Source organism: Ekhidna sp., from assembly GCF_040220215.1.
GTDB lineage: Bacteria > Bacteroidota > Bacteroidia > Cytophagales > Cyclobacteriaceae > Ekhidna.
On the sequence record NZ_JAVJTR010000011.1, the window covers coordinates 410,001 to 467,671 of the forward strand.

Consider the following 57,671-nt stretch of genomic DNA (forward strand, 5'->3'; position numbering starts at 1 on the left):
TCAAGGATGGCGAAACGCTCAGGCGTCTTACGTAAATTCTTGTTTTCCAGATGGGCTTGAAAAATCTTCTTAACCTCTTCCATGATATTCTGTCCCTGCATTCTGCAAATATAATTTATGGTAGGATCAATTTGTTCTACTTACTTTAACCACTCCATTTACCTTTTCAAGTTTTCGAGATAAGGTGTCAAGGTGAGAAGTATCTTCTACATATAAGCGTATTATCCCTTCAAAGATTCCACCTTCAGTATTTATAGAGAGCGAACGCATATTCACCTTTAGTTCCTCGGAGATGATATTGGATACATCACTGACTAAGCCCATTCTATCTGTACCTATAATAGAAAGCGTCGCTTCAAATGAATGCTTACGAGAAGAGGCCCATTTTGCTTTTATAATACGATAACCATAATTTGATAATAACTCAGCTGCATTTGGACATGTGGTTCGATGGATTTTGATTCCTTCACTAACCGTGACAAAACCAAAAACATCGTCACCGGCAATGGGATTACAACATTTGGCGAACTTATAATCAATGATATCTAAGTCTTCGCCCAGTAACAGTAAATCACTATCTGTTTTTCTTACCCTACTTAGCTTTTCCTCTACATCTTTTGCTCCTCTTACACCCGTTTCAGGTTTTGTGCTTTGCTTTTCTGATTTTGCAAAGGATTTAATTAATGAGTGATCTATTTTGCCTGTGCCCACCAAGTAGAGAAGATCAGCAGGTGATTTCACATTGAAGTAATGAGCAATTTCTTCAAGAACAGTTTGTTTGTAGTTGATTTTAAGTTGCTTCAGCTTTCTTTTGACAATTTCACGCCCTTCATCAATAAATATTTTGCGCTCCTCTTTAAGCGCATCCTTGATTTTCGACTTAGCTTTTGAGCTTACTACATACTGCAGCCAACTCTCATTTGGTTTCTGCTTTGTAGATGTAAGTATTTCGACCTGATCACCATTCTTTAATTCAAAATTTAATGGCACTAGCTTCTGGTTGACCTTCGCTCCAAGGCAGTGCTCACCGATTTCTGTATGTATATCAAAAGCAAAGTCAAGTGCTGTGGCTCCCTGTGGTAGTGTTCTTAAATCGCCTTTTGGCGTGAAGACAAATACCTCATCACTATATAGATTAGATCTGAAGTCGTCGACAAATTCGATTGCATTGCCATCGTTCTGCTCCAGAATCTCCCTGACTTTTGAAATCCACATTTCGAGCCCCGTTTCGTCAGTAACCTTCCCAACTTTGTATTTCCAGTGAGCAGCATATCCTTTTTCTGCAATTTCATCCATCCGCTGAGTTCTTACCTGAACTTCAACCCATCTGCCTGTATCACTCATTACAGTGGTGTGGAGTGATTCATAACCATTTGCTTTGGGAATACTAATCCAATCTCTCAACCTATCGGGATTTGGCTGGTAGTAGTCTGTTACTAATGAATAAACTTGCCAACAAAATGCTTTCTCATCTCTATAAGGGACATTAAGAATTATACGAACAGCAAATAAGTCGAAGACTTCCTCAAATGGAACGCCTTGCTTTTTCATCTTATTCCAAATGGAGTGGATTGATTTCGGTCGACCTTTTATTTCATATTCGACTCCTAAGGAGTTGAGTTTGTCTCTAATTGGTTTAATGAAGTTCCGAATGAATTTATTTCGAGAATCCTTAGTCTCATTGATTTTACCAGCTATGTCATTATAGACCTCCGGCTCGCTATATTTAAGATAAAGGTCTTCTAATTCAGATTTGAAAGCGTAAAGTCCTAAGCGGTGTGCGAGAGGCGCATATAGATAGATGGTCTCATTCGCAATCTTCAATTGCTTATTACGAGGCATGCTTTCTAATGTACGCATGTTGTGAAGTCTGTCTGCTAGCTTGATCAAGATTACCCTTACATCATCGGATAGCGTAAGTAGCATTTTTCTAAAATTCTCAGCTTGCTGCGAGCTACCTTGATCAAACACCCCAGCAATCTTAGTGAGTCCATCAATAATGATGGCTACTTTTTTGCCGAATAGCCTTTCAATATCATCGAGTTCATAGTCTGTATCTTCAACTACATCATGAAGTAAAGCAGCTACAATAGATGTAGTACCCAGTCCAATTTCAGAAACACAGATTTCAGCAACTTCCAGGGGATGAAAAATATACGGTTCTCCGGATCTTCTGCGCATACCACTATGCGCCTCCATCGATGTGTTAAATGCTTTTTTTATGATTTTGGCATCACCATCCTTAAGGACAGGTTTTGCCTTCCTAAGTAAACGCCTGTAGCGTCTAATGATTTCCTTCTTTTCTGCTTCTAAATCTTCCTCTACAACCATAATAATTTTACAAAATTAATTCCTTGCTGAATCAAAAATATTACCTACTTTTGCCATCCGATTTTCAGAGCAAGAAAAAGTTCGAGCAATGAAATCTGCGGATGTGGCGAAATTGGTAGACGCACTAGACTTAGGATCTAGCGCCGCGAGGCATGGGGGTTCGAGTCCCTCCATCCGCACTGAAAAACAACCCTCTTTCCGAGACCCGATAAACGGGACGAGTAAGAGGGTTTTTATTTTATAAATACCAAACAATAGTACGTTGGAAATAACTTTTGACAAAACCGAAAAAACACAAGGTGTAATTAAAATTAGCGTAAACCGAGCTGATTTTCAACCAGGTGTAGATCAAAAAATCAAAGAGTACAGCAAGACCGCTAACATTAAAGGGTTCCGCCAGGGAAAAGTGCCCGTTGGAATGATTAAAAAAATGTACGGTAATGCCCTCATTGTTGATGAAATCAACAAATTGGTGTCAGAAAAGCTTAATGGCTACTTAAGAGAAAGTGAGACACAGTTTTTAGGTGAGCCACTACCTATTAAAAAGGACGAAGAATTTGATTGGGAAAACCAAGATTCTTTTGAGTTTGAATATGAGATTGGTTTTGCTGAACCATTTGAAGTGAAAGCTGATAAAAAGGTGAAGCTTGAGAAGTACTTTATCAATGTTGATGATAAAGTAATTAGCGAAACAATAGAAAACCTTCAGCGCCAATTCGGTGAAATGGAGAATCCAGAAATTTCCTTTGAAAAGGACACGCTATATGGTCAGGTGAAATCTAAGGACGGTACAATTGATCAGGAAATCAGTATTGATCTAAGAGATGTTGAGAAAGGTACATTGAAGAAGCTTGTGGGCATCAAAAACGGGACAGAAGTTGAAATTGATCCTAAGAAGAGCTTCAAACATGAAAATGTTCTTAAAAATCAACTCAAGCTTGATGATGATGAATATAAAAAGCTCAAGAAGCTTTCTTTCACATTGAAAGCGATCAATCATTATAAACTTGCCCCTGTTAATCAAGAATTGTTTGATAAGACTTTTGGGAAAGATATTATTAAGGATGAGGCTGGGTTTAGAGATCGAGTGAAAGAGATCGTTTCTCAAAACTATAAAGGAGAATCTGAGCAGTTTTTCGATCATCAAGTACGTGAGAAACTAACCGAGTCAGCAAAAATCAACTTACCGGATGAATTCCTTAAGAAATGGTTGATCAGAACTAATGATAATATAACTCCTGAATTGATGGAGCTGGAATACACTTCTTACGCGAAAGAGCTGAAGTGGTCTCTTATTAGAAATCAGATTGTAAAGAATCAGGAAATAAAAGTGGAGCATGAGGATGTAATCGGTGAAGCTAAAGAGCTAATCAAGAAACAATTTGCCGGATCCGGAATTGGTAATCAGATGGATGATCAATTAGATACCTTTGCTAATAATTACCTACAGGGTGAGAATGGTGAAAACTATATGAAAGTTTTCAACCAAGTTCAATCTAAAAAGGTATTAGAACACATCAAAAATGAAGTTACAGTCAAAGAAAAGACTGTTTCTTTGGATGAATTCAGAAAACTGTGATTTTGAACCAAATAATATCATTTTAAGTTTTGAAGAAGTCCTGTACACGGGACTTTTTTATTTTTACACCTTATACTTTAACTTATTGAAATGATAAATACTGAGGAATTCAGAAAATTTGCCGTAAAAGGCCAAAATATTAGCGGTACTACCGTAGACAGCTATGTTCAGCATGTTGAGAACATGACCAGGGCAGTTATTGAGGAAAGACCCACTAACTTCCGGGAAATAGACGTTTTTTCACGTCTTATCATGGATCGAATTATCTTCCTTGGTATGCAAGTAGAAGAGAATATTGCCAATATCATCACAGCTCAGCTGTTGTTTTTGGAATCTGTTGATTCGAAAAAAGATATTCTCCTATATGTGAACAGTCCCGGAGGCTCTGTTTACGCCGGACTTGGTATGTATGATACCATGCAGTATGTGAGCCCAGACGTTGCAACGATTTGCACCGGAATGGCGGCATCTATGGGTGCTGTTCTTTTATCCGGAGGTGCACCAGGCAAAAGATCCGCTTTACCACATGCGAGGGTAATGATTCACCAACCAAGCGGTGGAATGCAGGGTCAATCAAGAGATATGGAGATTACCCTAAAGCAGATGCAAGAACTGAGAAAAGATCTATATAGTATCTTGTCCAAGCATTCCGGAAAATCCCTGAAAGACATTGAAAAAGATTCTGACCGTGACTACTGGATGAGGGCGTCAGAAGCTAAAGAATATGGCCTCATTGATGAGGTTTTAGAAAAAAAATAAAAGTCATGGCTCAAGTTACTTGTAGTTTTTGTGGTAGAAATAAAAAAGATGTAGATCTGATGATCTCGGGAATACATGCGCATATCTGTGATAAGTGCATTGCCCAAGCTCAACAGATATTGAATGAGGAGTTGAAAACTACATCAGAAAATGAAAGTCCGAATTTCAAGCTCATCAAGCCTGTGGATATGAAATCACATCTTGATGAGTTTGTCATTGGGCAAAATGAAGCCAAGAAATATATTTCAGTAGCTGTATACAACCACTACAAAAGGTTGATGCAGGCTGACAATAAGGATGATGTTGTAATTGAAAAATCAAACATCATCATGGTAGGGCAAACCGGTACCGGAAAAACGTACCTGGCGAGGACTTTAGCCAAAATTCTACAAGTTCCATTCTGCATCGCAGATGCAACAGTACTAACTGAGGCAGGATATGTCGGAGAAGATGTGGAAAGTATTCTTACCAGACTTCTACAATCAGCAAATTATGATGTAGAAGCTGCCGAAAGAGGTATTGTGTACATTGATGAGATTGATAAGATTGCTCGAAAGTCAGACAATCCTTCTATTACCAGAGATGTAAGTGGTGAAGGTGTTCAGCAAGCATTATTGAAGCTTCTGGAAGGGACTACTGTAAATGTTCCGCCACAAGGAGGCAGAAAACATCCTGATCAAAAAATGATCAATGTGAACACTGAAAACATTCTATTCATTTGCGGTGGCGCATTTGATGGAATTGAACGTCACATTGCAAATAGACTAAATACTCGTCCTATTGGTTTTGCCAATGATAATGAGTTTAGAACGGATGCAATCGACAAGGACAACCTGCTTCAATATATAACTGCACAAGATATTAAAAGCTTTGGACTGATTCCTGAGTTGATCGGTCGCCTACCGGTACTAACTCACCTGGACCCATTGAATAATGATGCCCTAAAGCAGATTTTAACTGAGCCTAAGAATGCTCTCGTTAAACAGTATACGAAACTCTTTGAGATGGAGGATGTATCGCTTGAACTTCAAGAGGATGCGCTGGAATATATTGTGGAAAAGGCCATGGCATTTAAGTTAGGTGCCAGAGGATTGCGATCTATTTGTGAGGCAATTGTAACCGATGCAATGTTTGAATTGCCATCAAATAAGGACATCAAAGAGATTGTGATTGACAGAGCCTATGCTGCTGAAAAGTTTGAGAAGTCTAAATTCAACAAACTCAGAGCTGCTTAATTATCTTCTTCCAGCCAATCGACGATTTCCTGTGCTGCTTGCCTAGCTACAGGAGCCATACCAATCATTGATTTCAGTTGCTGATAGCTATCCATGATAGATGCGCATTGCTGATGATCATTTAATGTTTTTTCTATTTCGACTGCTATTTTCGAAGTTCTTTTAATTGGTATGGATGTGATCACTTTTTCCTCAAGCAATGAATTGATAATTGACGTTTCATTTGCAGGTTTATTAAGCAGTGTTTTCCTGTAAACATTTATCACAGGACAATTCGTGAATACACCAAACATATTACTCAATTGATCCATCGCTATCATGGCATTGGAATTTCGTGCCATTTCTATTGAAAGTTTAATGTCATCTGCGATATTAGTCGTCTTAAAATCAATATTCGGTACTTGCCTGCTTAGTTTTTCTGCAAGATGTTGAGCATGCTTCATTTCGCTTTGACTTGATGTCAAAATTGTCACCAGTGAAGTTTGTCTATCAGATTCTATCGAAGATTCGTGCTTTCTAACCAACTCGTAAAGAAGACTTCCAATATAAGAAGCATCAGGTTTATTTATCGGAAGGTCTAGATAACTCTTATCAGTCTTAAGATAAATACTAGTTCCTGTGTTTCCTTCTAAAAGTGACTGATGAAAAAAACAAGTTCTGACTTTTCGTTTATTAGCCAACCTTATGATAGGCTTACTCTTATTTGACCCAATCGCTACAAGTAAGTCTGGCTTAAAATCCTTTAAAGCTTTAGAAATAATTCTTTTATTCAATTCTAAAGTTTGTATCTCAGCCCTAATATCAAAACGTGCCAACTCAGGTATTAGTAATTCTGATAAATGTTTTGAAACAGGACCTTCGACAGAAATGTTATACTTCATCTACTCTCCGTAATAATCTATGAAATTACGTGGAGTCTCATAAAGCCTGAGTCTATGTAAGGATGCATCAGGATTCATTTTATTAACAAGGGGATGTAAAATTTTCCAGAATTCAATGATGAGGTTTTCGCAACTACCTATTTTTCCTTTCATAAAAGGAACGTCCAGATTGATATTTCTATGATCAATCTTCTCAATAATTTCGTGATTAATTACATCGCTGAGCTTCTTTAAGTCCACAACAAAGCCAGTCTCAGGGTCAATTTCCCCTTTCACTGAGGTAATCAACTCGAAATTGTGTCCATGCCAGTTTTCATTAGCACATGGACCGAAAACTTCCTTGTTCTTTTCCTCTGACCAATTTGGGTTGTAGAGTTTATGTGCCGCGTTAAAGTGTTCTTTGCGATGGACTAGTGTCATGGGGCAAAGGTAATTCTACAGAAAAGACAATTACATTAATTTTAGCACTTCTTAAGTATATCCTAATCAATATTTTAAATTTATATTGCTTCTGGTGGCTTAGCATATACGTCATAAGTCAGTTAATTTTAGTTCAATTGCATACTTCTCAAATTCCACATGATGGTACATACTACCATACAACGAAATCCCCGGCCAACCAATACATATTAAAGATTAAGAGACGGTATTAAAATCAAAATGAACATTTAATTTTACTGAAGAATAAAGGACTAAACTTTTTAAACCATTTCAGCTATGTATTTAAAGGTCTTCAAAATGACTACTATTTGTGTCGCTTTTATAAGTCTATCATCGTGTTTTGATAATAAGAAACCAGCACCCACGACTCTTACATTTGAAGAACAACTCCAACTAGATATTGAAATAATTGATGATTACCTGGCTGAAAATAGCATTTTAGCTCAAAAACATGAATCAGGAATAAGATATGTTATTAAAGAAGAGGGTGAAGGAAGAAATCCCAATAACAATAGCAATATTACTTTTAACTATATAGGATCATTTCTTGATGGCAAAATTTTTGATCAAAGTAATGATCCAGTGAAGTTCAACTTGTCACAATTGATTGAGGCTTTCAAAATAGGATTACCGTTAGTTAAAGAAGGATCTACCGTTGTGCTGTATGCACCCTCCGGATACTGTTATGGATCAACTGGAACTGCAACCATACCTTCAAATAGTAACCTCATCTTTGAAGTAGAACTAATAACCGTGGATGAACAATGAGCCCTCTAAAAGATTATCAGATAATTAAATCTTTTAGAGGGGGATAAAATATCTTAATTTGCTATTGTGCGGGAACTCCTACTAGTGGAAGAAGAACTGCCGGATGAGTTGGATGAACCAGATGAACGACCACCACCTTTTAAACTTTCAGAAGAACCATCCACATGTGAATTTGCTGGTAACAGTACACTTGGGTTGTCTATAAATGCAACGTTATTATTATTCCTTCTATTAATAGGTGGATTTTTCTCATAAAGATTTCTACTAAGCAGACTATTCAATTGTGACATATCCGTTTCATTCTGAACAAAATTTGATCTATCAAATAAACGGTTTCCAACTATTGGTGCATCCAATGTAAAAGTTGTTGGATATATTTTGCCTTCATAATTGGGACTGGCAATGTACTTTATCATCTCAATCGTATTATTCGTGAGATAGTAAAATTCATATTCGAGTACAGGTCTTCTAAACATGAACCAGTATCGCTGCGTAAACCAGTAATAATAATCAGCCCATGTATTTATAGAATAATAAGTGTCATTAATTTCATAAAATGTTCCTCCATCATGCATCATTTTAAGTGAATCACTCAATTCACCATAACCCTTTATTAATGGTGTAGGGCCAAATAAAAACGCATTCGGATTAGACCAGTCAGCAACTGTCAATGACCGGTAAGAGATTGTATTGTGATCCCTATCCTGCGCAAAAAGGAGAATAGAAGAAATGAACATGGAGAAAATCAATACCTTTTTCATAATTATAAAGTTTAGTATATTCCTAATACCGCAAAATCCATTCCTAATTCAAAACCTCTTACATACCGGCCAATCAATTGTAATAAGTGACGGATTAATATTTCCCTCTTAATTACTAGTCGCAATAAAGCGGATCATTTCCATTTTATTACCTGAAAAGTAGTAGAATTCATACAGCAATGAATTCCAACCGAACATAATTACTTATAACAACCTAATACAATGTTATTACAAATAACTGATTAACTATTTAATCAAAAAAAAAAGAGGGTAACTTTCACACCCTCTTTCAAGTAAGATTATCTATTTAATTAAAGAGCTCTGGCTTCATTTAGATGTTGAACTAATCTGATAAGATCACCTTCCTCCTTAAATTTCAGTTTTTCCTGTTTTATAAAATCTTTCACATTCTCCTTACCGAAGGTATCACTAACTTCTAATTTATTTAGCTTTTCAAGCTCATATATATTATCACCAGCTTTTACAAAATATTTGATTTTCGGCACATATTTTAAGGTAACCTCTGAACCCTCACCATAGCCTGTCTCTTTCAATTCTACTACATCCACACTAAAATCCTTAAGAATAACATAATTCTTATTCTCATCTATTACTTCAAAATAATAGTCTTCACCGTATCCTTGAATAACAAACTTATTTTTCCACACATGGTTCACTTTCTTTCCTAGAACCTCATCAAAAAACTCTATTTTTATTTCTGGGTAATAATACTTCTTAATAATCACAGGTTTTCCATCGTTGTATACTTCGATGTTATTTTTATGACCATCAAATCTTACCAGCTCTGTGGTAACTTCACCATGAAAATCCAAAATTAAGCCATTCTTATACCCTTCATATAAAAACCTGCTACCTGAAAATTTCTTTCCTTTTTCTTCCCTTAAAACCTGATTTGGGGAAACTTGTAAGTTTGCTATTTGAGCACTGAGAACCGAAGCGGTGCAGATCAAAAATATGTATATGATTAATTTATTTCGTGAAATCATTTTCGAACAATTATTTTAATATCTTCTGAATTTTCTAGGTCATTGATTTTAAGCACATAAATTCCCTCGCTAATTCCAGTGAAATTAAAAATAAGTTTATGATTTGAAGATTCAATTAACTGAGGGAATACTTGTTTACCGTCTACTGAAATAAACTTAATAGAAGCTTGTTTCAAAATATCTATTTGACGAATTTCTATAAAATCTTTCACTGGATTTGGATAAACGAACAACTCTTGTTCATCCAGTCCCAATACTATTTTTTCGTACTCTTCTGAAGCTATATTACAATCGTCAATAAAAGCAACTACTCTATAAACCCCTGGCGCACTATTATGAACGAATGTACGATTAGTTTCACCGGCTAACAAATCATTATTCTTAAACCATTGATAACTATCGGCCGATAAATTGCTTGCCAATGAAGTTTTATTTTCTATGATTGAATGTACTTTGTCTATCCCCTCTGAGACCGTTACTTCCTCTGAATAAGAAATAACTTCCTCTGAATCAGCGATTTCAAGTTTAACAATATAAGTACCACTTGATTTAAACTCATAAAACGGTTCAGATTCACTGGAAAATACTTCATCATCGACTGACCATGCATATGAGTCTATTTCCCCTGAACTTTTGTTCTCAAAATAAGTAATAGATCCATCACATAAGTAGCTTAATTCAAAATCGGCGAACAATACATTGTCACATGTTTTCAGACTCCATCCATCTGAATTGATCGCTGAACCATTCTCCCCTAAACTAACAGCTGCCTCACCCGTTTTAGTAACATTTTCTACGTTAACGAACTCAACACATATTTTTTTATGACCCATAATCGTAATTTCCGCCATAGTATTGGATTTGAGTTCAGCTATATTCCCTTCACTTGTTTCACTAACTGTTAAGTCTACAATCTCAAGTGATACATTGTCTGCCAAAAGTGTACTCGATCCACCATATAACAAAAGTGAATCAACTGTAAAATTGACATTGAATGTTAAATTATTTTTGTTCGATACACTCTCGAATGAGCCACTACTGCCAAGCATCGTAAGATTCCCCTCTACCATGATGGATGATAAGTGATTTCGATTAGTGGTGAAATCAACTACACTTCCTTCTGGAACCAACCAGCTTGTTCCTTGATCGCCAAATTCAGACAGATTTTCAAAATTCACATCACCATTTACACTTACAATTGAATTATTGATATGCAATGATTTCACCCCCTCCATAGACGCATCCAATGATCTTAAGGTAAGCTCCGAATCTTCTAAAATAAGTGTACCATTATGGAGTTCAACATCTCCAAGATGGGCATCTCCTAGTAATTTCCAGGTTGATTGAGAATCGTCGAAAACAACTGTTACGTCAGAGAGGGCATTTCCAGGAGAAATAACCTTATGTGATTGACTGTTTTCACCTTTAAAATTAAGTTTTCCTAAACCAATAAAATTTATGTTCTCGTTTGCTGAAAAATTTCCATTCACAGTCATATTGAATGAATTCAAATCCACACTGCCAGTCGTTTGACCCAAGTAAACGAACGAGCCTATTTCAACATCTTGATTTAGTTGAAGTGCGGTCTGACCTTCAAATACATTTTCAAAAATTACAGTGGTGTGATTAGAAGGAACAGTAGACGCAGGGTTTCCATTGCTTTGTTCAGACCAATTCGAAGGTTCATTCCAATCACCTGAAGTTGTTCCCGTCCAATAAAGTAACTCAGGTTCAGTATCAACTTCATAGCTCAGCAGAAGATGTACAACCTGTTCCCCACCTTCTAATTGTCCTTTATGATTCAATCTTACAGTCAAATCTGAACCATCAGCAATAAATTCAATTTTCTCGGTATTATCCCTAAAGTTATCTCCCTTGGTTGCTCCTGCTCCTGGCCTATCCGGACTAAGAATCCATGGCTCTTCTGTTTCGCCGTTTGAAGATGTTATTCTTAAATCCAAATCATTTACTAATATAGTGTCCTTGGGATCCAAAGAAGCTTGTGGTACTGTTCCAGGTAAGTCGGTCCAACAAATAGTTGCTACAACTTTTGTTCCTGACTGAGGCGTGAAATTTAAGATAAATTCTTCTTGATCTTGAAGTATTATTTCCTGATGTACATGATTATAATCATTTTCTTTTATCATAAATTTAGCAGCTGCCTCGACATCAATCAAGCCCCATCCGAATTTATAATCAGGACCATCGGCAATACCTGCTTCTTTAACAGTATGAGTAATTAATCCTTTCAAATGAGCTGACTTCATGAAGTTTCCTCCATTTAAACTTGCGTATAACTGTTGTAGTAAGGCGAAACTACCTGTAGCATTAGGTGCTGACATGGATGTTCCACTCAAAGTACCATATGATTGATCAGAATCTTCAAAAGATGAATAAAGACTTACTCCTGCAGCTACAAAATCAGGCTTTATTCTTCCATCATCAGTAGGTCCCCAACTACTGAATGAGGACATTACTACTGAGGTGGCATCCTGATAATCGGAAACTTTGTTTACCGCTCCTATGGTAATGATATTTTTTGCTGTGGCTTCAGAGCTTACAATATCGTATGGCCCATCTGGTGGATGGGGACCACTACCTGAATCTCCTCTGTCATTGCCTGCAGATTTAACAATAGTATAATAAGGGGAATTGAAGGCGAATTCATCCCATAAACGAGCTCCTCCAGTATAAAATCCAAACCTGTAATCTTCTATATCACTAATTTCTGAATCTCCATACCATGTCCCATTATTCCAGCCTGTAACTGCACCATAAGAATGATTAGATAAAATCAGTCCTGATTGATCTTCTGCTATTCGGTTGGCCATTTCAACATCATCATCAATGAAATCAAATGTGAACGCTTTTCCATTAACAGCCATACCCTTCGCTCCATTATTTACCCCTGAAGCCAAAATGGTTCCTGCAACATGAGTCGCATGAAAATTATATTCTGATCCACCATCACTTATGGTTATTCTATTTTCAAGTTCCTGATGCGTTTCTCGAACACTACCACCATCCCAAATTCCTATTTTCACACCACTACCATCTAAAGCAAGTCCTAAATCTCCTCCTGCCCGAAGCTTATCCGCACCAGTAGTCAAGGCAGCTCCAACGTTATGGGTGCTTACATAAATCGGGTTGCCATTGGTATCAATATCTTTGATAGCATAAGTTCGTCCATGATCTATGAAAAATAAACTCTTCCCAGTTTTTTGCAAGTAGTTGGTAATTCGTTCCCGCCTTTCTAAAGATTCGACCTCAAGCCTTTCTCTTATAACATCTAGAGACCTATTTTCAACCTCCTGAGCTATTGATACACTTGCAAATAACATCCCAACCAATGCAAGTAAAAAATTCCTCCTCATAATTAATTTCATTAAAACAATATCCTCCAAAATTACCTATCATAAAGCAAAAACCATACACAAAAAGCGATTGACTTTTTCAATAAATCAATTTTCTAATTAAAATCACAAATAGATGTTTTGAGAAAGTAATGATATCTGAAAATTTGAGGGATAAAACAAATTACCTATGTAATTTTAAACCTTTATTAAAACATGTCTTATGAAAATTTTCATCTACTTAATTGTAATCATTTCAGCACATATTGGATATTGTCAATATGGTGTTATTGAGAAAACAAATGATGTTTTTGAAGGGTATAGTTTATTTCATCCAAATGGTTCAACAGATAGTTACCTTATCAATAATGACGGTGAGTTGGTGCACACCTGGCCGGGGAATTTCTTACCAGGAGTTGCCATTTATTTATTGGAAAACGGTCAGCTATTACGCTCTGGAAGAGTTGATGATGGGAATGATTTTGCGGGAGGCAGAGGCGGTCGTTTAGAGTTAGTGGAATGGGATGGTACCGTTAGCTGGTCATTTGAAATATCTAGTAGTAGTGAAAAACTTCATCATGATATGCAAATATTGCCGAATGGCAACATTTTAGCGATAGTTTGGGAGGTGAAGACAAATGAAGATGCCATAGAAAAAGGGAGGAATCCAAATACCATTAATGAAGCTATTTGGCCCGATAAAATAATTGAATTAAAACCAATTGGAAGCAACGATGCGGAAATAGTATGGGAATGGCATGCATGGGATCATACCATACAGGATTTTGATCCAGAAAAATCTAATTATGGTGTTGTTTCTGAAAATCCGGGGAAAATTGATATTAATTATGATAGCGATGATGATCCTGATTGGCTTCATTTTAATGCTCTGAGCTATAATGAAGAACTTGATCAAATACTTATTAGCGTGCCTGAATTTGATGAACTATGGATAATTGATCATAGTACTACAACAGAAGAGGCTGCAACGTCTTCAGGTGGTAATTCCGGCAAAGGTGGTGAGATTTTGTATAGATGGGGAAATCCACAGACATACGATAGAGGGGCTAATGCAGATAAGAAGTTGTTCTATCAACACAATACCACATGGCTATTCGAAGATTCCCAATGGAAAGTACTACTGTACAACAATGGAAGAACCAGACCAGAAGGATTTTATTCTTCGGTTGATAAAGTTATTCTACCCATAGATGCAAATAATAATTATCCTGCTTTAGGAACGGCTACAGAGCCTTATGGCCCAGCAGATATTGAATGGACTTACTTTGCAGAAAACCCCACTGATATTTATGATCCTTTTGTCTCCAGTGCACAAAAATTACCTAACGGTAACATCATTATTTGCTCAGGTGTTTCCGCTAGGCTGATAGAAATTAATGATGAAAAAGAAACTGTGTGGAAATACAAAGTTCCCATTGGTGCTGCAGGAGAATTATTTTGTCTTGACGAATCAGAAAAAACTCCAAGCTTTGTCTTTAAGGTATCAAAATATCCTATCAATTATTCAGGACTAGGAAATCTTGATGACTTGGGGATTCTTCAGGGAGAAGAGTGTATCACACTCAATGTAGACGAATTAAATCCTGAGATAGCATTTCATAATGCAAATGGCAAAGACATAGAGGTTCATTCTACTAAAGCAATTCGAGATATTACAATTTACAATATAGATGGAAGTATTCGATGGAGGTCGTCCTCCCATTTAACCAGAAATTCCGTGCTTATTAAGTCTCAATTGCTTAAAGGTATTAGTGTTATGATGATCGAACATTCCGACAATTCAACAACAAGGAAGAGAGTTGCTTTTCAATAAATATCTAACTTAAATTTAATAAATAGACTATTAAAGACTTTATTAGACTAAGCCTCTCTTCCAATGATTTTACCTGGAGAGCCTCCCTAATAATCTCTATGCTGTTATAATTGTATGAAAGGTGGAATTTGTTGATTTGTCTAAACTGAGTATGAGAGAGTGAATATTGAAGGAGCATCCTTCTTCTAAGCTGTTGTGGTTATCTATGAGCAATAGATCAATCTCCGATAGGCTTTAAAATATTTTCACCCCAATTATCAAAACTGAATTAACCTATTCAGATAAAGGGTGTTTCACTTTTTAAGTCTTTTAAGATGTATTAGTATCCTATGAAAATAGGCTAGCACAAATTACCCACGATAAATAAAATAAAAAAGGGATGAGCTTTTGCTCATCCCTTTTAAACCATAATTCTAATTATAATTAATTAGGTAAGATGTTCCAAGTTTCACCATCTTGTCTGGTGAACCTCATTGTGTATCCTTTAACGCAATCACCAGATACTGTAACAGTCATCTCATCACCGTTGACTGAGTCAACATTTAGGCTCCAAGGACAACCATATCCATCAGCTGATGAAATTGATAAGTTTCTACAAACATCCGTAATATTCAATACTGAAGTTCTGCCTTGCTCGCAGCATCCATACTGTGTTTGGTATGATCCGAAAGTATACGTCTCCCAGGTGTAAACACCATTTGAAGGAAGTTCTATCCACTCGAAAGATCCAGAAACATTAGGACCACCGAAGTTATTGCTCAACATCTCATAATCTACTATACCTGCCAATTCTGACGGGCATTGAATAGATAGAGTCGCTGTAGCAGAAACTTTTTCACCTAATGGAATAGATGCATCGGTAAGTGTAATATCCAATGTCCACACCTCACCTGGTTCGATGTTATCGGCAAGGACGGTGATCGGTAAACTTTCAACCCATGATCCGCTTTCAATAGTCGCAGAAGTTCCCGACACAGTATAGTGTACGCCTTCAATAGCCGTTGAAGTTGATTCATCAATTGTGAAACTTACAGTAACTGCGCTTGAGGCATCCGCAGACACTCTCAAAACATTGATTCCTGATTCATAAGTAGTGCCATCGCTCAGTCGCAGATAGCTGTAATCCCTACCTCCTGAAGGAGTTGTAGCAGCATCTAACTCAACGTAAGAACCACCTTCCCAAGTTATATCAGTTCCAGGATCCTCAAAGCAAGAAGCTAGGGCTACTGAAACTAAAAGTAGTAAAGTATATAATTTAATATTCTTCATGTTAATAAATTTTAGTATCCAGGATTCTGCTCAATTAATTCATTGATTGACAGATAATCATTATTGATATCAGCCAACATTCTAAAATCATTAGCAGCCAAATTAGGAACTCCATGATCAGCTGCCTTTGGAACTGGTAAGCCTAGTCTTTTGAAATCAAAGAATCTGTGACCTTCCAAAACCAGCTCTACTCTTCTTTCATTCATAATAAGGTTAATGAGAGCTGCTCCAGTAGCAGTTGTAGCAGGAAGTCCTCTATTCGCTCTAAGTCTATTAATGTCAGTACGAGCGCCAGCTTCATTATTGCTTCTTGCCTTTGCTTCAGCAGCAATTAAAAGAACCTCTGAATATCTGATGATTGGAATGTTTTCCCTGAAGTCACCTAACTCACCATTCCACTTAGTACACTCGAAATAATCTGTAGCAACTTGCTGCCATAGGTTAGCTCGAACGTCTCCTGCTTCATAAGCTGCCAACATCTCATCACTCGCTTTAACCGCACCTTGAGAGTTTGGTAAAGCAGCACTAGAAGCTCTAGTAACAGTTGCCAATGAGTTGTTGATACCGTCAACTGTATTCCAGTCGATAGCCGAAACTGCTAATTCAAAAATTGCTTCCGGATGGTTGGTTGCAGTCCATGAATCTTCATAGTTTGTACCTACTGTTCCGTCAATCAATGTAGCTGTTGTAGCTGCTAATACTTGATCCGCTTGAGTTGCAGCATCACCATATCTTCCTAAATAGAGATATACCCGTGCAAGCAATGCTCTTGCCGCTGTATTAGACGCAATATTTGGCCATCCAGTGGTATTACCCTCATCTGGCAAAAGAGATGCTGCATCCAAAAGATCCTGCTCAATTTGCGCATAAACCTCTACGTTAGTGTTTCTAGCTCTCTTATCTGCCCCGGAAGCACCAAGCACAGCTTCAGTTCTTAGAACTACACCTCTATCCCAGCCATTAACCTCATTACCTGGTTCATAAGAATAAACTCGCATCAAGTCAAAATAGCTCAACGCTCTAAGAAACTTAGCTTCACCCTCAAGAATGTCCCCAAGGTCTGTATCCTCGTCTCTCAAACCAAGTTCATCAAGTCCATACAAGGTAATATTTGCATCATTAATTGCTCGGTAAGCATTATATGAACTCCTTACTGTATGATTGTTTCCTCCAGGGTTACCTGGGTCATTCATAATATCAAAGGTTGATCTTGCTTCGTTTACAACCTCTCCATTATATCTACCGGTATTCTGAGCAATCTCCAAGTTATCCGCCAAAGCATCTGGAGCTATCATCATGTATTGACCGTAATAGCTAAAATTGATAAGTCTGTTATATCCTGAAGCAATAAACAACTCAAGGCTATTTATATTTTGGAATGCGGCTTCTTCTGTAAGCAAAGAAGGTGGATCCGGCTCCAAAAACTCCATATCGTCACACGCTGATGTAAATACAGCTAATGCAATTACAATTAAATATTTTTTCATAATTAATCTTTTTAATTTATTAATGACTAAAACCTAACTGTAATACCACCCGTGATTTGCTTTCCTACAGGGAAAGTACCATAAGAAGAAGCACCTGTTTCATTATTTTGAACAGTTACCTCTGGGTCAATACCATCATATTTGGTCCAAGTCAACAAATTGGTAGCGCTTAAGAAAACGTTAGCCGATTTAATGAATCCGGTGTTATCAAGAATAGCACCCGGAATTTCGTAACCTAACATAATTTGCTTAAGTCTGATATAGCTACCGTCAGACATATATCTTGATGGCGTTACACCTGGGAATTGTGTGTCAAAACCATCAATAATTCCACCATTAACCGCGATTGGAACGTTTGTAATGTCACCTGGTTGCTGCCATCTGCCCAATTGAGAAACAAGCTGATTGTCTGCTTGCGAGCCAGAATAAGCTAAGTTATAAAGGTCAGCATTGAACGCTTCGTTTCCAATTTGATACTGGAAGAATATGTCTAGAGTAAGTCCTTTGTAAGAAAACGTGTTAGAGAATCCTCCATAATAATCTGGTATAGGAGAACCAATGATGTAAGCATCGTCATTACCAAGGTTTCCATATTCCAATGAACCATCTCTAGTTCTGTAAAGAGGCCTACCATTAGCCGGGTTTACCCCTGCATAATCAACTCCCCAGAAGAAGTCAACAGGCTGACCTACAATAAGAGTGGTTCCTAATGTGTCTTCATTGTTTGGAAGAGATAGAAGCTCATTCTTTATGAAAGTAATGTTAAAGCTCGAAGACCACTTAAAATCACCATTATCATAATTTACTGAAGACAACTCCACTTCAACACCAGAGTTTCTTACCGCTCCAACATTACTTATAACTGAACCAGCAGCTGCGTCATCAGTCAAAGGAACTGTGAAAAGTTGCCCATCTGTATCGTTCTTGAAGTAATCAACACTACCAGATAATCTATTCCCAAGTACTCCAAAGTCAACTCCAACGTTAAATTGCTCAGATTCTTCCCAAGTCAATGCGTCATTGCTTACGACAACAACCTGCCCAGCAGTTCCTAAGTACTGTCTTTCACCTCTATAGGCAGAAATTGATTCATAATCGCCAATTCCGTTTGCATTACCAAGAATACCATAGCTAAATCGAAGTTTCAATTCATCCATAAAGCTTCCGCTCATGAAGCTTTCTTCAACAACTCTCCAGCTTGATCCAATTGAATAGAATGTACCAAATCGAGTAGTCGCACCGAATTTGGAATTACCATCCCTTCTTACGGTTCCGTTGATGTAGTATTTATTAGCAAAGTTGTAAGAAGCTCTAGAGAACATTCCAAATCTCTGGAATTTATTGATGTTACCATTCACATCTCTAAAGTCAGTACCTTGATCGAATTGTCTTAAGAATTCACCATTACCGAATTGTCTTACTGTTGCATCAAAATTTTCTCTGATGTCTTCTTTCCACTCAGTACCTACCAAAACACTTACATTGTGATCTTCTCCAAATGTTTTGTTAAAGTTCAATGTCGTATTTGCATTCCAGTTGATTTGAGATCTGTCGTCTTGGAAAACCTGTCCATTAAATCCAGCAAATACAGGGATGGTAGGTGGACGTTCGTTTCTACTTCTTGAATCTACCCAGTCAACACCTCCAAACACGTTCCAAGTTAAGAAGTCTGTAACTTTGTATGTTACATTTAAACTTGCAAGAACCTGACCAATGAAAGCCTCACGTCTTTCCTCGTTAACCCCCTGATGTATGTTGTAATTGAACTGATGACCAGCACCTGTCTCACCAAAGTGAGCGGGATAAGGGTTGTATTCACCGTTCTCGTCAAAAGCTGGTGAATTTGGCTGAAGTAGGTACATTGCCTGGAATGGACCATTTACGAAGTTACCATTTTCAATAGACCCAAAGAACCTCTGACGTGAAACACCAAGTGTTGTTCCGAATGAAATTTTGTCACTTGCATTATGATTAATGTTAGCTCTGATGGTCTGTCTTTCCCACTCAGACTTGATAATCTGTCCTTCCTGAGATTCGCTAGATAATGAGAGATAAAATCTTGTTTTATCTGTACCACCGCTAATACGTCCGTTAACAATGTGCATGTCTGCAGGATCGTTGAACATTGCATCTACCCAGTCGAAATTGTTTAGTGTAGATGGGTCTTCAGGATTACCAAATATTGGGTAAGCAGTTGTTGGGTCCAATCCAGCATTAGTATATGACTCAGCCTTGATTGTTGCCAACTGCTGAGCGTTCATAACATCGTACTGTCCAATAGGCTTTGTTATACCTCTTTGGTAAGAGAACTCAACATCCGTAGAGTTTAGCTTACCTTTTTTGGTAGTAATTAAAACCACACCGTTGGCCGATTGAGCTCCATAAATAGCAGCTGCAGCAGCATCTTTCAAAATTTCAATTGACTCAATATCATTTGGGTTCAATCCAGCCAATACGTTATCAGAACCTTGCCCTGCAACATCATTGGTATTGATTTGAATTCCATCCACGATATAAAGTGGAGTATTGTTTGCGAGTGATCCTTGTCCTCTAACAAGAATTCTCACAGAACCGCCAGGTTGACCTGAAGCTGCTTGAACCTGAACTCCAGCCGCTCTACCTTGAATTGCTCTGTCAAAAGATTGAAGAGTGGTATTTCTGATTTCAGCCTCGCCAACATTGGCTATTGAGCCAGTTAGATCACGCTTCGTTTCCACCCCATAACCAGTAACAACAACTTCTTGTAGTTCAGTAGCACCACCTAATGAGATATCAATAGTAGATCTAGCACCAACTTGAACTTCTTGCGTTTCAAAACCAACGTAAGAATATACAAGGGTTGCTCCATCATCTACTGATAGTCGGTAATTACCATCCAAATCAGTAGTGGTTCCTGTTGTTGTGCCTTTAATCACAACATTCACTCCTGGTAAAGCCTCACCTGTGTCATCGGTGACTTTACCAGAAACCGTCCTTTGCGCCATTGCACTGAAAGCAATAACAGTTAAGAACGCAAAACTTAGTAGTAAAATCCTCTTCATACTAACTAGTTAATTGTTAAACATTAATTTATTGAAGCCCGAAAGATATTACTTTTTAAGAATAATTAACAGAATCTAATTCAATCAAATTTTCGATCAATTGACTAATAAAAGGGCATTAATCCCGACAATCCGTCCATTAATTTGGGAAAATCAGATTAACGAAATAATAATTTACCACTTCAAGTAATACTTTAATTAAATTCTGGATCATGAAAAATTGAAAATTGTAATAAAAAACTAAACCTTTCAAAGCTTCGTCCGTAGGACACGAAATTCTATCCTTCGGTTGGATTGGCGGTTGGATTCAGTGGTATTAGGTTTTATGGGTTGTGTGTCTGCATATCCTTTAAAGGACAATCTATTGGATTCAATTCCTCTTCCAATTAACCTGGAATAAACTTCCTTAGCCCTTAGTTCAGAGAGCCTTTGGTTGTACGCCCGGGCGCCAACATCATCAGTATGTCCCGCTATTTCAACTTCAATTTTGGGATTTTCTTTTAAAAGCTGATATGCATTTTCAATCTCAGAAAGTGACTTATTATTCAATTGATAGGAATCGACTTCAAAATAGATATTCTTTAAAATGAGCTTTTCACCCACGTCTACGGGAACTAGTTCGATTTCAATAGAGTCAGGTTCTGACACGCTGTTCACTTCAGTAACGAAATGGAAGTCCGAATACAGGTAGCCCTTTTTCTTTACATATCCGGCTAAATCAAGTCCCACAGGCAAAACCATATAATATACGCCTGTCAAAGAATCTGATTGGCTTTCGTATAAAATCTCATTGGTAGCCAGATCAACTACCTGAACATCTGCTTTGAGAGGGTTTCCTGTTTTAACATCTACAATATGACCAACTACGTAGGATGCGGCATTCGACCTTATTTGATTTGGTAAATCAATACTTACCAATTTACTGTCTAGTATTTCGTAATTTTTCTGCTCTTCCTTTGCGTAATATGCAGACAATCCATCTGCACTTATTACTATTGAAACTTCGTCTTTATATGTATTAATCGGGAAACCTAAATTCTGAGGTGTAGACCAGGTTGAGTCTGTTTTTTCCGATTTATACAAGTCATAGCCTCCCATGCCAGGATATCCATTTGCTGAAAAATACAGTGAGGTCCCATTAGGATGCATAAAAGGTGTTGTTTCATCTTTTATTGTATTTACCTGACTGCCCAGATTTATCGGTGAACTCCAATCACCATTAGAGTTTTTAGATACCCATATATCTCTACCTCCAAATCCGCCCCTTCTATTGGATGAAAAATAGAGGGTTTTACCATCTGCGGATAAGGATGGCTGAGATTCCCAATAGATAGTGTTTACAGGGTTACCCAGGTTTTTAGGGTAGGACCATACATCACCTACCTTCTTTGAGATATACAAATCACAGCTACCAAACGAATTTTTCCCATCGCACGAGGTGAATATCATCGTCCTTCCATCTGCAGATACTGTACATGCACCTTCGTTTAATGGCGAATTGATCCGATCGGACACTGATTGTGCTGGTGACCACTGTCCATCCCTGAAATAACTAACAACAATATCCTCGTCTCCATTAACATTATCCCTTTTAGTATAAAAAATTGAGGAATTATCTATTGTAACAGATGGGAGATATTGAAGCTTGAACCTGTTTACGTTTGAAGGGAGTAGTTCTACGATGATGGAATCCATTGGATTTAGTATTTGATCCTTCGCGAAATCAATACTCTTACTAAGTAAATCAATTTCATAACTACTTGCACGCTCAGGTACTCTGGCTAAAAAGTGATCTAAGAAATTTTCAGCTTTTTGATATTCACCTCGATCAAAAGCCATAAATGCGAGCTTCTCCACTACTGAAGCAATTGGATCAGGGGCAGTTTCGAAATAGCGTTGAAATTTTGAATAAACAGAGTCTTCTTCCCCAATTGCATTGTAAAGGCTTCCCATTCGGATGTATGCTTCAAAAAATCGGGCATCCTCAAGAACCGACTCCTCTAATAATTCGAGCGCGGCATAGAAATCACGATCCTTATATTTTTTATCCGCTTTTTCATAAAGCTTTTGTGCTTTTCGATTTTCAGTAGAAAGGGATTGCGCCGAGAGGGATAGGATGAACAGTAATAGGGCAATGAACAAAGAGCCTCTTATCAGGGAATGTCCATGTATTTGTGAGTCTGTAGGGATATTTTCCATTTTGGGTTGCTCTTCACAAAATCAACGACCAAAGGTGTCATTTCTTTTTCTTTTGACCACTCTGGTTGTAGAAACAATTGAGAGTTGTCATGCATTTTAGCCCCATGATCTTCTGCCCATTTGAAGTCACTTTTATTAAACGCGATCACCTTAAGTTCATGAGACTTGGTGTAGAATTCTTGCAAGGGAGCTTTAAATTTTTTTGGTGAGAAGCAAATCCAATCCCATTGTCCGCTTAAAGGATATGCCCCAGAAGTTTCAATATTAGTTTGTAGTCCGGCGGCTTTGAGGGCTTTTGTAAGTTCACTTAAGTCGTACATAAGGGGTTCCCCTCCTGTCACCACAACCAGTTGAGTTCCTGATTCTTTAGCTTCTTTTACAATGCGATCGACCTGTAACCATTCGAACTTGGAAGCATCCCATGATTCCTTTACATCACACCACACACATCCTACATCACACCCCCCAAGACGAATGAAATAAGCAGGGGTTCCGGAGAAGAAGCCTTCTCCCTGAATGGTATAAAAAGACTCCATCACCGGCAGGTATTCCGGATCAGTGATTGAGCTCATATGCTTTGAGTGTATTCAACAACAAAGAAGCAATAGTCATTGGGCCAACGCCTCCGGGTACCGGAGTAATGTGGCTTACTTTGGGGGCTACTTCATCATATAAAACATCTCCCGCCAGGCGGAAACCAGATTTCTTTGAAGAATCTTCCACACGGGTGGTACCAACATCAATAACCACAGCACCTTCTTTCACCATATCTTTTGTTATCAATCCTGGCTTCCCAACAGCTACAATTAGGATATCTGCTAGCGCTGTATGGGACTTCAAATCTAAGGTTGCTTTATGGCAAACCGTAACCGTCGCTTTGCCTTCCTGAAGCATCATTAAGCTTAAAGGTGCCCCAGCAATCCTACTAGCACCAACCAGTACGCAATTTTTCCCTTCTGTTGGGATTTCGTATCTACGGATCAATTCCATAATCCCAAAAGGTGTGGCTGGCAGCAGAAGTTGATTGTCAGACATGATACTACCAAAGTTTTGATTGGTAAATCCATCTACATCCTTCACAGGGGAAATTCGCTCTGTGATGTTTTCCACGGAGATGTGATCAGGTAAAGGAATCTGAACGATGAACCCATCAATGTCATCATCATCATTCATTTGCTCAATATGCTTGATCAGTTTCTCCTCCGATATGGTACTGGCAAAATGCATCAAAGTAAAATCAAACCCCACTGCTTTGCAGGCATTGATTTTTCCATTGACATAGGTATGGCTTGCACCATCATCGCCCACTATTATTATTGCTAAGTGTGGCGCTCGCCCGCCCTCAGCTTTGATTTTTTCAACCTTTGCAGCAATTTCATTTTTAATGTCTTTGGAGATTTTTCGTCCGTCAATAATTGTGGGCTGGATGTCAGAAGCTTGAAGTTTGGCGCTAGTCATATTTACTAATTAAGTTTTTTCCTGAAAGCAATAGTCATATTCATTAAATCAAAACATCTTTTTATAAAAAAGATCAAAGGACTCCTCGTTAATATACTTTCTTCTCCTCGCTTTATGTAAACATGTAACTACCTCTGCAATAGAACGTATTGAGTATCCTAAAAAACGCTTGTATTCTGGGTTGGATTGTAAGATTGAACCTTCAGATATATTCAATGCTATTGAATCTGAGGCTCTTCTTATTTGAGAAGTAAGATTGTAAACTTCTTCTTTAGGAAATTGTGAACTTGACTTAAAAATGTCTTCTGCTAAATCCATTGAGTCATTCCATATTCTCAATTTCTCAAATTTGAATTTAATCTCTTGCTCTTCCATCTTCCTACTGCTAACTTCAATCCAACTTTAATACAGCCATAAATGCTTCCTGCGGAATCTCCACATTTCCTACCTGGCGCATTCGTTTCTTACCTTTTTTCTGCTTTTCCAGCAACTTTCTCTTACGCGAAATATCTCCACCGTAGCATTTTGCCAATACGTTTTTCCGCATGGCCTTCACTGATTCCCGGGCGATAATTTTCGTTCCTATAGCTGCCTGAACGGCAATTTCGAACATCTGTCTTGGGATCAATTCTTTTAATTTCTCACACAATCTCTTTCCCCATTCGTATGCTTTGTCTCTGTGAACAATAGCTGATAATGCATCCACTTTGTCCCCATTTAGCATGATGTCTAGTTTCACCATATTGGATTGACGGTATCCGATTAGCTCATAATCAAGGGAAGCATATCCTCTGGAAATCGTTTTTAGCTTATCAAAGAAATCAAATACAATCTCTGCCAATGGAATTTCAAAAGTTAATTCTACCCGACTTGAGGTTAGATAAACCTGATTTTTAATCTCACCGCGCTTATCCATACAAAGTGCAATTATAGGCCCGATAAATTCAGATTTCGAGATGATTTGAGCACGTATGAACGGCTCCTCAATATGACTGATGACATTGGGTTCCGGTAGCTCAGAAGGAGCACTTACTTTAATAATTGATCCGTCATTTTCAATGGCATGGAAACGAACTGAAGGTACAGTTGTTATCACGGTCATGTCAAACTCGCGTTCCAATCGCTCCTGTACGATTTCCATATGAAGCATCCCAAGGAATCCGCATCTAAACCCAAAGCCTAATGCAGCTGAAGTTTCAGGCTCCCAGATTAAGGAGGCATCATTCAGTTGAAGCTTCTCCATTGAGGCCCTTAACTCCTCAAATTCACTGGTTTCTACCGGGTAAATGCCTGCAAAAACCATTGGCTTCACGTCTTCAAATCCTTTCACCTGCCGTTGTGTAGGTCGGTTCACATGGGTTATGGTATCCCCCACTTTCACTTCTTTGGCCACTTTTATACCTGAAATCAGATATCCCACATTACCTGCTGAAATTGATTTTTTGGGCTCGTGCTCAAGCCTGAGTACACCAATTTCATCAGCTTCGTAAGTTTTTCCGGTATTGACAAATTTTACTTTATCCCCTTTATTAAGCGTACCATTAAAAACCCTGAAGAAAACCTCAATCCCACGGTAGGGGTTAAAAACAGAATCGAAGATCATCGCCTGTAGTGGCTCCTCAGGATCGCCAATCGGGGCTGGTACCCGGCTTACAATTGCTTCAAGAATGTCCGTAATACCAATACCTTCTTTCGCACTGGCGTGAATGATGGATTCTTTATCACAGCCAATCAAATCAATGATCTGATCAGAGACTTCCTCAGGCATAGCTCCCGGAAGGTCTATTTTATTCAGTACCGGAATGATTTCAAGATCATGCTCCAGGGCAAGGTAAAGATTGGATATTGTCTGCGCTTCAATGCCTTGGGCAGCATCTACTACCAAAAGAGCTCCTTCACATGCCGCGATAGAGCGGGAGACTTCATATGAAAAATCTACGTGACCAGGAGTGTCAATTAAATTGAGCGTGTATTTCTCACCATTCAATTCATAATCCATCTGGATGGCGTGACTTTTAATCGTTATTCCGCGCTCGCGCTCCAGATCCATATTATCCAGCAACTGCGCCTGCATATCACGATCTGATACAGTGTGTGTAAACTCCAGCAAGCGATCAGCCAGGGTACTTTTACCATGATCAATATGGGCAATGATGCAGAAGTTTCGAGTGTTCTTCATATAGTTGTTCTAGCCATCAGATTGCGTCGTTTCAGCAGCAATCCTTTGAAAATTAGCCGCAAAGGTAACATGACCCCACCCCGCTTCAAAGGGTGAAATACAATTTGATCGAAAAAGATTACTCCTTGTTTTTAGTGTCGATCAGAATGGTAACAGGACCATCATTAACCAAAGAAACCTGCATATCCGCCCCAAATTCACCTGTTTTAATCTCACTATCTAAATGGGTCTGCATTTCTGCAACAAATGCCTCATAAAGAGGAATTGCTATATCAGGTTTGGCGGCCTGTATATATGAAGGACGATTACCTTTTTTGGTACTTGCATGCAGTGTGAATTGGCTAACTACCAATGCTTCTCCTTCAACGTCCAAAAGACTTCTATTCATTACTCCTTCTTCATCGGGGAAAATTCTCATGTTGGCGATTTTTCGACATAGCCACTCGATATCGTCTTGACTATCTGCTTCTTCTATACCCAATAATATCATAACCCCATTGTCTATTGACGACTTTACCTGCTTTTCAATAGTGACAGATGCTGACAATACACGCTGTAAAACAACCCTCATGAATAGGCTATATCTATCATTTTCCCAGGTTTTATTCGCTCAAAACCTTCCTGATTTTTTAAAGCCGTCTCTACCATTGCTTTAGCAACTTCCACATCCCTGATGGCACCAACTCTCTTTTTTGAGCCAATCACAAAAAAAGTGGCAATTCCACTAATTACCTTTGCTAGCTCTTCCAGGAACCTGAACTCATTTCTATCCCCAATCAGCAGGGAGGGCTGGAAAATTTTTAAGGATTTTAACTTCATTTTTTGAAGCTCATCTTCCAGCTGGCCTTTTGCTTTGTTATAAAATAATGGAGATGAGCTATTTGCCCCGATAGAGGTGACTGCTAAAAATTGTTGAAAGTCTTTTTGCTGGCTAGCAATTTTTGCGAATGCTATCGGATATTCAACGTCCACCCTTAGAAAGGCTGCTTTGGAGCCTGCTTTTTGCCGTGTGGTGCCCAAAGCACAAAAGAAGTCATGTCCATTCATTTTAGATGAATGTTTTTGGAGGTCGTCAAAATTCTTAATCCTTACTTCCACTAATTTGGGATCCTGGATTTCGAAAGGGCTTCTTGTGATAATCACTACAGAATCATAACGGTCATCCTTAAGAATTAACCTCACCAATTGCCTCCCCACCAAACCTGTTGCTCCAATTATTACTGCTTTTCTAGCTGACATTCATTTATGTTTTGAGCAAGTAGTACAAACAAATTAGTCCGCTTGTTCCCATTGTTCCTCTTCCCATAGATGAAACTTCTGAATATCTCGATTAAGCTTTTTAATAATCAAAAAAACCACTGAAGCATCATCAGTAAACCCCAGGGCGGGAATGAAATCAGGAATCAAGTCTATAGGCGTAATGAAGTAAATCAGCGCGAAAACAATCAGTAAAATTGTGGAAAACGGAAAAGCCCGATATTCACCAGCCAAATGAGATTGGAACATTCTCATCAGTATTTCTAATTTGGATTTCAACTCCTGAAGTTCATTAGAGTTTGCTGCCAGCCTTTTTAGCTTATCTCCAGCTTTGGTAAGCGTTGACTTCATCTGCTCCTTACTTGAAGCAGTTTTTTTAGCTTTTTCCCATATTTTTTTTGTTTTATCCATACATTAAAAAATATCCTGGATTTCCTCTTTTATATATTTAATAGCCTGTTTTGGTGTGTCCATCTCCTCACCTGCTGTATTCTCTAAAATCGCCCGGGACAAGTCAAATCCTGTGGCTTTTTTTTCTAATGCATTTGCCGAAGAATTCACTACAGAAATTGTTTGCTCTACTGCTGTGATGACATATGTCCAAGCACTGTCTGACATATAAACTTGCTGAGAAAGGTTGTGATTGAATTCATTCCTAATTTCATGGATCAGAATATGCTGAAACTCCTTAGCTGAATAATCCGAAGTGCTCAGTCTGGATATCAGGTTTGCAGGCGTAATTCGCTCAAGAAGTAAAACAATTCGTTCATAAGCTTGAAGCCTGATGGGCACCACAATCTCCTGATTTTTTTGTCTTACACTGAAGGCAATTTCGTCGAGTTGTTTTTGCAAGAAAGATCGAACTAGCAAGTAAGCAAGATACAGTACCAGGCCCGCAGGAATTGTAATTTTCAGAAGGTCGTAAACCATTTCCATTGATTGGATTGTTAAGTGTTTTGATAAACGTCAAAAATAATACTTTTACACGGAGGCAATAAGTAAATCGAAAAGTGATGAAACCACCTGTGGAAATAACGGACAGAGCGCTGGAAGAGGTTAAGAATATTTTAAAGAACAAAGGTATTCCTGAAGGATATGGGTTGCGCATTGCTACCAAAGGAATGGGGTGCGGCGTAGGTTTCAAGCTGGGCTTTGATAAAAAGAAAGAAACCGATGATGAATACTTTATCGATGGTGTGCAGTTGCTAGTACGAAAAAGCGAAATGATGTTTTTGGTAGGCAAGAAAATAGAGTTTTACGATGAGGCGGATGCGAGGGGGTTTGTGTTTGTTTAGATAAAAAGCACAAAAAAAGGAATACTTACCCATTCCTTTTTTAAGTAAAAAATAGTCAAAATATTACCTAGCCAGGACCTGCAAGAGTCTTGTCTTGCTTACAATAACATTTATCGTTCACCATATTGTTTTCTTCACAGCAAGAATAATACCCAGCCCTACAATCCACAGAGCAATCATCGGTACTACATCCACTAGACCCAACACCGCCAGCATCACAATCATCATCATTTGTTTCAAGAGTAAACGTTAAGCGTCCTGACGGAGGGCTTTTAAGTTTTTTATGATAAGCAAGACCATACCCCTCAACTAGCAAATATTCATTCTCAGAAAATTCATCTATAATATTGATTATTTTATTTTTATCAATAGTAAGTATAAGAACCTTACTATCCATCTTGGTAATTAGGGTACCTTCCAAATAATAAAGTGATTCCTCAGTTAATGATTCCTTATTGAAAACTTCATCAGTTTGAAAACGAAAATATTTTCTCTCATTTTCATGCTTAAAGTCTAATATTATCTGTCCCTTTTCTGGTGAAAAAACGGTTGCTCCACTGTCTGTGTCTATTTTAATAAAATCAGGGCCTAAGCGCTGCGATAAATCAATATCTGCACTTTCATTTTGATTACAGCTAATTAAAACAAATAATATAACTGTTAGATATTTTGAGAATTTCTTGATGATTCGCATTTTGTTTCATCTTAAAATTAATCAAAAAAAATAAAATATTATAGTTACCCCTCCAACTCCACAGTAGCCTTATGACACAACCCTTTAATAGGCGGATTGTATTTACTGATGCGAACCTGGACGTGATTGATTTGCGAAAAACTGTCTTTTAGTGCTTTGATCATTTTCCCGGCTAAATGTTCTAGAAGGTTGGCATCAATGCTCATTACATTCCGGACGATTTCATAAACCTTTTCATAGTTGACAGTGCCTTCCAGTTTGTCATCTGAGGCAGCTTCTGAAAAGTCAACATCAAGTGTTACATCTACACTGTATTTATTGCCGATGACACGTTCTTCTTCATAGTAGCCATGACGAGCGTAGAACTCCATTCCCTCCAGCGAAACCTTACCCATACGATTAGTCTGTATCTAGTTCATCAAAGAATGAAACCGTCTTGGAAACACGGGGGCCCTTTTTCTCTTCTTTTGGCTCATCCTCCTCATTTCGTTCAGATTTTTGCTCTGACCTGGGCTCTTCTTTTTTCTGAGGTTCAGGGTCAGGTTTGCGAATTTCAGGTTCTACTTTTTTTGCTACTGGTTCTGGCCTTTCTTCTTCAACCTTTTCTTCCTGCTTGATGATTCGCTCCTTCAGCTCCTCGGTTTTAGGTGGCTCTGCATTTGGCTTTTCATCCGATTCCAGAACTTCTGACTTAGGGATTTCTGCTTTTGGCACTTCGACAGGAGGTGTTTCCAGTTTTTTTGTCTCGGCCTGAACCTCCGTCCGTTCTGCTTTAATGCGCTCTTCACTATCACGAGCAAGCTTCTTTACACGCTTGACGTAATCGTCAAATTTAAATTCTTTGCTTTCACCGGTATTTCGCTCAACCTTTTCAATTAGGGTAACCGAAAGGTTCTTAAGTTCTTGAAGGGCGTTTTGACGATGATTCTCAATATCTCGATGATTCTGTTCTATACTTTTTACCGCATCCTGGAGCTCTTCTATAATCTGACGAGCTTCCATTTCTGCCTGCTCGATCATCGCACGGGCTTTATTTTTTGACTCACTAAGTAAACCTTCTGCATTCATTTTGGTCTCCTTCATGTGAAGCTCTGCAGCCTTGTTTGCTTGCTCAATTACATTGGCACCTGTGTCTTCAGCAGTTTTAAGTGTTTTGTAAAGGGAGCTTTCTACTTCACGAAGCTTTGAAACTTCTTTTTCGGCTTGCTTCAGCTTTAAGGATAACTCCTTATTTTCCTCCAGCATCCGTTCCCATTCGTTGGATAATGACTGGAGAAATGCGTTGACTTCATCTTTATCGTACCCTCTTAGCTTTTTCTCAAAGTCCTTTTGACGAATTTCCAGCGGTGTTATCTTCATTCTGCAAATTTAATTTCCCAAACGGAGATCGAACGATCATCGCTACAAGTTACTAACAAGTCTCGATAATTCATCCATAGCAGCTTATTAACGCTATTTCCATGCCCGGCGTGCCTGTGTTTATCCAGTACTTTCAGCAATCTAAAATTATGCGCATCCCATAATTTTATCGATTTATCCATGCTGCCGGTTACAAAATACCTGCCATCCGGACGGAAAATGATATCATTAACCGTATAAAGATGTGCTGCAATGGACTCACGAAGGGTATAATCAACCCGTGTGTCCCAGACTTTCACATACGCATCCCTTCCCACAGAAACTAAATACTTGCCGGAAGGATGATATTTGGATGAAAATACTGAATTGGCATGACCTTTCAACGAATAATTCACTTCCATGCTCTCCACATCCACAATTCGTGTCAGGTTGTCACTTGCGGCAATGGCGACCTTATCATTAAACTGATTGAACGAACGAATGCGGTCATTAGCATATTTTATACGTCGCACAATTTCAAGATTCTTATTAAGCACAATCACCTCCCCGTTTGAAAGTCCAGCCCAGATTTGCTCATTCACTATTTTAAGATCAAACAACTGGTATCCCCCTAGGTGGATGGAACCAACCTCTTTTTTAGCTTTCAGATCGATTTTGTGAATCCCATCGTTATTTTGGCCTACATATAAATATCCTAAATCGTTATCGTACGTCAAGGCATAAACCGAGCCCGTTACTTTTACAATAACTTCCCCTTCATCAGGTAATTTAAGATCCCAAAGCACCACCATACCATCTCCACCAGCAGAAATGAAGCGATGATCATCGAGCTCCTGGAGGGTATAGATGCTGTCATTGTGACCCAGGAAAGTATGTAGTTTTTTTGCGCTGATTGTACCCATTTGGGACACAAAAGTATTACAATTGCCTATGCCTTTGCTACTAAACAAGCAGATTGATGATCGGTCTGCCTATGCTGTTTGGAACATTCAGGAGACTTTTCTTGAGCTTCCATACCTATCCCCAGAACCTTTTCCTGCTGAATTGGCTCCTGTAAGACAAGCAGAGTGGATTATTGGGCGAATATTGGTCAAGTCCCTTTGTGAAAAATTCAGCATCCCCTATGAAGGCATTGGTAAACATGAAAAAGGCAAGCCTTACTTGCTTGGAAATGGAGCTCATATTTCTATTTCACACTCCTTTCCTATAGCTGCAGCCATGATCCACCTAGACAAGCCATGTGGAATAGACATGGAACGACCGAGAGATAAGCATGAGTACGTGAAAATGAAATACCTTCATGAATCAGAAATGCAGTACAAAGACGACCTGAAAAAGCTTTGTACCATCTGGTGTGCGAAGGAAGTCATCTATAAAATATTCGGTCGTAAGTTTCTCAGCCTGAAGGACGAAATAAAAGTCACATTCGAATCAGACGAGATCATTAAAGGTGAAATTCTCAAAAAAGGGCATGAAGACACCCATAAAATTCACTATGAGTGGGTCAAGGAGTATCTCCTTGCCTTTGGCACATGATTTATTCGTCCTTTAAAGTCTTGACTGGATTTACCCTTGCAGCCTGATAGGATTTAAAACTCACCGTCAAGGCGCCAATTATAAATGTGATCAGACCTGCCATAACAAATATTACAGGGCTTATTGAAGTCCTGAATTCGAATCCATCCAACCACTGCTGCGCATAATAGTAGCCAAAAGGAATGGCTAGAATAAATGCAAAAATCATTAGAATGGAATAGTCCTTTGATAACAAAAGTACTAGGTGTCTCACGCTTGCCCCATGTACTTTACGTACACCAATTTCTTTTGACCGCTGCTCCGCTGTGAATGCAGAAAGTCCAAATAAACCCAGGCAGGAAATTAAGATAGAGATTCCAGCGAATATTTTAGCCAGAGAACTGACGGTCATTTCATTATCATAACTTTCAGCGTATGCCTCATCAATAAACAAATAATCAAAATCTGAACCTGGATTCAGGTTTGTATTAACAGCTTCAATAGACTCTAGTGTCTCGTTTGGATTTCCCTGAAACTTGACCATTGCAATGTTTTCTCCAGCAGGATGAATACAAGTGATGATAAGCGGAGCGATCGGTTCATGCAGGTTTTGCATGTGGAAATTTTTTACCACACCAACCACTTTTCCATTGATATTCCAAAAAGAAAGTTTCTTATTGATCACATCCTCTCCCCCCATCATTTCCGCCATTACTTCATTAATGATGAAATTGGTAGAATCTGTCAGCTGCTCATCAAAATCCCGCCCTTCTTTGATCTCCATTCCCATCACCTCGATGAATTTTTCGTCTGTAAGTAATACATTGATTTCATACCCTCCTTCACTCATTCCTTCCCACCTTGCTGAGCTGGTTGATCGTCCATACGAAATAGGATTGCCCGAAGCGACAGTAACTCCCTTTACATCAGGAATTTTACTTAGCTCTGTTCTAAAAGTTTCCAGTCTGTCCCCAAAATCCTCACCGAAGCTTACAGCGACCAGATTATCTTTATCCAACCCTAAATCTTTGTTTAAAACATATTCCAACTGAGAGTAAATCACGCTCATGCCGATGATCAAGAGGGTAGAAATAGCGAATTGGAATACAACCAATCCTTTTCGAAAGTAAGCTGCTCCACTTGTTTGCTTGACGGCACCTTTAAGAGAGTTGATGATATTAAAAGTCGGCAGAAGGATTGCTGGATATAATCCAGATAAAACACCTACAATGAGGGTAATACCAATCAAGAAATACCAGGTATTTGGCAATGAGAAATCAATAAATAGCTGTTTGTCTACAAGCTGATTGAAGTTAGGTAAAAGAAGCCATACAAACAGAATTGATAGTAGCATTGAAATCAACGAAAGTAAAATAGACTCAATGAAAAACTGTAAACTAATGGATGACTTGTGTGCACCCATTACCTTTCTAAGACCAATTTCCTTGGATCGGCGACCCGATCGTGCAGTTGCTAGATTCATAAAGTTGATACAGGCAATTATTAGAATGAAGATTGCTACTATGCTCAAAATCCTCACATAACTTATCCGACCACCTGAGATCACTCCATTTTCAAAATTTGAGTAGAGGTAATAATCCTGAAACTTATGCGTGATAAGGTACTCTTCTCCAGAGTTTGCCTGCCCTGCCGCATGCGTGATAATTTCATCATAAATCCTATCCTGAACAGCTTTAAGGTCATTTTCGGATCTTAGTGTGAAATAAACTCTAAAGCTTCCATTTCCCCAGTCATCGACCCATTCGTTTCGACCAAAGAAGTATTCTGCTGGCAACAACCAATCAAACTGAAGGGTTGAATTTGTACCAACATTTTCAAATACACCCGTAATCGTAGCATCTCGTTCTCCATCAATTCTTAGTGATTTGCCCAAAACATCATCTTTCCACGTAGAACCGAAATATTTCTCTGCAACCGATCGGGAAATCATAATTGAACTCAAATCAGCAAGCGCTGATTCTTTATTACCTGTGAGCAATTCAAATGAAAGTGCAGTTAAAAAATTAGGTGTCACAAAGAATCCGGATTCATTGGAATAATCATCGCCTTGTTCCATGCGCATTTCAATAGGCCAGCTAACCTGAATAACCTGATCAACCTCGGGGTATTCCTCTCGCATTAAATCTGCTGCAGGTTTGGGAATGGTCCAGGTGGTGTTGGTCATCCCTCCTGATTGTCTCATATTTCTGAATACCTGATGTATTTTATCACCATTTGCATGGAATTTATCCATCTGTACTTCATCATTTACCCATAGTAAAATCAGGCAAGAGACTAGACCAACCACCAGTCCAAGAAGGTTGAGCATGGTAAATCCTTTGTAGCGAAGTGCATTTCGCAGCGCGATTTTCAAATAATTTTTGATCATAGCAGTATGTATTAGTCCGTTTTTGAGTTCGAAGTTTTTGATGATCCCCGGGCGAAATAGCAGAAGGACATCCAGCAGGTATTTTAGTTTTGCTTTTGGTATACTTTTAGCAACTCTTTCTGCGTATAACTCTGAAAGATCACCCTCCACATCTTCTATAAGTTTTGGATTGCAAAACCACCTCAGAAGTCGAGTAGGCAATTTGGGTGGCGATATTTCAGAAGACCCGCTCATGCAAATTTGAAATCAAAAGCTACCGAAGGAATTGAATCCCACAGCTGCTTTCTTGTTTCCATTACTTGTTCCAAAACTCTTTTACCCAATGGAGTTACTTTGAAATAGCGCTTACGCTTTCCTCCTCTCACAGCAGTCGCTTCTCCAAATTCAGAATCGAGATATCCTTTTTTTTCCAGCCTATTCAAAGCGGTACGCATAGCGCCAACGCTAACCTTTCTTTCCAGCCTATTCTCTATTTCCTCTTTTATTGATATACCGTAAGCATCTTTATACAGAACAGCTACAGTAAGCATTACGACCTCCTCAAATTCCCCTATTGAATGTTTTCCCATAGAATTTTAATTTAAATCCTAAAAGTAATCAAAATATTTAAGTCCTAAACGTAGCTTTAATAAAATGGTTTTGTAACTAGCAAATTTTCGCTTGATTATTTGTGTAGTCGTTCCTGGACTTTCTCGCTTTTTAATTCTCTAAGTGCATCAGCTGCAATCCATCGTGCAGCTTTGGTGCTTTGGGCTTTGATGCGCTCCGCCACTCGAATGGCTTCCTTATTGAGTGACGAATTTCGTTTTCCAATTTGTCTAAGTGCCCAATTGACCGCTTTTTTAACAAAGTTTCTCTCATCCCACGCTTCACGTTCAATGATTTTAAAAAATGAACTGATCTTTTCATCAGATTGCTTGGCTCCTTTGAGTGAAAGTCCAACCATCGTGGCAAACGCCATCCGCTTTTCATACTCAGCTTCCCGGGTACTCCAATCTTCAACTTTCCTGAAAGCATAGTCTGCCTGGGGTATTATTTTCATTCCAATACCATCTACCAGATCCCAGGAATAGCAGTCCCGAGTCCACTTTTCAGCAATTTCTTCAGTGAAAAGTTTAGGTTCAGCAAGCAGGATTGCCAAATGCTTGCATTCGTGTAAAGTTTGCTGCCAAAGTTCGTTAGCCAGTTCTTGATTGCGACCTATTTTCTTTGCATATGGTTTCAGGACAGTATTTTTAATTCCTAAAGCTTGTCCTCCTTTGATTCCGAAATATTCCATCTGTGTGATGTACTCCGGATTCGCCATGCTATGAAGGTCGGCTAAAATTTCCTCTAATGATTTCACAATGAAAAATACTGATCGTCCATTTTCTGAAGTATCATCTTGATTTCATCCGCTTTGTGGTAATCTCCTAGTTTTTCAAAGGAAACAATTAAGTTGCGTAGTGCCCTCAATACAATATCAAGGTTAGAACAAGGGTCATAAAAGATATCTTGCTTTTCAAGCTGAAGGCTTTCAAGGTAATTGTCAATATCATCGCGGGTAAAAATGAGTCCGCGATTAAAAACATTGATATAAAACGACTCTTCCCCTATTTGGTAGGTCAGAATGAACAGATTAGGAAGATTCACACCATAAATTGGTAAGTTCATTTTCTGCGCCAACATTAGATAAACCGCGCATAAGGAGATTGGATTTCCTTTTTTTGTTTCTAACACTGCATTGATCATGGAATTTGCCGGTGAGTGAAAGTTCTTGGTATTAGCTCTGAACTTGAACTTATTAAAAAAAACCTCATTGAAAACCCGGATTCTATCAGGAGGAGTCATGTCATCCTCCAGGTGTCGCCACAATTCATGATAAAGTTGATCTAGCTCCTTACTCAATTCATCCATCTCTAGGTCTGGATACAGGTAAGTCGCTACTATCCAAAGACCTTCCAAAAGATTTTCCCCACCATGGTCTTTCCACTCCAGAAAACGCTCTTTTAATAGCTCAAACTGCAGTTCATGAACTAAGTCTTCTATTTTACTTTGAATAATGGGATTGAATGTACTTTCCCATTCCTGCTCAAGAAGTGGAATGACACTGGTGCCAATGGACATAATCTTGTCTTCAACATGAGAAACCACTTCGTGATCCTCATCATCCAGAAGAACAACTAATGCTTTTATTTCAGATTCTTTCAGCACTAAATAAAGTTATCAAGTTTGAATGACACCTACATTCATTCGCTCTTCTATTGGCGAATGATTTGCCATTTCTATTCCTTTTGAAATGACATTTCTGGTTTCTTTTGGATCTATGATTCCATCTACCCAAAGCCTGGATGCCGCATAGTATGGACTTAGCTTTTCCCGATAAGAGTCTTCAATCTTCTTCAATTGTGCATCTTTTTCTTCATCGGTTAAAACCTTTCCCTTTGCTTTTGCTGAAGCTATTTCAATTTGAAGCAATGTTTTTGCTGCAGATCCTCCACTCATTACGGCTATTTCGGCAGTAGGCCATGCATAGATTAATCGTGGGTCATAGGCTTTGCCACACATAGCATAGTTACCGGCACCATAAGAACTGCCCATCACTATACTGAATTTTGGTACAACGGAGTTTGACACAGCATTCACCATCTTAGCTCCATCTTTAATGATACCGCCATGCTCAGATCGTGACCCAACCATGAAACCATTTACATCGTGAAGGAAAACTAAAGGAATCTTTCGCTGGTTACAGTTCATGATGAATCTGGCAGCCTTATCTGCAGAGTCCGAGTAGATCACGCCACCCATCTGCATCTCTCCTTTCTTGGTTTTTACCACTTTGCGCTGGTTTGCTACAATTCCTACACTCCATCCATCAACCCTGCCATATCCACAGACAATTGATTTACCATAAAGCTCCTTGTATTGATCAAAGTCCGAGTCATCCAAAATACATTTGATTACCTCAGTCATGTCATATTGCACGCCGCGATTATCTGGAAATTCACCATAGATATCTTCCAGTTTTTTCTTCGGTGGCTTAGGTTTAGATCGGTTGAATCCAGCTTTTACTGGATCACCTACTTTATCAAATATTTTTTTAATTGCGTCTAGTGCAGCTTTGTCATCCTTGAACTTATTGTCTGTCACCCCTGAAATTTCACAATGGGTAGTTGCCCCTCCAAGTGTTTCATTGTCAATATCCTCACCAACAGCTGATTTCACTAAATAACTTCCCGCTAGAAAAACAGAGCCTGTACCATCTACAATCAAAGCTTCATCTGCCATGATTGGCAAATACGCCCCTCCTGCCACACAACTTCCCATAATTGCAGCAATCTGAATAATACCTTTTGAAGACATGACCGCATTGTTTCTGAACTGACGTCCAAAATGCTCCTTGTCTGGGAAAATTTCGTCTTGCATTGGAAGAAATACTCCGGCACTGTCAACCAAATAAATAATGGGAAGATTGTTCTCGATCGAGATTTCTTGAGCGCGCAAATTCTTCTTGGCTGTCATTGGGAACCATGCCCCTGCCTTCACTGTGGCATCATTTGCCACAATCATGCACTGTCTTCCTGAGACATAGCCAATTCCGGTAACAACCCCTGCAGATGGGCAGCCTCCTACCTCTTTGTACATGCCATCAGCGGCAAAAGCACCTATCTCTAGAAAATCTTTTGGATCATCAATTAAATATTCAATTCGCTCTCTAGCTGTTAGCTTCCCTTTTTTATGGTGCGATTCGATTTTCTTTTCTCCTCCGCCTAATTTTACCTTTTTTAAGCGTTCGTTTAGCTTGTACACCAACTGCTTGTTGGCATCTTCATTTTTGTTGAATTGAATGTCCATGAATTTTTCGCTACTTACCTTCCTGCGGAATACCTTTTAGTTTTTTGTTCTTTCGGCCAAGTGGCCCCATAAAGTCTTTTGGATAATTATTGAAATGGATCACTAACTCGTCCAGATCAACCAATAGTTTGTTCAAGTTGTTGTATACTGAGTCGTTGTTGAGAAGCTTTCCTACAGTTCCCTCTTCAGATTGAACCGCAAGTAATAATTTGTTTACATGATCTAATGACTCATTTACTTTTACCAGCGTCTCAGAGAGCGGCACCTGATTCAATGAATCCACCAGCATTTTGGAGCTGGTAATCAAGCCCTCAAGCTGCTTGCTTCTTTGTCTCACACTTACTAAGAGAGAATCAGTTGTTTTTATTACCCGCTCTATTTCCAGGTTATTCACCTTGTGTGTAATTGTGCCAATAGCATATTTCAAAGTGTCAACTGTTCCTTTTATATCTGTCCTATTGAGCTCATCAAGTAACTCATTTAGTTTAGTAATAGTAGAATTCAAGTTGTCTGCCACAGGCTCAAACTGGGAAAGCATATCTCCATCCATTTCTGAAGCAATTGTATCCCCAGGCTGTGCCTTTTCCGCAGACTCCCCTACATTTAAAACAATTGCTTTCCCACCAAAAAGTCCATCATTTGCCAGGGTCGCCGATGCGTCTCTTCCCATCTCTAAAGTTTCATCAATATCAATTGAAACCACGATGTAACCTTTTGCCTGAACCAACTTAAATCCACTTACCCGTCCCACAGGAAGACCATTGAAATAAACGGGGTTGGATACGTTCAAGCCTGAAACATTGGTATAGGTAGCGTAATATCTATTAGAGGGTGAAAACAAATCTGAGCCTCTCAAAAAATTGAATCCATAATAGAGTAGAGCTCCGGCAATAATTGTGATTAAACCAATCTTAAATTCTTTTGACACTTCCTTTAAATTTTAATTCTGGGCATCAAATGCATCCTTATATTCTTTGATGGCTCGGTAAATGCCAGATGCAATATAGGACTGCACTTCCGGGTTGTTTAATTCCTTTTCTTCGTCCGGATTGGAAAGGTAGCCAATTTCCACTAACACACTGGGCATAGCTGTGCTCCACATAACGTATAAGCTTGACTGCTTTACCCCATAGCTACGTCGGCCAGCACGATTTTTTAATTGGTCATCTATTAAGCTGGCTAGAAGAAGGCTGTTATCCTGATAAGCTGATTGTGTCAAATTAAACAGTATATATGATTCTTCTGATTGTGGATCAAAGTCGTAGTTCTTCTGATAATCTTCTTCCAACAAAATCACAGAGTTTTCTCTTTTCGCAACTTCCAATGCCCTTTCCGTATTTTGGACTCCCATTACATACACTTCCGAACCTTTTATTGATTGCTTCCTTGAAATAGGTGTTGATTTTGGTAAGGAGTTTGCATGGATCGAGACAAATAAGTCAGCATCATGGTCATTTGCTATTTGAGACCGCTTCTTCAGGTCAATGAAATTGTCATCCTTCCGTGTGAAAATCACTTTAACATCCGGCACATGCTGGTTTACATATTCACCTACTTTGAGCGCCACCTGCAAGGCGACATCTTTTTCTTTGGTGTAAGACCCCAAAGTTCCCGGGTCCTTTCCTCCATGTCCCGGATCAATGACAATCTTTGTAACTGCAAAATTCTTCTTTCCAATCGGGTGAAATGAAGCTAAGATTAAAAATATGGTTAAACCGATGGGTACTACTAGGTTTCTCACGCCCTTTATTGTCTAAAATGAAATACTTTTACGCAAAAGTTAGAAAAACTGGCAATCGCAGCAATTTTCAAAAGCGACTTATCGCAAAAAATCTGCCAATAATGCCAATAATTAAACATCTCAAAGATAGTTTGGTCATAGTTCATTTTCAAAAAAGCGAGTTGGATTGAGGTGTCTCATTATACTTTTATGTTTTATTTCGACTTTCAGCGGATTCACGCAGGAAAAAGACTCTTTGACAACAGATTCCCTTCAGTCAGATCCACCAGAGCAATTGATTGAAATCGACACTGCAATAGTTGATAGCGCAGTACAAACCAATGGTGGCATTGAGGCTAAACGAAGCGACATTGAAACCACAATTAATTACAATGCGAGGGACTCTCTTTTCTTTAATATTAAAAGCCGCGAGCTTTTTCTATATGGTGAAACCCATATTGATTACGGTAGTATTTCCCTCGATGCGGAAAGAACCGATGTGAATTGGGATAAAAGAACACTGAAAGCAAAATACATAACCGATTCAACAGGTAAAAAAATCGGTAAGCCGGTTTTCACAGATGGACCTGATTCATATGTTACAGATGACATCATCTATAACTTTAAATCAGAGAGAGCCCTCATTAAGGGAGTTGTAACCGAGCAACAGGGTGGGTTTATGCATGGGGAGGATGTGAAGAAAAACGAGGATGATGAGCTTTTTATAAGAGGAGCTGAATACACAACCTGTAACCTGGAAGACCCCCACTTTTCAATAAAATCCACTCGCCTCAAGGTTATCCCAAATAATAAGGTAGTCTCTGGTCCTTTTAATATGCGATTTAGGGATGTGCCAACTCCACTTTTTTTTCCGTTCGGAATGTTCCCCCAGCCAAAAGAAAAATCATCCGGGATTATCGTACCTACCTATGGCGAAGAACGTAGAAGAGGGTTTTTTCTTCGGAATGGAGGCTATTATTTCGCCATCAGCGATTACGTGGATTTAAGATTGACCGGGGATATTTATTCAAAGGGTGGCAATGGGGTTCAGGCAGTATCTAATTACTACAAACGATACGCTTTCAGAGGTACATTCAATTTTTCCTACATCAAATCTGTCTCTGATGATTTGGAAAACCCTTTAGAAACAAATGACTACAGTATCCAATGGAATCATAGCCCTGAGTCGAGGGGAAATTCATCTTTTTCTGCTTCGGTAAATGCTGCAACGAGAAGCTACACTGAAAACAATAACCTGGTTGTTCAGGATTTCAATAGAAGTATAAACTCCCAACTGGCCTCCAGTATAAGCTACCGAAAAACTTTTGCAGGGACTCCTTTTCAGATGTCTTCAAACCTGAGACATAGCCAAAACCTAAGTACTGGAATTGTGAATCTTACCCTTCCCGATTTGACAGTAAATATGAATCGTATTTATCCATTAAAAAATGTGGTGAAATCGAGCAAATCCCCGTTGAGCAAGCTAAGCTTTAGCCACAACTTTGCTGCCAAAAATGAACTCTCAAATGATCAGGTAAGGGAGCCATTCGGTTTTGAAATTATTAATAAGGATTCACGATCGGACTCTGTCATCACATTTAACCAAAGCAACTTTGGAGAAATATTTAACCGGTCCAAGCTTGGGGGTAAACACACTATCCCTATATCCACTTCAATGAATGTCCTAAAGTATTTCACCTTGAACCCTACATTCAATTATGAAGATCTTTGGTACACCAAAGAATTGCAATACGAATATGTACCGGAGGAAAATGGTGTACGTGTTGATACCGTTAACGGATTTAGCAGGGCTGGAAGTTGGTCTACTGGCGCTTCGTTAAACACACGAGTTTACGGGACAGCTTTCTTCAAAGGCAGTAAAGTACAGGCGATCCGGCATGTCATGACCCCTAGTGTGTCCTTCAGTTACAGCCCTGATTTCTCCGATACCAAATATGGCGTCTATTCAGATGTTCAGGTTGACTCATTGGGCAATACTGAAAGAGTAAGCCGATACCAAGGATTTGCATACGGCTCCCCCAGAGGTGGAGAAAGCAAGACGTTAGGTTTCTCACTTTCCAATAATATCGAAATGAAGGTGGCAAGCAAAAAAGATACGGTCAACGGGTTTAAAAAAATCAAGCTTTTCGATAACCTTGGTTTAAGTACAGGGTATAATCTGGCAGCAGACTCCTTTAAGCTAAGTAACATTGGCGTGAACGCACGGACAAGCTTTTTTGATGGAAAAATATCCCTCAACTTCACGGGAACACTAGATCCATACGAGTACCTTCTCATCTCAGAGACTACAAGTGTAAGTGGTAAGAGAATAGTAAGACAAAGAAGACTTGATCGATATACCTGGAACAATGGCAATGGGCTTGGCAGGTTATCCAATATGACAACAGCGATTAGCTTCAACTTATCTCCGGGGGGTTCTAGAAACAATAATACATCTGCAAATACCCAAGATCCTATGGGTCAAAATAATGGCGTTTTACCCCCTGACGAGGAGGTAGGTTTTGACGGCTACTCCGATCATGAAAGACAACAGATAGAACACATCCAGAACAATCCTGAAATGTATGTTGATTTTAATGTTCCATGGTCGCTCAGAATGCAATATTCCATTAATAGAAATAAAAGGGGTTTTGAAGATGCTACAATAACGCAAAGCTTTCAGTTTAGCGGAAATCTGGGTTTAACCGACAAAACACAAATTACCTTTAATTCCGGTTATGACTTTGAAGCCAAGGATTTTACCACCACCCGAGTTGGAGTTTCTCGCGACCTGCATTGTTGGACAATGAACTTTGATTGGGTGCCATTTGGAAGGTTCCAGTCCTATTTTTTATCCATTCGGGTAAAGTCTTCTGTGCTTCAAGACCTCAAGTTTGAAAAACGAAGAAGTTTCTTCGATTTTTTTAATTAAAGGAATGAATTAAAAATTGTAAAATAGCTTTAAAAACAAGCTGAGCCCCTAAATCCCTTAAGATTTAGGGGCTTCTTTTTTACAATTAAAAAGACTTTTTCAGAGCTACTCTTACAGGTTTAAATCATTTTTTAACAAACAAATCATGCTTATGAAAAAGTTTTTCTTTTCATTGATTGTGTGTCTTTTGGCATTGACGCAAGTCCATGCCCAAAGAACGGTATCCGGTAAAGTCACCGACGATTTAGGTGAGGGTTTACCCGGAGTGAATGTGGTGTTAAAAGGCACCACTACTGGGACTACAACAGATATTGACGGGAACTATCGTCTTCAGGTTAATGATGGCAGTGTTCTTGTTTTCTCATTTGTTGGATTTGAGGCCCAGGAGATTAATACAGGCACCCGATCAGTGATAGATGTCACAATGGGTGGTGCGACTGAATTGCAGGAAGTTGTCGTAGTTGCTTATGGTGAACAAACCAGGCAATCGATTACAGGTTCCGTTGATGTAATCGGAGAAAAAGACCTAAACAACGTACAATCCGGGGATGCAATTCAAGGATTGGTTGGTCGGGTCGCAGGTGTTCAAATCATCAATGATAATGGTCAGCCAGGTGCTTCACCTACGGTAAGATTCAGAGGAATTGGCTCAATTGGTTCATCTAGTGCGCCACTGTATGTAGTTGATGGTGTGCCCTTCTATGGCAATATTAACTCCCTGGCCGCTCAAGACATTGAGTCAATATCCTTCTTGAAGGATGCTTCTGCAAATGCATTATACGGAAGTAGGGGTGCAAATGGAGTTATAATCATTACAACCAAAAAAGGTGGTAATAAAGGCCTTGAAGTAACATTCAATGCTAAGTACGGGGTAAATGATAGAGCTGTAAAAGAATACGATATCATTACTGATCCGGGTCAATACTATGAAATGTGGTTTGATAGAGTCCGTATTGGTAGAATGAATCTTCTGGGGGAGGATAATGCGACAGCAAGTGCTGCTGCTGCCTCAGGTTTAATCACAGGTGGAGACGCTCCGCTTGGGTACAATATATACGGTGCACCGGATAATGCTATCATTGATCCTTCAACAGGAAGATTAGCTTCCGGATTAAATCAGGTAATGACACTTGACAACTGGGAAAATGAATTATTTAATAGAAGTGCTCGACAAGAGTATCACCTTGGGATTAGATCTTCAGGAGATAATTCATCAACCTATTTCTCTTTAGGCTATCTGGATGATGAAGGGTATGCTATAAATTCTGGATTTTCCAGAATTAGTTCCAGACTGTCTGTTGACTATAATGCTACTGATTGGCTGGATTTCGGAGGAGCATTTAATTATGCTTACACTGATCAGGATGCGCCGCTAGCTACAGTTGGTTCAAACACTTATAGCAACACCTTTAGCTGGGTTAGAAATGTAGCTCCTATATATCCAATCTATGCCCATGATCAGACAACAAAAGAGCTTGTTTTTGATGCGAATGGAAATAGAATCTACGATTTTGGTGAAGCTGACAATGGTTACTATGGAACCAGACCTTATGGTGCTTTTAATAACCCAGTAGCTACTGGACTAGCTGATGTTGACAATTTTATTACTCATAATATCACTTCAAGGTTTTATGCAAGAGGCAGATTCCTAAATGATTTCCAGCTTGAATTAAGAGGGTCTGGTGATATTGTTTCTGGAGAGTTTACAACGTTTGCCACTCCAATTGGTGGGGATGCAAAAAATGCAAACGGACGATTGACTCAAGGAAGAAACAATACAGCTACTTTAAGTAGCCAGCAGTTGTTAACCTGGGATAAGGACTTCAATGAGCATACAATAAAAGTACTTCTAGGTCACGAAACCTCTGACTACAAGTTTACTTATACAAGTGCTCAAAGAACTGAGGTTGCCATTGGTACGCTACCTGTGTTAGATAATTCTGCCAATTTTCAGGCTCTTAGAGGTTTTGAGAAGAACTATGCAGTAGAAGGATATTTTGCTAGTGCAAATTACTCGTATAGAAACAGGTATTTTGTAAATGCGAATATTAGAAGAGATGGATCATCTGTATTTCATCCGGATAACCGATGGGGTACATTTTATGGTGCTGGCGTAGGATGGATAATTAGTGAGGAGTCATTTCTTTCAGGTATTGATCTCATTAATAACCTGAAACTAAAAGCGAGTATGGGACAAAATGGTAATGACGCAGTACTCTATCCATTTAATAGAACAATCGTAGGAGATGCTGATAACAGAAACTACTTCCCGTACTTAAATCAGAATCAAGTTGTTAATGTAAGCGGGTCACCGGGAATCCAGTTTTATACTCTTGGAAACCCAGACCTACAATGGGAAACAAACACCAACATCAACGCTGGTTTTGAATTGGATATGATGGACAATAGAGTGTCCTTTGGATTTGACTACTGGATTAGAAAAGTGGATGAAATGATATTTGATAATCCACTACCTATATCAGAAGGTAGACCATCTATACCTCAGAATATCGGATCTATGGAAAATAAAGGATTTGATTTCTCGATCAGAGCTGATGTCATCAGAACCACTGATTTGACAGTAACCCTAGATTTCAATGGATCAATGTGGAAGAATGAGTTAACAGAACTTCCAGATGAAGCTATAGATGATCCGAATGCTACTCGATTCAGATGGGAAGTGGGGAGATCTAGGTACGAGTATTTCATGCGCAGATATGCAGGAGTGGATGAAACTAACGGAGATGCATTGTGGTATGTAGACATTACTGATCCTGTAACAGGAGATCCCACTGGGGAAATCGAAACAACCAATGTTTGGAATGATGCAACCGAATACTATATCGGCAAAACTGCCATTCCTGATATCAATGGAGGATTTGGATTAACTGCTACCTACAAAGGATTTGATTTGAATGTTTCATTTGCTTATCAAATGGGTGGATATGGTTATGATGGACTTTATCAAGGATTGATGGGTTCTGCCGGTGACATAGGTCAAAACTATCACAAAGATGTTTTCAACTCCTGGACTCCAGAAAACACTTCAGCCTCTATTCCTAGATTAGATGTATTTGATGATGATCAGGACAATTTCTCTGATTACTGGCTAGTAAGTTCAGATTACCTGAGTTTGCAGAACGTTACACTTGGTTATACCATGCCAGAAGCAATAGCAAATAAAGCTTCACTTACAAATACCAGACTATTTGTAACAGCAAACAACGTAGCACTTTGGTCTAAAAGACAAGGGTTCGATCCAAGACTTAGCTTAACAGGCAATGGCTTGAATGAGTACTCTGTTGTGAGAGCAGTGAGTTTTGGGCTTACAACAAGGTTGAAATAAAGTTTAAGTAAACAACTTTTAGTTGTTTGTCAGAATTTAAAATATAAAAACATGAAAAATTTAAAGTCAAGTATTTTATTAACAATGGCTTTGGTTTTGATTTCCGGATGTAAAGAAGACTTCCTGGAAACAACACCAGCTGAGATAGTTAGTGATGATCAGGTGGCTTCAAGTCCTGCCGCTGCACAAGGTCTGGTGAATGGCATTTACGCTTCACTGAGAACTTTTGGTATAGGTGGCACAACCGGACACACTGATTATGGACACATGTCTGCAAAGATTGGATCCGACATGATGGCCCATGATATTACCATGCCCTTTTTACATTGGTATGGATTTTACCACAATTTGACAGGTCGGCTCCAGACTTCTTCAAGAACTCTGCTAACATGGACTACCTATTACAGTCAAATTGCGCAATGCAATCTTTTGATAAACGCAACAGATCCAACGGCGGCCTCTGAAGAAAGTCTTCATATTCTTGGTCAGGCTCATGCCCTAAAAGGAATGATGTTATTGAGACTTGTTCAAATGTATAGCTCTCCTTACAGCCAAGATCCGTCAGCTTTAGGTATACCTCTGCCAGACGGTCAGGATTTTCTTGGTAAGCCAAGGGCTACCGTACAGGACGCATATGATCAAATTGTATCTGATCTTACTGCTGCTGTAGGGTATTTAAATGGTTTTACCAGAACTTCAAAACAAGAAGTTGATTTAAGCGTTGCAAATGGCTTCTTGGCACGTGCATACCTGGATATGGAGAATTGGGGAGGTGCAAGAGATGCGGCTCTGGCTGCTAGAACTGGATATAGTTTAGCTGCTTATGACGGGTTCTCAAGTCTTGCGAATACTGAAGTAATGTGGGGTGCTGATATAGACGCAGAATCTTCCACCGTATTTGCTTCATTCTTCTCTCACTTTGGAAATACCACTCCGGGTTATACTGGGGCTCTAGGTGTCTACAAAGGGATTGACAGAAGTCTTTATGATGCTATACCTGCTACAGATACCAGAAGAAATGCATTTGTAGACCCAGTGACCGGTGATCCTACCGGAAACGGTCTTCCTGCGTATGCTAACATCAAGTTTATAGATGATACCTTTTTTGAAGGCGATTATGTATATATGAGAGCATCTGAAATGTATTTGATAGAGGCAGAAGCCAGAGCTATGCTTGGTGATGCAACAGCTGCCAACGTTTTATTTGAATTGGTTAGCTTCAGAGATCCCGGATATACATTGTCAACAAACACAGGGAACACCCTTCGAGAAGAGATTTACCTTCAGAGAAGAATTGAATTGTGGGGTGAAGGTGTTTCTTATAATGACTTGAAGAGGCTGAACAAGCCAATGGATAGAACATATTCGGGAAATAATCATGCTGCATTTGCGCTTCTTAGCTACACAGCTAATGGAACAGCATCTAAATGGCAAATCCCTGAGGCAGAGATTCTAGCCAATGACCAAATTCCGGCTACTGATCAAAATGCTAAAAATGATCTTAAGCAATTTGATTTAGCGGAACAATAGTTACTCATATACTTATATATTTTGAAGCAAAAGCTATCGTTTTGATAGCTTTTGCTCTTTATGAAACAAATGAAAAGAAATTTACAACATCTACTGAAGGGCAGTTTGTTATTAATATTAGCAGGCTGTGCTCCAACAAAAAGAACTGAAACCATCCAATCAGACTGCCTGAAAAATTTTGCCGGAGATCATTATTTATGTTCTAACGTGGATGGCAACAACAACTTGGTTGTGACCATTTTTAATAAAAATAAAGAAGAAATTTATAGAAGAAATACTGGCGCCATTGGATCTGCGAAGTGGGAAAATGACAGCATGGTAAAAGTGACACTTTTACCAGCAAATCCAAGGGTAAATCAAAACAAGATGAGTTATCTCATTGACATCAAGACTGGTAAACTCATTCCATTAAATCAAGAAAATCGTGAAAAAGAATAAATCAGTAATAGCTCTTGTGACTATAGGAGTCCTGTTATCAATTACAATTATATCCAAACTGGAGATAAACCTTGAACCTACTATTGATCAGACTGAATCAGATATTGATGTAGCAAACTATCTCTTCAGAATGATTAGAACTAAGACTGGAAATGAAGAAATAAGTATCAATCCAAATGAAAAAGTACTGCAATATTATTTATCACATTCGCAAGCTAGATCAACAAATGAAGAAATCGAATGGATTGAACGAGGGCCGGCAAATGTTGGGGGAAGGATGCGTTCGATCATAGTTGATAAGAATGATGACAGCAACTCAACATGGATTGCAGGTTCTGCTTCAGGAGGAATATGGAAAACGACTGATGCTGGAAATTCGTGGACAGAGGTTTCTACCGGCCTTCCTAATCTTTCTGTCGTGACCATTGCTCAATCAGAATCAAATCCAGCTGTATTATATGCAGGTTCTGGAGAGGGCGCACTTGGAGGCGGACTAGCTGATGGATATGGAATATTTAAGAGCACAGATGGAGGAAATACATGGACTCTACTTGAATCTACATCAATAACACAATCCGACGATTTTGTCAATTCAAATCGAGTGATAGTAAATCCTTTTAATGAAAATGATGTATTAGCTGCTACTTCCAATGGAGTTGATGGTTCGCTAGCATCTAGCCTAATGCGCTCGCTTGATGGAGGAGTTTCATGGGAAAAAATATGGGAACCTGACTCCAGAATTCTTCAGGTTATTCCACATCCTCATTCATTTGATACAATTTATGCATCCGTTTTATTCCGAGGAGTCGCTGTATCTACAGATGGAGGCGAAACATTTTCTTATTCCAATTTAGATGATATTGTCAACTCTTCAGGAGGTGTGGCAGGAAGAACAGAGCTTGCAATATCACCTACTAGCCCGAACATAATGTATGCCTCAGTAGGCTATGTGAATCGAACCGGGTCCGGACTCTATCGTTCTGAAAATGATGGTTTCACATGGACATTAGTTTCAGACCCCAATCAACCTGGCGATCTGGATTATTTGCTTCAAGGTGAATACGATAATTGCATTACAGTGAATCCATTCAATCCAAATGAAGTTTTCTGGGGTGGTGTATCGCTTTACAAAGCAAGTGTTGGGGAAAACATTGTGGAGGGAAATCCCACGTATCTCGGAACAGAGGAGAATGGCACAAGTGACTTCCTATCATTTATCAATTTCAATAACGGAACACACTTTCAAAACAGACTTGCTATTAAAAACGTGAGTAATACTCCTTCACTTGAGATACGATTTGGCCCTGGGAAATCTCAACTTGCGCACCGATTTCAAGTCCCTGTAGGTGGAAATGCAGGTGTTCCTGCCAATAACTACTCTTACATCGACTATGTAGAGGTTCCTTTTGAAGTTTGGGATATTGAATCAAACAGGCAGTTAATGGTATCGTTCCGAGATCAGGAGAGAAACAGCGCTTTCAATCTCAACGAAAGAGATCCTGATGATGAAGATTTGGCTGATAATAGAGAATATTTGTACATCCACTCACTGACCTATGACTCCTCTCCCAGTGAGGAAATAGCCGTGAATGGAGGTCAGGAAATTAGTCAGTATCTCTTTTTCTGGCCTACTTTAACTCCAGGAATTACATGGAATCCGGAGAACCTTCCCGAATCAACGTTAAAGATCAAATTCGGACCTCTTGTTTTTAACGAATCAGTTATTAATCAATTAACTGGTATTGTGCATCCGGATCATCACTATTTAACTACTATCATTACTTCAGAAAACAGTTTTAAGCTTTTAAGCGTCAATGATGGAGGTGTAGCAAGCTCCACTAACGCAGGAGCTACCTTCATGGAACATGAAACAGGGCTTAATACAACGCAGTTTTATTCCGCTGTTAAAATGCCTAAGGAGAGTCATTATTTAGGCGGTACCCAGGACAATGATGTTTTAATGTCGGCTGTAGCCAATCCCGGTAAAACAACATCCTATAAAGAGCAACACCCCACTCAGTTGGCAGATGGATTTGAAGTGCTATGGCATAGGAGAAATGAAAACAACATTTTGATTTCTTATCAAAGAAATGTTATTCACAAGTCCACAGATGGAGGGGATTCATACCAGCTAGCAACCAATGGCTTAGATGATAGCGGTTTTAGCAACGCCCAAGCGCCATTTATTACAAGGCTTTCAAATTCCTACTTGTCCCCTAACACCGTTTTTGCGGTAAGCTCATCCGGTATTTGGAAGAGTCCGAATTTTGGAGATTCCTGGGAGTTGAGCACAATAAACACTTCAAACAATAATTCATGGGGTGGTTTTTTAGACGTTGAAGTATCAGATATTGATTCAAAGATTGTATGGGCCGGTGGAGCAATGGATGAGAATAGAAATATTTTTGTTTCTACTGATAGAGGTGACACATTCAAGCCAGTCAGCAAATATGAGATGCCTCTTGGCAACATTACCTCTATAGTGCCGCATCCTACAAATCCGATGGCTGCATTCTTGCTTTTTTCACAATATGAAAGCCCTAAAATCTTAAAGACAACTGACCTGGGGAAGACATGGGAAGATCTCAGCGGGTTTGGAACAAACAACGTAAGCTCCAATGGGTTTCCAGATGTAGCTACTTTCTCATTAATTGTCTTTCCTGATAATGACAAAATTTGGGTAGGAACTGAACTGGGAATCTATGAAACACTGGATGGTGGAAGTTCATGGAACCCGCTCGAATCCAACCTACCAAAGGTGTTGATATTCGACATGAAAGTTTTTGAAGGGGAATTGGTTGTTGCATCTTTTGGCCGTGGTATATGGACAGTCAATCTGGATTTAGAATACCCATACGAACAAATTCTATCAAGCTCAGAAACTGATCGTTCATTGAATATTTATCCAAATCTAGTAACTAATGGGCAAATCCAAATAACCAATATCAGCGATGACGTGAAGTCTTGCTCTATCCACTCTATAAATGGGATGGAGATTAAAAAGATAAAAGTCCATTCAGACTCGATGAAGTTAGACGTAAGCCATTTAATTCCAGGTATTTATATATTCCATTTTGAATCTAAAAGTGGTTCAAGAGCAAGTCGGAAAATAATTGTTAAGTAGCTGAGCTACTTAACAATTTAAAGACTTAAAGTATTTCGACGGACTTGTGTCCAAGAAATACTTAAAGTCTTTAATCAAGTGCGACTGATCATAATACCCACATTGATAGGTCAATTCAGTAAGGCTGACCAGGTCATTTGACTGATAAATTGAAATGAAATGATTGATCTTTTCAATCTTGCAAAATTCCTTTGGCGTTAATCCAATTTCCTTATTGAAGTGCTGTTCAAGTTTCGATTTGCTCACATTAAGTTCAGAGTAAATCTCCTTCACAGAAACAGTTCCATGAGTATCCTTTATATGCTCAATGGAATCTAAAATGGTGCTATTATACTCGTAAAGATCATCCACGCCTTCCAACATTGATTCTAATAAATCACTTGCTTCATACCTGTCAATTATTGAACTGAAGCCCAATAATCTCTTTTGCTGCCTGACGGTGAATCCCAGTTCAAAAACACCATTAGAAATCTCCTTTTTGCTATTGGAAATCTTTCGTGCGTAAATTGGATTAACCTTAATAACCAAACACTGAGTTTTAGGCATCAATGGAATTTCCGCTCCTCTTCTCCGAGGCATCATAAAATAAGATTGCTCCTTTAAAAGTCGTAACGACCGCATGCTACCAATGCATTGAAAACACACCTCATCGCTTATTGGAATGATGATTTCTGCATTGTTATCGGGTACTAGTACGTGATTACCGTACTTTCCATCGCTATCTATGAGGATTATATCCTCGACGATAGCCAATTTTTCTTTTAGTCCTATATTTTGAGTGTACATCTTGGTGATATTTGTTTCAACCAAAACGTATTTAGGACCAGCGTTACCTATTGATTTTCAGGTACATATGTAAATAATCGCGATTCTTTATATAAAGGATCGTGCTTTTTTACATCTTCGGAAAAATAAAGTAGGGTATTTGCTAATTGGCTTGTTTTACTGCCCTGAATTCCGTTGGGGACATGCCTGTATCACTTTTGAACGCATTATAAAAGGATACTTTGTTGGAGAAGCCACACTCATCAGCAATTGCCTCTATGGTGTAGTGATCAAATTTGCCACCTATGAGAAGGTCTTTTGAATATTCTATGCGAAAAGAGTTTATAAACTTGTTGAAGTTCCCACTGCTATGCTTATTGATTGCCCGTGATACTAATCTTTCATTGCAGGAAAGCTCATTAGCTAGGTCAGAAAGTTTCAGACTTTTGTTTAAAAAATATTTCTCCTCATTTATTAAGGTGATCGTCTTATTGTAGACCTCCCTTAGCTGTTCCTCATCCAACTCATCTCTATCAACAACTGCTGTCTTTGGCCTATACTTAGTATACCAAATTAAAGCAATCCCCAGTAAGGTAAGACCTATGGCAATCATTATCCAGTTCACTTTGAATTTCTCCTTTTAAAACAAGTCTTAAAGCTAAACACCCTCATTGGTGAGAAAAATCTTCTTTTTTACAGTTAGCTGGTTTCAGCCATTTTTACAATTATCCATTTGGGGTCTACATTATTCTTGTATTCCTCTTCATACTTAACAGAGGGGTATCAGGTTGTTATCTGACCCCTCTTTTTTTATTATCCCTTTCGTATTTTTTATACACGGTTATATTTCAGTTTAGAATTATTCCAAGATTTCAATTTGAAAATTCTAGGGTTATCTCAATCTTGATAACCATAAACACATTTTTTTCGTTAAAAAATGTACATTTGGTAAACAATCAGCACAAGTCAGTCATGGAAAAGAAAAGAGACAATTGGCTCAATTTTAAGAACATTATTCATTATGCATTTGATGATATGTGGACCAGTCTTTGGCGATTTCTTCTGAAACGGCAGAATAGATTTCACCATCACCATGTCCATCACGATAATGATTAAAACTTAAGAAAATTAGAAATATTCAAGAAGTCGGCTTTTGCCGACTTTTTTTGTTTAAATAATTTCACCCCACGCAACCAATGGCTAACTAGCTGCATCTACCCCATGAAGGTCAAACCAATGCTGCGAATTAATAAGTCACTAACTGAAGAAGAATTGCTTGATGGCTGCCGGAAAGGCAGGGCTTCAGCACAGCGAGGTTTGTATGACCGACTGGCTCCTAAAATGTTAGGAGTATGCCTCAGATACATTAAAGACCGAGAAGAAGCAGAGCATATAATGATCGGAGGCATTGTGAAAGTATTTGAAAAAATGGATCAGTTTAAAAGTGAAGGAAGCTTTGAGGGATGGGTTAGACGCATCATAGTGAATGATTGCCTGATGTATATCCGGAAAAACAGGAATATGTCCCTGGAAACGGATATCGAGACGGCAACTAACCACCCCGATTTAAGTGTGATGGAAGACTCGCTCAACCAGGAAGATCTTTTAAAAATGATCGGGGAACTACCTGTAGGGTACAGGACAGTCTTTAACCTTTACGCAATAGAGGGATATAGTCATGCTGAGATAGCGGAGCAACTGGATATCAGTGAAAATACTTCGAAATCCCAGCTGAGCAGGGCCAGAAAATGGTTGCAAACCAAGCTGGTAGAAATTGAAAAAGAACTAGAAAACAATATTACCAATGGATCAACAAAACATTGATCGGCTATTTAGGGAAAAAATGAACCAACTGGAGGTTACACCTTCTAGTAGTTCATGGTCTCAGGTAGAAAAACAAATTCGACCTAAAAAGACTGCTGCAATTTATTGGGTAGCGGCATCTATATCCCTTGTGCTAATCTCATGGATTGCATGGCCGGAAACTAACAGTCAGGAATTTAATCCAATTGCATCTGAGGTGAATCATCCAATACAGCCAGCCACTGCTGAATTTGTGGTTCCTGTTATAGAGGAGAATGAGGAGTCATATGATAAACCTCAGAAGGTACAGAAAAGAACACCTGCAAAAACACAGTTTGCTTTGAACAAACAAGAGGAAACTAAGAAAGAGACAGAAGAAGAGTTACCAGTAATAGGGTTGGAGCCAAAAACCATGGTAGCTACTGAAGAAGTGGTAGCGCATGAGATTTTCAAAGAGGTAATAGAAGAAGTGAAGAAACCGGAGTTCAGGGCAGTCAGAATTACTTACATCGCTTCCTCTACCAACTCAAATGATAACAATGAAAATATTCAAAAAGCTGATTCCACAACTGCGCTGAAGAAATTCATTGCCTTTGCGGAAAAAATAGACCCGGGAGATATGTTGGCGGACATCAAAACCGCAAAAGACAATCTACTGAATGGTGGATTGAAAAGTAAAAAGGACAGAAACTCATTATAAAAAAAGGACATGGAAACGAAACAGAAAACATATACACGCATCAAGTCAATATTCACTGTCGTGATAGCAGTACTCCTATTGCCAGTCACAGCTCTGTCGAACACAGACCATGGTGACCCGAAGCAGGATACGGTAATTATTGAGCTGAACAATAACAGCAAAATTGTAATAGTTACCAAGAGCCGCGAGGACCTTGCCTCTCTTGAAAACTATGATATCAATCAAATGGTCAAAGACTTAAATGCTCAGCTAACCGACAGTGTTGAGTACATGGAGATCAAGGACGGCAAAGCTTATGTGAATGACGATGGTGAAGTTGAAATGAAAGATTGGAAAATTAATGATGACGAAGTGCGCATTAAACTAGGTGGTGTTGAGGTAGACGTAGACCCTGATAAAATTGACGACTGGGATGAGGATGACTGGGAAGATCGCAAAAAAGTCACATATGAAACTGAAAGATATGACAGAACCACCCATCACTTCAATATAGATATTGGATTAAACAATTGGATAGAAGGTGGTGAATTCCCTGATGCAAATAATGCTCCATATTCAATCAAACCTTTTGGATCATGGTATGTGGGGCTCAACAGTGTGAACAGAACATGGGTAGGTGGCCCTGTTTTCCTAGAATGGGGACTTGGTATCAACTGGTATAACTGGAAGCTGGAGGATGCGGATTATATAATCCAGGAAGGATCCGAAAGAATTGAGTTCAACCCTACTCCTCCTGAAGTAAAAGGTCAAAAAAGTAAACTCACCGCTTCTTACATCAATGCATCGGTAGTACCTATGTTCGATTTCTCCAGAGGAAGAAGAAAGATTACGAGTATCGAATCCGGGGCAGTGAAAATCAAAAAGTATTCAAGAAAAGGGTTTCGATTTGGTGTAGGTGGGTATGCAGGATACCGAATTGGAAGTCATACCAAGTTCAAGTACAAGGATGATGGTGGTAAAGAAAAAGACAAGGAAAGTGATAATTTCTTCCTTGAAAACTTTCGGTATGGACTAAGAGCGCAAGTGGGGTGGAAAGGTGTGGAACTCTTTGCTGCATATGATTTAAATGAAGTATTCTCTTCAAATAGAGGCCCGCTTAATGCTGATGGAAATAGTGCCGCACTTAATGCAATCACATTCGGAATCACTCTATAATCCAGGTCTCCATTAAGAATCATCTTAAAGCACCATTTAAAAAAGTGGTGCTTTTTTTATTTGCTATGCAATTCGTTTCGCTCTTCTTTAGACAAACGCATATCCCGAACGAGTTTATCTTCTGAGGGCCGCAAAAAAGAATATTGAACCAGAACAGCAAAATAAGCAATGACAAACAAGAATGAAGGCTGCACCCACATCGCAAAAGCTGCGATAAACCCGGCAGCAGCTAAAATAAGATACTTATAGATATTCTTTCTTTTAAACTCTTTGAGCTTCTCGTGCAAGCTCATCTCTTCTTCGAACACATACAGAACCCTCTCTCCTTTCCACACATACCAGCAAGCAAATCCAATGACCCAAAAAAGCTGTGCAGCAAGTATGAAAAGCACACTTGAGTAGTCAACCTCCACTTTTTCTAAGCTGGAGTCCCACTCTAAAAAAAGCAAAGCAAACGGTACCAAGGTCAACGCAATCATCCCGTGATATATCTGGTAAATCTGATGATGATAATCCTTCCAGTTGAAGTCTTTATTCTTCATCCAGCAAATGAATGAAATTATTTGATGATAACCATTTTAAAATATTTATCGTATATTACTATGATATCATTTTAATATCATTTGATGAAAAGATTAATAACACTCGCTTGCCACCTATAATAACCCCAATTTACCATTGAGTAAAATTGATGCAAGGGATGATCGAATTCATTCAAAAACTTTAAAACAAACTACTATGAAATCAAATGAAAAAACACTTACTCCCACTTCAGGCTACCTTGGTTTATTTATTAATATCATTCTATTAGGTGGTTTTATTGCGCTTATTGGCACAACCAAGAACCCCATTTGGCTTTTACTATTGATTCCATGGGTTGTAATGATCCCCGGATTTTTCTATGTGAACCCAAATGGCTCCAGGGTCCTGGTACTTTTTGGGGAGTATATAGGAACAGTTCGCAAAAACGGCTTTTATTGGGTAAATCCTTTTTATGCTAAAAAAAGAATCAGCCTCAGAGCCAGAAACTTTGATAGTGAGCGAATCAAAGTAAACGATAGCATAGGTAATCCAATTATGATTTCAGTGATTCTGGTGTGGCGGGTGAAGGATACATTTGCGGCAGCTTTTGAAGTGGATGATTATGAAAATTTTGTGCGGGTACAAACAGATGCAGCGGTAAGGAAGCTGGCAGGTTCTTATCCCTATGACAATTTTGATGATGAGCAAGCC

49 protein-coding genes and 1 tRNA gene (2 of these 50 cut by a window edge) are annotated in these 57,671 nt (G+C 38.8%); 17 read left to right on the forward strand and 33 right to left on the reverse strand.

From position 1 onward, the window contains the following. Both RIC88_RS06280 and RIC88_RS06285 read right to left on the reverse strand, forming a co-directional pair. A protein-coding gene (locus tag RIC88_RS06280; protein WP_350216657.1) for a Fur family transcriptional regulator crosses the window boundary here: on the reverse strand, positions 1-101 show its beginning. 364 nt of this gene lie to the left of the window's left edge; the window shows 101 of its 465 coding nt (coding positions 1-101); it begins with the start codon at positions 99-101; its stop codon lies beyond the left edge, outside the window. A 25-nt stretch (positions 102-126) separates the two neighbouring features. Further along, positions 127-2,331 (reverse strand): RelA/SpoT family protein, encoded by a 2,205-nt coding sequence (locus RIC88_RS06285; protein WP_350216658.1) that lies wholly within the window; start codon positions 2,329-2,331, stop codon positions 127-129. 97 nt (positions 2,332-2,428) lie between these two features. Here RIC88_RS06285 and RIC88_RS06290 point away from each other — a divergent pair. The 4 genes from RIC88_RS06290 (at position 2,429) to clpX (ending at position 5,904) form a co-directional block, all read left to right on the forward strand. Then, positions 2,429-2,510: transfer RNA gene (locus RIC88_RS06290), tRNA-Leu, on the forward strand. Between the two features lie 83 nt (positions 2,511-2,593). Further along, positions 2,594-3,910: a trigger factor gene (locus RIC88_RS06295; RefSeq protein ID WP_350216659.1), complete on the forward strand. Its 1,317-nt coding sequence runs from the start codon at positions 2,594-2,596 to the stop codon at positions 3,908-3,910. Between the two features lie 90 nt (positions 3,911-4,000). Beyond that, positions 4,001-4,669 carry a ClpP family protease gene (locus RIC88_RS06300; protein WP_350216660.1) on the forward strand — a complete coding sequence of 223 codons (669 nt, stop codon included), beginning with the start codon at positions 4,001-4,003 and terminating at the stop codon, positions 4,667-4,669. Between the two features lie 5 nt (positions 4,670-4,674). Next, the gene (gene clpX, locus RIC88_RS06305; RefSeq protein WP_350216661.1) at positions 4,675-5,904 is read left to right on the forward strand and encodes an ATP-dependent Clp protease ATP-binding subunit ClpX; all 1,230 of its coding nucleotides are present in this window, start codon (positions 4,675-4,677) and stop codon (positions 5,902-5,904) included. Here clpX and RIC88_RS06310 read toward each other — a convergent pair. After that, complete coding sequence (locus RIC88_RS06310; RefSeq protein ID WP_350216662.1) at positions 5,901-6,785, reverse strand: hypothetical protein; 885 nt, start codon at positions 6,783-6,785, stop codon at positions 5,901-5,903. The two genes, clpX and RIC88_RS06310, sit on opposite strands and share 4 nt — an antisense overlap. After that, entirely contained in the window at positions 6,786-7,205 is a 420-nt protein-coding gene (locus tag RIC88_RS06315; RefSeq protein ID WP_350216663.1) for a 6-pyruvoyl trahydropterin synthase family protein, read from the reverse strand. A gap of 297 nt (positions 7,206-7,502) precedes the next feature. Between RIC88_RS06315 and RIC88_RS06320 the strand changes: the two genes are divergently transcribed. Next, positions 7,503-7,994, forward strand: coding sequence for an FKBP-type peptidyl-prolyl cis-trans isomerase (locus tag RIC88_RS06320; protein ID WP_350216664.1), 492 nt, complete (start codon positions 7,503-7,505; stop codon positions 7,992-7,994). 53 nt (positions 7,995-8,047) lie between these two features. On the opposite strand, the gene RIC88_RS06325 is transcribed toward RIC88_RS06320, so the two are convergent. From RIC88_RS06325 to RIC88_RS06335, 3 genes are all read right to left on the reverse strand, one after another. Further along, on the reverse strand, positions 8,048-8,755 hold the full coding sequence (locus tag RIC88_RS06325; RefSeq protein ID WP_350216665.1) for a hypothetical protein: 708 nt from the start codon (positions 8,753-8,755) through the stop codon (positions 8,048-8,050). Between the two features lie 311 nt (positions 8,756-9,066). Next, positions 9,067-9,762, reverse strand: coding sequence for a hypothetical protein (locus RIC88_RS06330; RefSeq protein WP_350216666.1), 696 nt, complete (start codon positions 9,760-9,762; stop codon positions 9,067-9,069). Continuing rightward, the gene (locus RIC88_RS06335; protein ID WP_350216667.1) at positions 9,759-13,136 is read right to left on the reverse strand and encodes a S8 family serine peptidase; all 3,378 of its coding nucleotides are present in this window, start codon (positions 13,134-13,136) and stop codon (positions 9,759-9,761) included. The genes RIC88_RS06330 and RIC88_RS06335 overlap by 4 nt, the downstream gene beginning before the upstream one ends. Positions 13,137-13,338: 202 nt before the next feature. On the opposite strand from RIC88_RS06335, the gene RIC88_RS06340 reads away from it, so the two are divergent. After that, positions 13,339-14,949 carry an aryl-sulfate sulfotransferase gene (locus tag RIC88_RS06340; protein ID WP_350216668.1) on the forward strand — a complete coding sequence of 537 codons (1,611 nt, stop codon included), beginning with the start codon at positions 13,339-13,341 and terminating at the stop codon, positions 14,947-14,949. Between the two features lie 423 nt (positions 14,950-15,372). On the opposite strand, the gene RIC88_RS06345 is transcribed toward RIC88_RS06340, so the two are convergent. The 12 genes from RIC88_RS06345 to RIC88_RS06400 form a co-directional block, all read right to left on the reverse strand. Next, positions 15,373-16,218: a hypothetical protein gene (locus RIC88_RS06345; protein WP_350216669.1), complete on the reverse strand. Its 846-nt coding sequence runs from the start codon at positions 16,216-16,218 to the stop codon at positions 15,373-15,375. Between the two features lie 11 nt (positions 16,219-16,229). Next, positions 16,230-17,705, reverse strand: a complete 1,476-nt coding sequence (locus RIC88_RS06350) for a RagB/SusD family nutrient uptake outer membrane protein (protein WP_350216670.1) — start codon at positions 17,703-17,705, stop codon at positions 16,230-16,232. A gap of 26 nt (positions 17,706-17,731) precedes the next feature. After that, positions 17,732-20,746 (reverse strand): SusC/RagA family TonB-linked outer membrane protein, encoded by a 3,015-nt coding sequence (locus RIC88_RS06355; RefSeq protein WP_350216671.1) that lies wholly within the window; start codon positions 20,744-20,746, stop codon positions 17,732-17,734. A gap of 249 nt (positions 20,747-20,995) precedes the next feature. Next, a complete protein-coding gene (locus RIC88_RS06360; RefSeq protein WP_350216672.1) occupies positions 20,996-22,945 on the reverse strand; it encodes an OmpA family protein in 1,950 nt (649 codons plus the stop codon). After that, positions 22,900-23,517 (reverse strand): 7-carboxy-7-deazaguanine synthase QueE, encoded by a 618-nt coding sequence (locus tag RIC88_RS06365; RefSeq protein WP_350216673.1) that lies wholly within the window; start codon positions 23,515-23,517, stop codon positions 22,900-22,902. The genes RIC88_RS06360 and RIC88_RS06365 overlap by 46 nt, the downstream gene beginning before the upstream one ends. After that, positions 23,501-24,403, reverse strand: a complete 903-nt coding sequence (locus RIC88_RS06370) for a bifunctional 5,10-methylenetetrahydrofolate dehydrogenase/5,10-methenyltetrahydrofolate cyclohydrolase (protein ID WP_350216674.1) — start codon at positions 24,401-24,403, stop codon at positions 23,501-23,503. The genes RIC88_RS06365 and RIC88_RS06370 overlap by 17 nt, the downstream gene beginning before the upstream one ends. 48 nt (positions 24,404-24,451) lie before the next feature. After that, positions 24,452-24,778, reverse strand: a complete 327-nt coding sequence (locus tag RIC88_RS06375; protein WP_350216675.1) for a four helix bundle protein — start codon at positions 24,776-24,778, stop codon at positions 24,452-24,454. A gap of 16 nt (positions 24,779-24,794) precedes the next feature. Continuing rightward, positions 24,795-26,582 (reverse strand): translation elongation factor 4, encoded by a 1,788-nt coding sequence (gene lepA, locus RIC88_RS06380; protein WP_350216676.1) that lies wholly within the window; start codon positions 26,580-26,582, stop codon positions 24,795-24,797. Positions 26,583-26,700: 118 nt separating this feature from the next. Next, positions 26,701-27,153 carry a D-aminoacyl-tRNA deacylase gene (dtd, locus tag RIC88_RS06385; protein WP_350216677.1) on the reverse strand — a complete coding sequence of 151 codons (453 nt, stop codon included), beginning with the start codon at positions 27,151-27,153 and terminating at the stop codon, positions 26,701-26,703. After that, a complete protein-coding gene (locus RIC88_RS06390) occupies positions 27,150-27,821 on the reverse strand; it encodes an NAD(P)H-binding protein (protein WP_350216678.1) in 672 nt (223 codons plus the stop codon). The genes dtd and RIC88_RS06390 overlap by 4 nt, the downstream gene beginning before the upstream one ends. Positions 27,822-27,854: 33 nt before the next feature. Continuing rightward, positions 27,855-28,250 carry a YkvA family protein gene (locus RIC88_RS06395; RefSeq protein WP_350216679.1) on the reverse strand — a complete coding sequence of 132 codons (396 nt, stop codon included), beginning with the start codon at positions 28,248-28,250 and terminating at the stop codon, positions 27,855-27,857. 3 nt (positions 28,251-28,253) lie between these two features. Beyond that, a complete protein-coding gene (locus RIC88_RS06400; protein ID WP_350216680.1) occupies positions 28,254-28,769 on the reverse strand; it encodes a DUF7935 family protein in 516 nt (171 codons plus the stop codon). An 83-nt stretch (positions 28,770-28,852) separates the two neighbouring features. On the opposite strand from RIC88_RS06400, the gene RIC88_RS06405 reads away from it, so the two are divergent. Then, positions 28,853-29,134 (forward strand): HesB/IscA family protein, encoded by a 282-nt coding sequence (locus RIC88_RS06405; RefSeq protein WP_350216681.1) that lies wholly within the window; start codon positions 28,853-28,855, stop codon positions 29,132-29,134. Positions 29,135-29,201: 67 nt separating this feature from the next. On the opposite strand, the gene RIC88_RS06410 is transcribed toward RIC88_RS06405, so the two are convergent. The 4 genes from RIC88_RS06410 to RIC88_RS06425 are packed head-to-tail and all read right to left on the reverse strand — an operon-like array spanning position 29,202 to position 32,089. After that, positions 29,202-29,828, reverse strand: a complete 627-nt coding sequence (locus RIC88_RS06410) for a hypothetical protein (RefSeq protein ID WP_350216682.1) — start codon at positions 29,826-29,828, stop codon at positions 29,202-29,204. Between the two features lie 44 nt (positions 29,829-29,872). Further along, positions 29,873-30,223: a dihydroneopterin aldolase gene (gene folB / locus RIC88_RS06415; protein ID WP_350216683.1), complete on the reverse strand. Its 351-nt coding sequence runs from the start codon at positions 30,221-30,223 to the stop codon at positions 29,873-29,875. Positions 30,224-30,227: 4 nt separating this feature from the next. After that, positions 30,228-31,187, reverse strand: a complete 960-nt coding sequence (locus tag RIC88_RS06420; protein ID WP_350216684.1) for a DivIVA domain-containing protein — start codon at positions 31,185-31,187, stop codon at positions 30,228-30,230. Then, on the reverse strand, positions 31,184-32,089 hold the full coding sequence (locus tag RIC88_RS06425; protein ID WP_350216685.1) for a WD40 repeat domain-containing protein: 906 nt from the start codon (positions 32,087-32,089) through the stop codon (positions 31,184-31,186). The genes RIC88_RS06420 and RIC88_RS06425 overlap by 4 nt, the downstream gene beginning before the upstream one ends. A 28-nt stretch (positions 32,090-32,117) precedes the next feature. Here RIC88_RS06425 and RIC88_RS06430 point away from each other — a divergent pair, with 28 nt between their 5' ends. Continuing rightward, positions 32,118-32,723 (forward strand): 4'-phosphopantetheinyl transferase family protein, encoded by a 606-nt coding sequence (locus RIC88_RS06430; RefSeq protein WP_350216687.1) that lies wholly within the window; start codon positions 32,118-32,120, stop codon positions 32,721-32,723. Between the two features lies 1 nt (position 32,724). Here the strand turns inward: RIC88_RS06430 and RIC88_RS06435 are convergent, their stop codons facing one another. The 7 genes from RIC88_RS06435 to RIC88_RS06465 all read right to left on the reverse strand — a co-directional run bounded on the left by RIC88_RS06435 (position 32,725) and on the right by RIC88_RS06465 (position 40,666). Continuing rightward, positions 32,725-35,325, reverse strand: coding sequence for an ABC transporter permease (locus RIC88_RS06435; RefSeq protein WP_350216688.1), 2,601 nt, complete (start codon positions 35,323-35,325; stop codon positions 32,725-32,727). Continuing rightward, entirely contained in the window at positions 35,322-35,660 is a 339-nt protein-coding gene (locus tag RIC88_RS06440) for a PadR family transcriptional regulator (protein ID WP_350216689.1), read from the reverse strand. Before RIC88_RS06440 ends, RIC88_RS06435 begins: the two co-directional genes overlap by 4 nt. Positions 35,661-35,755: 95 nt before the next feature. After that, positions 35,756-36,436: a DNA alkylation repair protein gene (locus tag RIC88_RS06445; protein ID WP_350216690.1), complete on the reverse strand. Its 681-nt coding sequence runs from the start codon at positions 36,434-36,436 to the stop codon at positions 35,756-35,758. Then, positions 36,433-37,284 (reverse strand): transglutaminase-like domain-containing protein, encoded by an 852-nt coding sequence (locus RIC88_RS06450; RefSeq protein ID WP_350216691.1) that lies wholly within the window; start codon positions 37,282-37,284, stop codon positions 36,433-36,435. Before RIC88_RS06450 ends, RIC88_RS06445 begins: the two co-directional genes overlap by 4 nt. Positions 37,285-37,296: 12 nt before the next feature. Next, on the reverse strand, positions 37,297-38,925 hold the full coding sequence (locus tag RIC88_RS06455; RefSeq protein WP_350216692.1) for an acyl-CoA carboxylase subunit beta: 1,629 nt from the start codon (positions 38,923-38,925) through the stop codon (positions 37,297-37,299). A 10-nt stretch (positions 38,926-38,935) separates the two neighbouring features. Beyond that, positions 38,936-39,853, reverse strand: coding sequence for an MlaD family protein (locus RIC88_RS06460; protein ID WP_350216693.1), 918 nt, complete (start codon positions 39,851-39,853; stop codon positions 38,936-38,938). 12 nt (positions 39,854-39,865) lie between these two features. Beyond that, a complete protein-coding gene (locus RIC88_RS06465) occupies positions 39,866-40,666 on the reverse strand; it encodes an N-acetylmuramoyl-L-alanine amidase family protein (protein WP_350216694.1) in 801 nt (266 codons plus the stop codon). Positions 40,667-40,901: 235 nt separating this feature from the next. On the opposite strand from RIC88_RS06465, the gene RIC88_RS06470 reads away from it, so the two are divergent. The 5 genes from RIC88_RS06470 to RIC88_RS06490 all read left to right on the forward strand — a co-directional run bounded on the left by RIC88_RS06470 (position 40,902) and on the right by RIC88_RS06490 (position 52,015). Beyond that, entirely contained in the window at positions 40,902-43,577 is a 2,676-nt protein-coding gene (locus RIC88_RS06470; RefSeq protein ID WP_350216695.1) for a putative LPS assembly protein LptD, read from the forward strand. A gap of 151 nt (positions 43,578-43,728) precedes the next feature. Further along, entirely contained in the window at positions 43,729-46,923 is a 3,195-nt protein-coding gene (locus RIC88_RS06475; RefSeq protein WP_350216697.1) for a SusC/RagA family TonB-linked outer membrane protein, read from the forward strand. Positions 46,924-46,974: 51 nt separating this feature from the next. Continuing rightward, on the forward strand, positions 46,975-48,453 hold the full coding sequence (locus tag RIC88_RS06480; RefSeq protein WP_350216698.1) for a RagB/SusD family nutrient uptake outer membrane protein: 1,479 nt from the start codon (positions 46,975-46,977) through the stop codon (positions 48,451-48,453). A 69-nt stretch (positions 48,454-48,522) separates the two neighbouring features. Continuing rightward, positions 48,523-48,891: a hypothetical protein gene (locus RIC88_RS06485; protein WP_350216699.1), complete on the forward strand. Its 369-nt coding sequence runs from the start codon at positions 48,523-48,525 to the stop codon at positions 48,889-48,891. Beyond that, positions 48,878-52,015: a T9SS type A sorting domain-containing protein gene (locus tag RIC88_RS06490; RefSeq protein ID WP_350216700.1), complete on the forward strand. Its 3,138-nt coding sequence runs from the start codon at positions 48,878-48,880 to the stop codon at positions 52,013-52,015. The genes RIC88_RS06485 and RIC88_RS06490 overlap by 14 nt, the downstream gene beginning before the upstream one ends. A 9-nt stretch (positions 52,016-52,024) precedes the next feature. On the opposite strand, the gene RIC88_RS06495 is transcribed toward RIC88_RS06490, so the two are convergent. Beyond that, positions 52,025-52,801, reverse strand: coding sequence for a helix-turn-helix domain-containing protein (locus RIC88_RS06495; RefSeq protein ID WP_350216701.1), 777 nt, complete (start codon positions 52,799-52,801; stop codon positions 52,025-52,027). Positions 52,802-52,943: 142 nt separating this feature from the next. Further along, a complete protein-coding gene (locus RIC88_RS06500) occupies positions 52,944-53,405 on the reverse strand; it encodes a helix-turn-helix domain-containing protein (RefSeq protein ID WP_350216702.1) in 462 nt (153 codons plus the stop codon). Between the two features lie 611 nt (positions 53,406-54,016). Here RIC88_RS06500 and RIC88_RS06505 point away from each other — a divergent pair. Genes RIC88_RS06505 through RIC88_RS06515 form a run of 3 tightly spaced genes read left to right on the forward strand, consistent with a single transcriptional unit; the run spans position 54,017 to position 56,438 of the window. Further along, a complete protein-coding gene (locus RIC88_RS06505) occupies positions 54,017-54,604 on the forward strand; it encodes an RNA polymerase sigma factor (RefSeq protein ID WP_350216703.1) in 588 nt (195 codons plus the stop codon). Then, positions 54,585-55,283: a hypothetical protein gene (locus RIC88_RS06510; RefSeq protein WP_350216704.1), complete on the forward strand. Its 699-nt coding sequence runs from the start codon at positions 54,585-54,587 to the stop codon at positions 55,281-55,283. The genes RIC88_RS06505 and RIC88_RS06510 overlap by 20 nt, the downstream gene beginning before the upstream one ends. A 9-nt stretch (positions 55,284-55,292) precedes the next feature. Beyond that, positions 55,293-56,438, forward strand: a complete 1,146-nt coding sequence (locus RIC88_RS06515) for a hypothetical protein (protein ID WP_350216705.1) — start codon at positions 55,293-55,295, stop codon at positions 56,436-56,438. 56 nt (positions 56,439-56,494) lie between these two features. Here RIC88_RS06515 and RIC88_RS06520 read toward each other — a convergent pair whose 3' ends face one another. Beyond that, positions 56,495-56,980 (reverse strand): hypothetical protein, encoded by a 486-nt coding sequence (locus RIC88_RS06520; RefSeq protein ID WP_350216706.1) that lies wholly within the window; start codon positions 56,978-56,980, stop codon positions 56,495-56,497. Between the two features lie 196 nt (positions 56,981-57,176). On the opposite strand from RIC88_RS06520, the gene RIC88_RS06525 reads away from it, so the two are divergent. Beyond that, positions 57,177-57,671: the 5' portion of an SPFH domain-containing protein gene (locus tag RIC88_RS06525; protein ID WP_350216707.1), read on the forward strand. The gene runs 363 nt beyond the window's last position; 495 of the gene's 858 nt are visible here — the first part of the coding sequence; the start codon lies at positions 57,177-57,179; its stop codon lies beyond the right edge, outside the window.

Coding starts and splice junctions, on each gene's coding strand:
- RIC88_RS06315 (WP_350216663.1), bottom strand. CDS start 7,205: ATGACACTAGTCCATCGCAAAGAACACTTTAACGCGGCACATAAACTC.
- RIC88_RS06425 (WP_350216685.1), bottom strand. CDS start 32,089: ATGGGTACAATCAGCGCAAAAAAACTACATACTTTCCTGGGTCACAAT.
- RIC88_RS06335 (WP_350216667.1), bottom strand. CDS start 13,136: ATGAGGAGGAATTTTTTACTTGCATTGGTTGGGATGTTATTTGCAAGT.
- RIC88_RS06480 (WP_350216698.1), top strand. CDS start 46,975: ATGAAAAATTTAAAGTCAAGTATTTTATTAACAATGGCTTTGGTTTTG.
- RIC88_RS06365 (WP_350216673.1), bottom strand. CDS start 23,517: ATGAGCTCAATCACTGATCCGGAATACCTGCCGGTGATGGAGTCTTTT.
- RIC88_RS06360 (WP_350216672.1), bottom strand. CDS start 22,945: ATGGAAAATATCCCTACAGACTCACAAATACATGGACATTCCCTGATA.
- RIC88_RS06410 (WP_350216682.1), bottom strand. CDS start 29,828: ATGCGAATCATCAAGAAATTCTCAAAATATCTAACAGTTATATTATTT.
- RIC88_RS06505 (WP_350216703.1), top strand. CDS start 54,017: ATGCTGCGAATTAATAAGTCACTAACTGAAGAAGAATTGCTTGATGGC.
- RIC88_RS06370 (WP_350216674.1), bottom strand. CDS start 24,403: ATGACTAGCGCCAAACTTCAAGCTTCTGACATCCAGCCCACAATTATT.
- RIC88_RS06395 (WP_350216679.1), bottom strand. CDS start 28,250: ATGGATAAAACAAAAAAAATATGGGAAAAAGCTAAAAAAACTGCTTCA.
- RIC88_RS06285 (WP_350216658.1), bottom strand. CDS start 2,331: ATGGTTGTAGAGGAAGATTTAGAAGCAGAAAAGAAGGAAATCATTAGA.
- RIC88_RS06485 (WP_350216699.1), top strand. CDS start 48,523: ATGAAAAGAAATTTACAACATCTACTGAAGGGCAGTTTGTTATTAATA.
- RIC88_RS06510 (WP_350216704.1), top strand. CDS start 54,585: ATGGATCAACAAAACATTGATCGGCTATTTAGGGAAAAAATGAACCAA.
- lepA (WP_350216676.1), bottom strand. CDS start 26,582: ATGAAGAACACTCGAAACTTCTGCATCATTGCCCATATTGATCATGGT.
- RIC88_RS06495 (WP_350216701.1), bottom strand. CDS start 52,801: ATGTACACTCAAAATATAGGACTAAAAGAAAAATTGGCTATCGTCGAG.
- RIC88_RS06320 (WP_350216664.1), top strand. CDS start 7,503: ATGTATTTAAAGGTCTTCAAAATGACTACTATTTGTGTCGCTTTTATA.
- RIC88_RS06430 (WP_350216687.1), top strand. CDS start 32,118: ATGCCTTTGCTACTAAACAAGCAGATTGATGATCGGTCTGCCTATGCT.
- RIC88_RS06475 (WP_350216697.1), top strand. CDS start 43,729: ATGAAAAAGTTTTTCTTTTCATTGATTGTGTGTCTTTTGGCATTGACG.
- RIC88_RS06350 (WP_350216670.1), bottom strand. CDS start 17,705: ATGAAAAAATATTTAATTGTAATTGCATTAGCTGTATTTACATCAGCG.
- RIC88_RS06400 (WP_350216680.1), bottom strand. CDS start 28,769: ATGGTTTACGACCTTCTGAAAATTACAATTCCTGCGGGCCTGGTACTG.
- RIC88_RS06440 (WP_350216689.1), bottom strand. CDS start 35,660: ATGGGAAAACATTCAATAGGGGAATTTGAGGAGGTCGTAATGCTTACT.
- RIC88_RS06405 (WP_350216681.1), top strand. CDS start 28,853: ATGAAACCACCTGTGGAAATAACGGACAGAGCGCTGGAAGAGGTTAAG.
- RIC88_RS06355 (WP_350216671.1), bottom strand. CDS start 20,746: ATGAAGAGGATTTTACTACTAAGTTTTGCGTTCTTAACTGTTATTGCT.
- RIC88_RS06345 (WP_350216669.1), bottom strand. CDS start 16,218: ATGAAGAATATTAAATTATATACTTTACTACTTTTAGTTTCAGTAGCC.
- RIC88_RS06325 (WP_350216665.1), bottom strand. CDS start 8,755: ATGAAAAAGGTATTGATTTTCTCCATGTTCATTTCTTCTATTCTCCTT.
- RIC88_RS06330 (WP_350216666.1), bottom strand. CDS start 9,762: ATGATTTCACGAAATAAATTAATCATATACATATTTTTGATCTGCACC.
- RIC88_RS06310 (WP_350216662.1), bottom strand. CDS start 6,785: ATGAAGTATAACATTTCTGTCGAAGGTCCTGTTTCAAAACATTTATCA.
- RIC88_RS06520 (WP_350216706.1), bottom strand. CDS start 56,980: ATGAAGAATAAAGACTTCAACTGGAAGGATTATCATCATCAGATTTAC.
- dtd (WP_350216677.1), bottom strand. CDS start 27,153: ATGAGGGTTGTTTTACAGCGTGTATTGTCAGCATCTGTCACTATTGAA.
- RIC88_RS06375 (WP_350216675.1), bottom strand. CDS start 24,778: ATGGAAGAGCAAGAGATTAAATTCAAATTTGAGAAATTGAGAATATGG.
- RIC88_RS06455 (WP_350216692.1), bottom strand. CDS start 38,925: ATGGACATTCAATTCAACAAAAATGAAGATGCCAACAAGCAGTTGGTG.
- RIC88_RS06515 (WP_350216705.1), top strand. CDS start 55,293: ATGGAAACGAAACAGAAAACATATACACGCATCAAGTCAATATTCACT.
- RIC88_RS06390 (WP_350216678.1), bottom strand. CDS start 27,821: ATGTCAGCTAGAAAAGCAGTAATAATTGGAGCAACAGGTTTGGTGGGG.
- folB (WP_350216683.1), bottom strand. CDS start 30,223: ATGGGTAAGGTTTCGCTGGAGGGAATGGAGTTCTACGCTCGTCATGGC.
- clpX (WP_350216661.1), top strand. CDS start 4,675: ATGGCTCAAGTTACTTGTAGTTTTTGTGGTAGAAATAAAAAAGATGTA.
- RIC88_RS06435 (WP_350216688.1), bottom strand. CDS start 35,325: ATGAGCGGGTCTTCTGAAATATCGCCACCCAAATTGCCTACTCGACTT.
- RIC88_RS06420 (WP_350216684.1), bottom strand. CDS start 31,187: ATGAAGATAACACCGCTGGAAATTCGTCAAAAGGACTTTGAGAAAAAG.
- RIC88_RS06300 (WP_350216660.1), top strand. CDS start 4,001: ATGATAAATACTGAGGAATTCAGAAAATTTGCCGTAAAAGGCCAAAAT.
- RIC88_RS06340 (WP_350216668.1), top strand. CDS start 13,339: ATGAAAATTTTCATCTACTTAATTGTAATCATTTCAGCACATATTGGA.